Annotated in this window: 51 protein-coding genes and 10 pseudogenes (1 of these 61 only partly in view); 40 read left to right on the top strand and 21 right to left on the bottom strand. The window is 62.6% G+C overall.

What is annotated here, in order from left to right:
* The 5 genes and pseudogenes from EN818_RS34515 to EN818_RS29240 all read left to right on the top strand — a co-directional run.
* Positions 1-665: pseudogene (locus tag EN818_RS34515) on the top strand (Do family serine endopeptidase) (it extends 676 nt beyond the left edge of the window).
* A gap of 804 nt (positions 666-1,469) precedes the next feature.
* Positions 1,470-1,907, top strand: a complete 438-nt coding sequence (locus EN818_RS29255) for an Hsp20/alpha crystallin family protein (RefSeq protein WP_135906148.1) — start codon at positions 1,470-1,472, stop codon at positions 1,905-1,907.
* Between the two features lie 10 nt (positions 1,908-1,917).
* Positions 1,918-2,322 (top strand): Hsp20/alpha crystallin family protein, encoded by a 405-nt coding sequence (locus EN818_RS29250; RefSeq protein ID WP_135906147.1) that lies wholly within the window; start codon positions 1,918-1,920, stop codon positions 2,320-2,322.
* 26 nt (positions 2,323-2,348) lie between these two features.
* Positions 2,349-2,852, top strand: a complete 504-nt coding sequence (locus EN818_RS29245) for an Hsp20/alpha crystallin family protein (protein WP_135906146.1) — start codon at positions 2,349-2,351, stop codon at positions 2,850-2,852.
* Between the two features lie 439 nt (positions 2,853-3,291).
* Positions 3,292-3,504, top strand: a complete 213-nt coding sequence (locus EN818_RS29240; RefSeq protein ID WP_135906145.1) for a hypothetical protein — start codon at positions 3,292-3,294, stop codon at positions 3,502-3,504.
* Between the two features lie 77 nt (positions 3,505-3,581).
* Here EN818_RS29240 and EN818_RS32940 read toward each other — a convergent pair whose 3' ends face one another.
* The 4 genes from EN818_RS32940 to EN818_RS29230 all read right to left on the bottom strand — a co-directional run bounded on the left by EN818_RS32940 (position 3,582) and on the right by EN818_RS29230 (position 6,180).
* The gene (locus tag EN818_RS32940) at positions 3,582-3,749 is read right to left on the bottom strand and encodes a hypothetical protein (RefSeq protein WP_189523872.1); all 168 of its coding nucleotides are present in this window, start codon (positions 3,747-3,749) and stop codon (positions 3,582-3,584) included.
* 715 nt (positions 3,750-4,464) lie between these two features.
* Positions 4,465-4,641, bottom strand: a complete 177-nt coding sequence (locus EN818_RS32935; protein WP_189523871.1) for a hypothetical protein — start codon at positions 4,639-4,641, stop codon at positions 4,465-4,467.
* A gap of 834 nt (positions 4,642-5,475) precedes the next feature.
* Positions 5,476-5,709, bottom strand: coding sequence for a polymerase (locus EN818_RS29235; protein ID WP_135906144.1), 234 nt, complete (start codon positions 5,707-5,709; stop codon positions 5,476-5,478).
* 288 nt (positions 5,710-5,997) lie between these two features.
* Positions 5,998-6,180: a hypothetical protein gene (locus EN818_RS29230; RefSeq protein WP_135906143.1), complete on the bottom strand. Its 183-nt coding sequence runs from the start codon at positions 6,178-6,180 to the stop codon at positions 5,998-6,000.
* 712 nt (positions 6,181-6,892) lie between these two features.
* Here EN818_RS29230 and EN818_RS29225 point away from each other — a divergent pair.
* Positions 6,893-7,497 (top strand): annotated as a pseudogene (locus tag EN818_RS29225) (Tn3 family transposase); the annotation flags it as partial.
* Positions 7,498-7,718: 221 nt separating this feature from the next.
* Here the strand turns inward: EN818_RS29225 and EN818_RS29220 are convergent.
* A pseudogene (locus EN818_RS29220) lies at positions 7,719-8,764 on the bottom strand (IS110 family transposase).
* A 374-nt stretch (positions 8,765-9,138) separates the two neighbouring features.
* Between EN818_RS29220 and EN818_RS29215 the strand changes: the two are divergent.
* The 3 genes and pseudogenes from EN818_RS29215 to EN818_RS29205 all read left to right on the top strand — a co-directional run.
* The gene (locus EN818_RS29215; RefSeq protein WP_135906142.1) at positions 9,139-9,390 is read left to right on the top strand and encodes a hypothetical protein; all 252 of its coding nucleotides are present in this window, start codon (positions 9,139-9,141) and stop codon (positions 9,388-9,390) included.
* Complete coding sequence (locus tag EN818_RS29210) at positions 9,387-10,697, top strand: divalent metal cation transporter (RefSeq protein WP_135906141.1); 1,311 nt, start codon at positions 9,387-9,389, stop codon at positions 10,695-10,697. Before EN818_RS29215 ends, EN818_RS29210 begins: the two co-directional genes overlap by 4 nt.
* Before the next feature lie 375 nt (positions 10,698-11,072).
* Positions 11,073-11,180 (top strand): annotated as a pseudogene (locus EN818_RS29205) (ATP-binding cassette domain-containing protein); the annotation flags it as partial.
* 204 nt (positions 11,181-11,384) lie between these two features.
* On the opposite strand, the pseudogene EN818_RS29200 reads toward EN818_RS29205, so the two are convergent.
* A pseudogene (locus EN818_RS29200) lies at positions 11,385-12,252 on the bottom strand (ferritin-like domain-containing protein).
* Between the two features lie 199 nt (positions 12,253-12,451).
* Between EN818_RS29200 and EN818_RS33940 the strand changes: the two are divergent.
* Together EN818_RS33940 and EN818_RS29190 are read left to right on the top strand one after the other, a co-directional pair.
* Positions 12,452-12,885: pseudogene (locus EN818_RS33940) on the top strand (alpha/beta hydrolase); the annotation flags it as partial.
* 448 nt (positions 12,886-13,333) lie between these two features.
* Complete coding sequence (locus tag EN818_RS29190; protein WP_135906140.1) at positions 13,334-13,516, top strand: hypothetical protein; 183 nt, start codon at positions 13,334-13,336, stop codon at positions 13,514-13,516.
* Between the two features lie 127 nt (positions 13,517-13,643).
* On the opposite strand, the gene EN818_RS34510 is transcribed toward EN818_RS29190, so the two are convergent.
* Positions 13,644-13,868, bottom strand: coding sequence for a hypothetical protein (locus EN818_RS34510; protein ID WP_348631424.1), 225 nt, complete (start codon positions 13,866-13,868; stop codon positions 13,644-13,646).
* 91 nt (positions 13,869-13,959) lie between these two features.
* Here EN818_RS34510 and EN818_RS29180 point away from each other — a divergent pair.
* A pseudogene (locus EN818_RS29180) lies at positions 13,960-14,214 on the top strand (hypothetical protein); the annotation flags it as partial.
* 123 nt (positions 14,215-14,337) lie between these two features.
* Here the strand turns inward: EN818_RS29180 and EN818_RS33935 are convergent.
* On the bottom strand, positions 14,338-14,481 hold the full coding sequence (locus tag EN818_RS33935) for a hypothetical protein (RefSeq protein ID WP_245518919.1): 144 nt from the start codon (positions 14,479-14,481) through the stop codon (positions 14,338-14,340).
* 454 nt (positions 14,482-14,935) lie between these two features.
* Between EN818_RS33935 and EN818_RS29165 the strand changes: the two genes are divergently transcribed.
* Together EN818_RS29165 and EN818_RS34505 are read left to right on the top strand one after the other, a co-directional pair.
* Positions 14,936-15,184 (top strand): hypothetical protein, encoded by a 249-nt coding sequence (locus EN818_RS29165; RefSeq protein ID WP_135906139.1) that lies wholly within the window; start codon positions 14,936-14,938, stop codon positions 15,182-15,184.
* A pseudogene (locus EN818_RS34505) lies at positions 15,132-16,238 on the top strand (tyrosine-type recombinase/integrase); the annotation flags it as partial. The gene EN818_RS29165 and the pseudogene EN818_RS34505, both read left to right, overlap by 53 nt.
* An 88-nt stretch (positions 16,239-16,326) precedes the next feature.
* Here EN818_RS34505 and EN818_RS29155 read toward each other — a convergent pair.
* Genes EN818_RS29155 through EN818_RS29140 form a run of 4 tightly spaced genes read right to left on the bottom strand, consistent with a single transcriptional unit; the run spans position 16,327 to position 19,654 of the window.
* The gene (locus tag EN818_RS29155) at positions 16,327-17,007 is read right to left on the bottom strand and encodes an ABC transporter permease subunit (RefSeq protein ID WP_245518915.1); all 681 of its coding nucleotides are present in this window, start codon (positions 17,005-17,007) and stop codon (positions 16,327-16,329) included.
* Between the two features lie 9 nt (positions 17,008-17,016).
* The gene (locus EN818_RS29150) at positions 17,017-17,784 is read right to left on the bottom strand and encodes an ABC transporter ATP-binding protein (protein ID WP_135906137.1); all 768 of its coding nucleotides are present in this window, start codon (positions 17,782-17,784) and stop codon (positions 17,017-17,019) included.
* A gap of 37 nt (positions 17,785-17,821) precedes the next feature.
* Positions 17,822-18,649, bottom strand: a complete 828-nt coding sequence (locus EN818_RS29145) for an ABC transporter permease (RefSeq protein WP_135906136.1) — start codon at positions 18,647-18,649, stop codon at positions 17,822-17,824.
* A gap of 9 nt (positions 18,650-18,658) precedes the next feature.
* Positions 18,659-19,654, bottom strand: a complete 996-nt coding sequence (locus EN818_RS29140; protein ID WP_135906151.1) for an ABC transporter substrate-binding protein — start codon at positions 19,652-19,654, stop codon at positions 18,659-18,661.
* 186 nt (positions 19,655-19,840) lie between these two features.
* On the opposite strand from EN818_RS29140, the gene EN818_RS29135 reads away from it, so the two are divergent.
* Entirely contained in the window at positions 19,841-20,533 is a 693-nt protein-coding gene (locus EN818_RS29135; RefSeq protein ID WP_095805789.1) for an FCD domain-containing protein, read from the top strand.
* A 66-nt stretch (positions 20,534-20,599) separates the two neighbouring features.
* Here the strand turns inward: EN818_RS29135 and ggt are convergent, their stop codons facing one another.
* The 7 genes from ggt to EN818_RS29095 form a co-directional block, all read right to left on the bottom strand.
* Positions 20,600-22,186: a gamma-glutamyltransferase gene (gene ggt / locus EN818_RS29130; RefSeq protein WP_135906135.1), complete on the bottom strand. Its 1,587-nt coding sequence runs from the start codon at positions 22,184-22,186 to the stop codon at positions 20,600-20,602.
* A 169-nt stretch (positions 22,187-22,355) separates the two neighbouring features.
* Positions 22,356-23,426: an ABC transporter ATP-binding protein gene (locus tag EN818_RS29125; RefSeq protein WP_348631425.1), complete on the bottom strand. Its 1,071-nt coding sequence runs from the start codon at positions 23,424-23,426 to the stop codon at positions 22,356-22,358.
* A 61-nt stretch (positions 23,427-23,487) separates the two neighbouring features.
* The gene (locus tag EN818_RS29120; protein WP_129553110.1) at positions 23,488-24,096 is read right to left on the bottom strand and encodes a cupin domain-containing protein; all 609 of its coding nucleotides are present in this window, start codon (positions 24,094-24,096) and stop codon (positions 23,488-23,490) included.
* 264 nt (positions 24,097-24,360) lie between these two features.
* On the bottom strand, positions 24,361-25,431 hold the full coding sequence (locus EN818_RS29110) for an ABC transporter substrate-binding protein (protein WP_135906133.1): 1,071 nt from the start codon (positions 25,429-25,431) through the stop codon (positions 24,361-24,363).
* 28 nt (positions 25,432-25,459) lie between these two features.
* Complete coding sequence (locus EN818_RS29105) at positions 25,460-26,278, bottom strand: ABC transporter permease (protein ID WP_189523869.1); 819 nt, start codon at positions 26,276-26,278, stop codon at positions 25,460-25,462.
* A complete protein-coding gene (locus EN818_RS29100) occupies positions 26,275-27,162 on the bottom strand; it encodes an ABC transporter permease (protein ID WP_135906132.1) in 888 nt (295 codons plus the stop codon). Before EN818_RS29100 ends, EN818_RS29105 begins: the two co-directional genes overlap by 4 nt.
* 97 nt (positions 27,163-27,259) lie before the next feature.
* On the bottom strand, positions 27,260-28,543 hold the full coding sequence (locus EN818_RS29095; protein WP_135906131.1) for an FAD-dependent oxidoreductase: 1,284 nt from the start codon (positions 28,541-28,543) through the stop codon (positions 27,260-27,262).
* A 197-nt stretch (positions 28,544-28,740) separates the two neighbouring features.
* Between EN818_RS29095 and EN818_RS29090 the strand changes: the two genes are divergently transcribed.
* The 5 genes from EN818_RS29090 to EN818_RS29070 all read left to right on the top strand — a co-directional run bounded on the left by EN818_RS29090 (position 28,741) and on the right by EN818_RS29070 (position 34,073).
* A complete protein-coding gene (locus tag EN818_RS29090; protein WP_135906130.1) occupies positions 28,741-29,898 on the top strand; it encodes a fumarylacetoacetate hydrolase family protein in 1,158 nt (385 codons plus the stop codon).
* Positions 29,899-30,170: 272 nt separating this feature from the next.
* The gene (locus tag EN818_RS29085) at positions 30,171-31,103 is read left to right on the top strand and encodes a substrate-binding domain-containing protein (RefSeq protein ID WP_095805493.1); all 933 of its coding nucleotides are present in this window, start codon (positions 30,171-30,173) and stop codon (positions 31,101-31,103) included.
* A gap of 105 nt (positions 31,104-31,208) precedes the next feature.
* On the top strand, positions 31,209-32,195 hold the full coding sequence (locus EN818_RS29080; RefSeq protein ID WP_135906129.1) for an ABC transporter permease: 987 nt from the start codon (positions 31,209-31,211) through the stop codon (positions 32,193-32,195).
* A 4-nt stretch (positions 32,196-32,199) separates the two neighbouring features.
* The gene (locus tag EN818_RS29075; protein ID WP_135906128.1) at positions 32,200-32,994 is read left to right on the top strand and encodes an ATP-binding cassette domain-containing protein; all 795 of its coding nucleotides are present in this window, start codon (positions 32,200-32,202) and stop codon (positions 32,992-32,994) included.
* A gap of 56 nt (positions 32,995-33,050) precedes the next feature.
* Positions 33,051-34,073 carry a LacI family DNA-binding transcriptional regulator gene (locus EN818_RS29070; protein ID WP_129553118.1) on the top strand — a complete coding sequence of 341 codons (1,023 nt, stop codon included), beginning with the start codon at positions 33,051-33,053 and terminating at the stop codon, positions 34,071-34,073.
* A gap of 254 nt (positions 34,074-34,327) precedes the next feature.
* Here the strand turns inward: EN818_RS29070 and EN818_RS29065 are convergent, their stop codons facing one another.
* A complete protein-coding gene (locus EN818_RS29065; protein ID WP_129553119.1) occupies positions 34,328-34,909 on the bottom strand; it encodes a TetR/AcrR family transcriptional regulator in 582 nt (193 codons plus the stop codon).
* A gap of 246 nt (positions 34,910-35,155) precedes the next feature.
* On the opposite strand from EN818_RS29065, the gene EN818_RS29060 reads away from it, so the two are divergent.
* The 7 genes and pseudogenes from EN818_RS29060 to EN818_RS29030 all read left to right on the top strand — a co-directional run bounded on the left by EN818_RS29060 (position 35,156) and on the right by EN818_RS29030 (position 44,938).
* Positions 35,156-35,392 (top strand): hypothetical protein, encoded by a 237-nt coding sequence (locus tag EN818_RS29060; RefSeq protein ID WP_135906127.1) that lies wholly within the window; start codon positions 35,156-35,158, stop codon positions 35,390-35,392.
* On the top strand, positions 35,386-38,583 hold the full coding sequence (locus EN818_RS29055; protein ID WP_135906126.1) for a multidrug efflux RND transporter permease subunit: 3,198 nt from the start codon (positions 35,386-35,388) through the stop codon (positions 38,581-38,583). The genes EN818_RS29060 and EN818_RS29055 overlap by 7 nt, the downstream gene beginning before the upstream one ends.
* Before the next feature lie 56 nt (positions 38,584-38,639).
* Positions 38,640-39,794, top strand: a complete 1,155-nt coding sequence (locus tag EN818_RS29050) for an efflux RND transporter periplasmic adaptor subunit (protein WP_135906125.1) — start codon at positions 38,640-38,642, stop codon at positions 39,792-39,794.
* Positions 39,795-39,953: 159 nt separating this feature from the next.
* Positions 39,954-40,646: pseudogene (locus EN818_RS29045) on the top strand (GntR family transcriptional regulator).
* A 27-nt stretch (positions 40,647-40,673) separates the two neighbouring features.
* Positions 40,674-41,777: a mandelate racemase/muconate lactonizing enzyme family protein gene (locus EN818_RS29040; protein WP_129553123.1), complete on the top strand. Its 1,104-nt coding sequence runs from the start codon at positions 40,674-40,676 to the stop codon at positions 41,775-41,777.
* Between the two features lie 337 nt (positions 41,778-42,114).
* The gene (locus EN818_RS29035; protein ID WP_135906124.1) at positions 42,115-43,437 is read left to right on the top strand and encodes a homoserine dehydrogenase; all 1,323 of its coding nucleotides are present in this window, start codon (positions 42,115-42,117) and stop codon (positions 43,435-43,437) included.
* A 7-nt stretch (positions 43,438-43,444) separates the two neighbouring features.
* Complete coding sequence (locus tag EN818_RS29030) at positions 43,445-44,938, top strand: FGGY family carbohydrate kinase (RefSeq protein WP_135906123.1); 1,494 nt, start codon at positions 43,445-43,447, stop codon at positions 44,936-44,938.
* Here the strand turns inward: EN818_RS29030 and EN818_RS29025 are convergent.
* Complete coding sequence (locus EN818_RS29025) at positions 44,935-45,891, bottom strand: sugar-binding transcriptional regulator (protein ID WP_245518914.1); 957 nt, start codon at positions 45,889-45,891, stop codon at positions 44,935-44,937. The genes EN818_RS29030 and EN818_RS29025 overlap by 4 nt on opposite strands.
* A gap of 327 nt (positions 45,892-46,218) precedes the next feature.
* On the opposite strand from EN818_RS29025, the gene EN818_RS29020 reads away from it, so the two are divergent.
* The 13 genes and pseudogenes from EN818_RS29020 to EN818_RS28960 form a co-directional block, all read left to right on the top strand.
* Positions 46,219-47,151 (top strand): ABC transporter permease, encoded by a 933-nt coding sequence (locus EN818_RS29020; RefSeq protein WP_245420330.1) that lies wholly within the window; start codon positions 46,219-46,221, stop codon positions 47,149-47,151.
* Between the two features lie 112 nt (positions 47,152-47,263).
* Positions 47,264-48,202 carry a sugar ABC transporter substrate-binding protein gene (locus EN818_RS29015; RefSeq protein ID WP_095805480.1) on the top strand — a complete coding sequence of 313 codons (939 nt, stop codon included), beginning with the start codon at positions 47,264-47,266 and terminating at the stop codon, positions 48,200-48,202.
* Between the two features lie 31 nt (positions 48,203-48,233).
* On the top strand, positions 48,234-49,742 hold the full coding sequence (locus tag EN818_RS29010) for a sugar ABC transporter ATP-binding protein (protein ID WP_135906121.1): 1,509 nt from the start codon (positions 48,234-48,236) through the stop codon (positions 49,740-49,742).
* Positions 49,743-49,848: 106 nt separating this feature from the next.
* Positions 49,849-50,613, top strand: coding sequence for an SDR family oxidoreductase (locus EN818_RS29005; RefSeq protein ID WP_135906120.1), 765 nt, complete (start codon positions 49,849-49,851; stop codon positions 50,611-50,613).
* Between the two features lie 8 nt (positions 50,614-50,621).
* A complete protein-coding gene (locus EN818_RS29000) occupies positions 50,622-51,407 on the top strand; it encodes a glucose 1-dehydrogenase (protein WP_135906119.1) in 786 nt (261 codons plus the stop codon).
* 424 nt (positions 51,408-51,831) lie between these two features.
* The gene (locus EN818_RS28995; RefSeq protein ID WP_095805476.1) at positions 51,832-52,119 is read left to right on the top strand and encodes a hypothetical protein; all 288 of its coding nucleotides are present in this window, start codon (positions 51,832-51,834) and stop codon (positions 52,117-52,119) included.
* Positions 52,120-52,130: 11 nt separating this feature from the next.
* Positions 52,131-52,508, top strand: coding sequence for a hypothetical protein (locus tag EN818_RS28990; protein ID WP_095805475.1), 378 nt, complete (start codon positions 52,131-52,133; stop codon positions 52,506-52,508).
* A 16-nt stretch (positions 52,509-52,524) separates the two neighbouring features.
* On the top strand, positions 52,525-52,686 hold the full coding sequence (locus EN818_RS28985) for a hypothetical protein (RefSeq protein ID WP_095805474.1): 162 nt from the start codon (positions 52,525-52,527) through the stop codon (positions 52,684-52,686).
* 14 nt (positions 52,687-52,700) lie between these two features.
* Positions 52,701-54,104, top strand: coding sequence for an amino acid permease (locus tag EN818_RS28980; protein WP_095805473.1), 1,404 nt, complete (start codon positions 52,701-52,703; stop codon positions 54,102-54,104).
* A 46-nt stretch (positions 54,105-54,150) separates the two neighbouring features.
* Positions 54,151-54,840 (top strand): hypothetical protein, encoded by a 690-nt coding sequence (locus EN818_RS28975; protein ID WP_135906118.1) that lies wholly within the window; start codon positions 54,151-54,153, stop codon positions 54,838-54,840.
* Positions 54,837-55,157, top strand: coding sequence for a hypothetical protein (locus EN818_RS28970; RefSeq protein WP_135906117.1), 321 nt, complete (start codon positions 54,837-54,839; stop codon positions 55,155-55,157). The genes EN818_RS28975 and EN818_RS28970 overlap by 4 nt, the downstream gene beginning before the upstream one ends.
* Positions 55,158-55,248: 91 nt before the next feature.
* Positions 55,249-56,145 carry a glutamine amidotransferase family protein gene (locus tag EN818_RS28965; RefSeq protein ID WP_135906116.1) on the top strand — a complete coding sequence of 299 codons (897 nt, stop codon included), beginning with the start codon at positions 55,249-55,251 and terminating at the stop codon, positions 56,143-56,145.
* A 4-nt stretch (positions 56,146-56,149) separates the two neighbouring features.
* Positions 56,150-56,349 (top strand): annotated as a pseudogene (locus tag EN818_RS28960) (protein GlxC); the annotation flags it as partial.

The raw sequence follows: 56,349 nt of genomic DNA, 5'->3' as shown, positions 1-56,349 counted from the left end.
ACCGCGATCATAGCGCCGGCCGGCGGTAATGTCGGCATCGGCTTCGCTGTCCCCATCGCCATGGTGTCATCGGTGATGAAACAGCTGATCGACCATGGCGAAGTGGGCGAGGCCGCATCGGCGTTGCTGTACAGGACCTCACGCCAGACCTCGCGGAGGCACTCAAACTCACCGACAGTTCGGGCGCCGTCGTCGGCAGCGTCGAAGACGGTTCTCCGGCCGCCCATGCCGGGTTGCAGGCCGGCGATGTGATCGTCAGCATCGATAACTACCCGATCTCCGGCTCAGCCGATCTGAGGAACCGCATCGGTCTGACACCGGTCGGATCGGATGTGGCCGTCGAATATCTGCGCGATGGCGCCCGCAAGAGCGTGACCATTCATATCGCGCCGGAGAACGCGGCAGCCGCCGCACCATCGCAGCCGGACCGTCTGGAAGGCGCCCAATTCCAGGACGCGGCGGGCAATGTGTTTGTCTCGCAAGTCGACGAAGGAAGCGCCGCGGCCCGAGCGGGCTTGCGCGCCGGCGACGTCATCGTCGCGATCAATCGGAAACCGGTTGCCTCAGTGGCCGAACTGAGAGCTGCGTTGCGCGAGGCAAGCGGGACGATTGCAATGGATCTGTTTCGCGGTGGAGCAAAGCTGTTTCTGGTGGTGCCTTCCTGAGGGCAGCGCGCCCGAAGGGGGCTGATCGCGTCCAAACGGCTTACGCCCATTATAGAGCAGCAGCAATTAACGGCAGCAGGTACTACGTGTCTTAGTGCCAGATCAACCGCCAGAGTCTGACCCGTGGGAGGGCAATGCAAAGTTGCCTATGCCGCGAATAGGCATAAGAAGCTCCGCATACTCACTTAACGCGCCGCGGAGCTACTACGATGAAGGCGAGCATGCACTTCATGCCTCCCTGCGGAGCAATCCAGATTGAACTGGATTTGTCCGCCTAGGGCCGGGGTTTAGTCGGCTGGGAAGAACTCGACGCTATCGATGTTGGGTTGGCTCATGCCAAAGGCACGCGGTCGCCGCCGCCCATCGTGCCGTTAATGGACACATCGCAAAACTACGATCCGCTCACGCGCATGAACTGAGATTTCCGGCACTTCAATCGTCAGCCGCGCCGCGAACGATAGCTGATTGCTTGATTTAACGACGAGGTTTCTTCGCCCAACATGATTAAGCCCTTGAAAGGCTCGGCCTGCTCACCTACCTGATTTTTGCCGGATGCCACAATCGGATCCAGGCACGGGAACGACGTTCGCTGATGTCGTACCGGGTGCGGTTCATATCGCTTCGCAAGGAGGATGTGTTCCGGGTCTGCCCGAACCCTCTTTCTCGCGTGTGCGCGATCAACCGTCTCGGTCTTGGCCGGTGGTCATCTCTTCCCCAACGCCTCCGATGGATTCTGGCTCCGGCATGAGCGTGCATGGCGCATAGTCCAGCACATATGTGACCGCGAATCGAAGGAGGATGCACATGCTGTTATCAGATTTCGGCCGCGTGGGGTTCGACCCGTTCTTGGAAATGCGGCGCATGCAACAAGAAATGAATCAGCGTTTGGCCGGAATGACGGCCGCAACCGCCCCAGAATTTCCGCCAATCAACCTTTGGGCGGGCGAGGAGAGTGTGGCGGTGACCGCTGAGTTGCCCGGGTTGGCGCCGGGCGATGTCGACCTCACGGTCCGCGACAACACGCTGACATTGAAAGGCGAACGCGGATCCCCGACGACCGAGGACGAGAAGTCTGTCTGGCACCGACACGAGCTCCCGTATGGTAGCTTCTCCCGGACTGTACAATTGCCATTCCGCGTCGATCCGGAGCAGGTCGAGGCTCGCTTCGCCAACGGGTTACTCGAAGTCGAACTGCACCGGCCGGAGGCGGATCGGCCGAAGAAGATCCAGATCAAGGGATAAGGAGGCGAAGATGGCTCAAGAACTGAAAACGACCGAGCGCCAGGTCCCTAGCAAAGTTGACGGCAGCGAACGGACCCGTTCGCGCCCGGTTTTTGTCCCTCGGGCCGATATTTATGAGACACAGGACAATGTTGTCCTTCTCGTCGATATGCCCGGCGTCGCTTCGGATGGGGTCGACATCACGCTCGAAAAGCGGACACTGGCGATCCGCGGCTACGCGGCGGACCAGCCGCACGAGAACTATCGACAAGTCTACGCCGAATATGCCTCGGGCGATTATGAGCGTGTCTTCACTCTGTCTGAAGACATCGATCGGGACGGTATCGAGGCATCCCAAAAGAACGGCGTCCTGCGGCTGGTCATCCCGAAGGCCGCACCTGCAAAGGCGAGAAAGATCCAACTCAAGATGGCCTAGTTCGTTTGGGAAAAAGGAGGTTGGCAATGCAGATCAGAGACCTGATTCCCTGGGGTAACAACAATAAGGGAAGCGAAATCGCAAAGCGGGACGAAGAAAATCCCGTCTTTTCCCTGCAGCGCGATGTAAACCGCATCTTCGAGGATTTCTGGAAGCGGTTCGATCAACCGTTTGGTGCTTTTGGTCGCTGGGATGCCGGCGGCCCGCGAACGGATATCGCCGAGACCGAGAGCGCGCTTGAGGTTTCGGTGGAGCTTCCGGGACTCGCTCAGAAGGATGTCGATGTCTCGCTGACGGACAGCGCACTCACGATCAAGGGAGAAAGGAAGAGCGGGCGAGAAGAGAGCAAAAAGGGCTATCACTTAGCGGAGCGATCATACGGATCGTTTTACCGCTCTATCCCGCTACCTTCAGGTGTCGACACTGACAAGGTCAACGCCGAGTTCAAAAACGGCGTTCTGACCGTGACGCTGCCGAAGACTCAAGAAGCACTGTCGCGCGTAAAAAAGATCGAGGTGAAGGGTACCTAACGTCAAGAGATGCGACGGAATAAATCCGTCGCATCTCTTATGCTGCAGCCGTTCCAGGCTACCTTTTAGACAACCTTCGAAGCACAAAAGGCGAACATGAAGAAGCGCTTTGTGTGTTTTCGACGTCCGTGGATTTTGCTCCGTTCCGGGGGCTCCGGCAGGCATTCTAATGGCTGGGATGGGCCCTGTAACCGATCGGCAGATCCGGTATCCTGACCGGCGATAGCGGACTTCTGTGAGGATTCGAGATCTGGCCCGATAAGAGCTTGATCGAAATCGCGCCGAGGAGAGGTCGATTTCCTTCCAGCAAGTGCCTGCCGTTTGACAATCTCCTAGCGAATGCTTGAGATACATTTCGGGCTGAAAGCTTCTACGTGACCGCAAGCCGCAGCGAACGGCTTATGTTGCGATTTTTTGACTTACTTCGGGGGGGAAAAGCGTGCCCATTCAAAGCCTTCATACATACCTTGTCTATCCCGGCAAAGGTGCCGAGGAGATCGACGCCATCAATGGTTCGGCCGTTTCTTTACAGGGTAAGCTCTTCGACCTGCTGGAAGAGGTCTACTTGCGCTCGGATAACGAGTGCACGATCGACGTCGCGTTCAACCAGGGAGCGGACGGCAGCCAGGCAACCCGTGCCGAACGCTTCTAGTCGATCACCTCACCAACCGGACCATCGACACCGGCCGTCTCGTAGCCGAGCGGCTGGCGCGTCACACCACCAAACGGTCAGGCATTGGTCTGCTGTTTCTTGTAGCGGGCCAGGACGGCCAAAACCGCAAGATCGTGGTGTCGCGCTTCCCCGCCCACATCGCCGTGTTGGCGGAGGCAGAAGCGGCAACCCTGAACCTCGCCTTTCTTGAGCGCGTCTTTTATGAAAAACGCATATTCATACAAGGCGGTCGTCTACCAGCACACGTCGCTGACTAATGGCTTCTGGACGGGCCGGGCCGTCGACAAACAGATCGAAAGTCGAGAGCGTGAAGTCTCTCAATACTGGATCAACGACTTTCTCGATACTGGATCAACGACTTTCTCGATTCCGGCCTTCGAACTACCCCTACGCGCGGGAGGCGCCGGCTTGCGCTTGCGCTGAAAGCAGCAGCAAGCAAATCCAAGGACGTAACCGTTAAGAGCGAGATCGCGTCGGCAGTCACCCTCAGGCCCAGGTTTGCAGGGACAGACCACGAGCGTGAACGGCTTCCTTGACCACTTCCACTTCTCCGAGCCTACTCGCAACGCGCCTTAGCGGATAAAGGATCCGGCAATCCAAGCTGAAAATTTCGTCTTCGACGCTCCCGTCTTCACCGAGCAGGTTCCTTACCGCACAGTGGAGCTGAGCTCCGGAGCCGTGCTAACCGCGCCATCGGCCGAATTTGATGAGGTCTTCACAAAGGAGCCGATCCACGCTGAAGTTGGCGGAGAATACAAGTACTCCACTGTAGGTTCCGTCGTGACCGAGAAGGTGGCGAGGTCAAAATGATGGACCTTCGAACTGCGTATGCGAACCGACACGCCAGGCGCTGATACCAGTGGCGACAGCGCTGATCGGCAATCTGACGGAGTCTTTGCGGGCACCCCTCGCATTGACCGAGTGACCGCACGTCCAAAGTCAGTCGATCGCTTCACGGGTAAGGCGGGGAAGAAGGATGGCGACAAGCTGAAATACGATGACCCGCTCAACCAGATTCAAGATCAGATTGGCGCGAGTGGGAATGGCTTCGCCCTGCGCGTTTGAGGCTGCAATGGCGAACTCGAAGTCTTTATCGGCCATGGATGTCGAAATCATCCGATCGGCACTCCACACCGAAATCCGCGAAAGCAACCTACCGGAAAGCGAGTGGCGGTTCACGCCGCCAAACTGATCCAGGAATTTACGAGCTCGCACACTATCGATCCCGAATTGCTGAATTGGATTGTGCGGAATGAAAAGCCCCAGCGCTGAGGAGATCGGCGCCGGGGCTATCAGGTCATGTACTCAGTACCAGCATGTCCGAGCATTAGCTTGGGCTAATATCGTGAACGATTAGTGAAATGGCCGCGTCGGACCACCCGGGTCGATGGCGATGGCATTTTTCGACGGACCCAGCAAATTAGCAGGAACTGATGAGCCTGATGCGGGTTATAGCATCCGCGTCGGGCCTGAATTGGTGTTGGGGTGGGGTCCGGTTTGCATTGCCACCCAAGGCAGACCGGACAAGGAGGCCCGTTGTCGGAGCGCAGAGCCGGCAACGGGCCTAAGTGGCGGAACCTGTTCGCTGATAGGGGAACTGGCATCAGGAATCACATGCGTTAAAGCTGACGGCAGGTCGCCGTTGCAAATGGGCCTTGCCTCGTTGGTTCCCTCACCGGCGAGGCGAGACCCGGCCGGATAGTCTCATGTGTCACGAGCATGATCCTAGCAGGCCGGGCCTCTTCCGGCGGCGACGCGAACCTCACCCGTCCGGGTGAGGCCCTAGTCGGGCATTTTGACAAGCAACCTCGCCTCGCGCGTGAGCGAACTCCAATTCAGGCCCACGAGAGAGACGAGGTAGACCGCCTGGGCTTCGGTAACGCCAGCCTCTCTCGCGAGCCTTTTGAGCGTCGCCGATTCCTTGTCGTCAGCTTCCATGGCTATCGGGCTTCAATGTGGGGGCTTCGGTTGGAGGAGCCCGGCATCGATGCTTTCAGGCAAATGCGGATGCGTCGGCGCCTTGATCGATGCCGTTGTTATAGCGTCGGGTGGCAATAGGAGGACCATTCTCGCTTTACCTTCCTCCGGCCATAGCGGCTTCCCTGCCAACAGAAACACCATTGAGAGAACGCACAGCATCAGAAGGGCGGCAAAGAAGTTCGCGATGATCTCGCCGAGTTGCATGCGCTGCTCCCGCCTAAAATGAACACCCGCCGCATCGCAGGAAGCGGCGGGTGTTAAACAGACCGGCGGTGAAGGGACGTTCCCGCCGGTCCCCATGCCAATGCGATAACAGGCTATATGTTTCAGCGCGCGGACCGATGCGGAGGAACATCGGACTTCAGTCGCAATTGCACCTGCTTGTATGAATCGGACACTCTGCATCCGCGTTGGCCGAACCACCCCCCGTGCAAGGCACCGACGCAAGCCCGGCTTGCCCTGTGCCGTTCCAACCGCCAAAAGCAAGCCGGGCTATTTTGATTTTAGTATGGCCAGATGCTCCCGGCTCAATGCCAGCGCCTCACCCAAGAACGTCAAGAAGGCCCGCTCTTTCGGGCTTTCCTGTCTGGCGACCGCAGCCAGAGCCTCCGCCACCCGTTCCTCAATCTCCCGGATGTGCTGCTCAACCCTCCCGATGTCTCTCTCGACGTTCATCCCCGATGATCTGTGGCAGCCTTAACAGATGGCCAGGCCAGCCACCGCATAGTCGGTTCGCTTATCCGAGGCGCTGAGAAGGCAGCGCGTCGGAGCGATTGTGCGTTCGCAAGTGCTTATGCTTTTCGAACAGAGCGAGCTTGTCGCCATAACCAAGCCTCAGCGTGGCTCCGCACTGTTCGCATCGAAAGGTGGAGATCACCCGGAACCAGGAGCCCTTCCTGATGATCGGATGATTGCAATTGGGACACTCGAATCTGAGCTCCAAGTGACGCATATCGTCGGGTAAAGGCATTGGGGTCCTCCAGACGACCGTCTTGCCGGGAATATGACGAACAACTAAAATGCGTTAGCGTTCCCCCGTGAGACCTATGAGGTTTGTCGTTAGGACATTGGGTGGCCCGTGGGCTGGACTGAAGGTCCGGACTAAGAAAATCGCGGAACTTGGACTGGCGCCACAGGTTTACAAGTGCCTGTTTGCGCATGTTGTCCGCTCTAAGCCGCAATCAGGCGACACTTCAGCAACTGCCCGTTGGTTCTGCCAACGGGCATTTTTTCGATGTGCGAGTGCTTCCGCTGGGCGGGCGGTAGTGCGACGTGAGACCAAGCTAGAACGCCAAAAGCATATTCGCGCGGAGAAGGAATTCCGCCTCCGGTTCCTCGTGCGGGAAACGGGCATCACGCAGGCCAAGCCCGCGAGATCATCGAAATGATCAACACCACCCTGATCCTCGACCACTGGGATGATTTGCTCCATCTGGCAGCGTCGATCACGATCCGATCCGTGGTGCCGTCCACGATCCTGAAGAAGCTCTCGGCATCTCCGAAGGAAGGCCAACTCGCAAAGGCGCTACGGGAACTCGGCCGGATTGAGCGCTCGCTTTTCATGATCGAATGGTCCTCAAGTCCCGCGCTACGCCGGCGTTGCCAGGCCGGCCTCAACAAGGGCGAGGCTGCGCACAAACTCAAACGCGCGGTCTTCTTCCACGAGCGCGGCGAACTCCGCGACCGATCGTTCGAAAGCCAGGCGTTCCGAGATTCCGGCCTCAACCTCGTCGTCGGTGCAATCGTACACTGGAATACGGTCTATCTCGATCGCGCGGTCACACAGCTCAAACGATCGGGAAGGAACGTTCCAGATCCACTGTTGAAGCATGTCTCGCCGCTCCAGTTGGGAGCATATCAACCTGGGACAGCGAGCAACATCTCCCGGAAGGCTTCAGGTCGCTCCGCCTGCCCAGCTGGTCTACGGCGTGCCGCATAACGTTCCCGCTCCGTTCGACCTTAGCGTACGTGTGTGGAAGGCTCCCGCGTTGAGGGGAATTTGGTTCGGTCGTGCAGCGCATCTCGAGTGCAGTCGTGTGTCCGGCCTTTGATGCAGCCATCTTTCGACTGCTGGCCTTGAAGGGTTCCGCCAGGATTATGCCCCCAATCGATTAGACGGACTTTGAGGTCCGCTACGCTAAACGGGTTCGGCTGATCCTTGGGATCGAGTTGCTGCCTTCACTTACCTCTTTCGCCTCATACCTCGAACGGCCTCAGCTGCTGGTGTGCTGCACCGCTCTCAGTTCATTGATTTCGTACTCACCGCCACGCCGCATGATCGACCATGCGATGCGGGCCATCTTGTTGGCAAGAGCAACGGCGACAACCTTCGGCGGCCGACGCCGCAGCAGACCGCTAACCCAACTCGACCCTCCGTCTCCGTCGCGGCGAACGTATCGCAGCACCGATGTCGCACCGAGGATCAGCAGCTGCCGGATATATCGATTTCCTTGCTTGCTGATACGGCCGAGGCGCGACTTGCCTCCCGAGGAGTTCTGTCTCGGCACCAAGCCAAGCCAGGCAGCGAAATGCCGACCTGAACTGAAAACCTCCGCGTCAGGAACGATCGAAGCGAGCGCCGACGCCGTGACGAATCCTACCCCGGGGATGGTTTCCAGCCGGTTCGAGAGATCGTTTCGGTAATGCCAGGAGATCAGCTTCTTCTCGATCGCCTGAAGTCGCTGAGCCAGGTCACAGACCAGCCTGGCCAGTGCTTCGAGGACAGACCGGGCAAGCTCGGGCAGCTCGGAACGTTCGCCTTGCGCAAGTTCCCGGACGACACGGGCGATTTGACTGATCCCGGCTCCGGTAGAAATGCCGAGCTCCGCGAGATGAGAGCGGATCGAATGCATGAGCATCGTCCGCTGCTTAACCAGTAGCGCTCTCGATCTATGCAACATCGCTGCTGACTGCTGCTCTACCGATTTGATCGGCACGAAACGCATCGTCGGGCGCATCACGGCCTCACAGATCGCCTCAGCATCCGCGACATCGTTCTTCTGCCGCTTGACATAGGGTTTCACATAGGCCGGCGGCATCAGCCGCACATCGTGTCCAAGGGCCGAAAGCTCGCGCTCCAGTAGTGGGCAGTGCCGCACGCCTCCATCCCAATCAAGCAAGGCTCCAGCTGCTCGAAGAACTTCAACATCTGCTGGCGTCGCAACTGTCGCCGGACGATAACATTGCCGGCGGCATCAATCGCATGAACCTGAAACACCGACTTCGCAAGGTCGATGCCGACAGTAGAAATCTCTTCCATTCGAACGCTCCCTGTTTGTCCATCCTAACCGATGCCAACCTAGCACCGGCGGAGCGGGAGCCTTCCATCCCATCGATTTTGAACAGCTCTTGTTCCGACCCCAACCGCCCCTGGGTCGTCGGTGCTCACGTTTGGCAAATGTTCTGCCGTCGATCGGTCCAGAAATTTCAAAGCGCGCGCTCATGCGGGGGAAAGCCAGCCGCGATCTTAGGTTCCTTTCGCAATGGCGTTGCTATCGAAATCGATGCAGCATCCGTGGCGGCTCCATCTCGACTGGCGGTGGCATCGTCGCCAAGGCGCATGATCGGCATCATCATCACCGCACGGCCATTCGCGCAGCGCCTCCAGCGCCATGACACAGATCTTCTAAGATCATGGCAAGCGCCACCATCACCACACCACGGTTGTCGTCAAAGACCTTTTGGAACCGCCGCGTCTCCTCATCGTTGAAGGCGAGGCTCCATAACTTCAAGCGAAAACTACGCGTGACCAACGGCTCGACCTTGATAGACGTGCGGCTTGAGAGAATTTATGGGCCAACTTTCGAATTGCTGGCGCTCGGGCCATTGCTGGCTGTCGCAAATGCCGTGGCTGCCGCGCTTTGCATTGCACGGCCTAAGCAATGACCGATGTCAGCTCGGAAGTTGAGCGAAAGCAAAGCAACACGGTTGCCAAGGGGCCTTTTCAGCGTTTCCTCCGCACAATTGGCCCCGGCTTCATCACCGGCGCCTCTGATGATGACCCCTCAGGGATAGGCACGTATAGCCAGGCCGGTGCCCAACTCGGGTTCAACATCGGCTGGACGATGCTCTTCACTTTCCCGCTTATGGCCGCGATCCAGGAGATTGCGGCTCGGATAGGGCGCACCACGGGAAAAGGGATCTCGGGCAACCTTTCTCGCTATTACCCTGCCCCTCTCCTTTATCTCGTGGTGATCCTGCTATTTTCCGCCAATGTGATCAACATAGGCGCCGACTTAAGCGCGATGGCTGATGCGCTCGACCTTCTGATCGGTGGGCCGCGCGCGGTCTATGTCCTGGGGTTCGCGTTGGTCAGTGTGGCGGCAATCGTTTTTGTCAAATACAGCCGCTACGTCAAAATTCTCAAATGGACCACGCTTAGCCTGTTCGCCTATGTCGTGGCGATGTTCGCCGCAAAGGTTGCATGGGATGAGGCGGCCAAGGGTGTGTTGGTCCCACATATCGAATGGAACGGCACTTTCTTAACCACGCTGCTTGCCATCTTTGGCACAACCATTTCACCCTACCTGTTTATCTGGCAGGCCTCGCAGGAGGTGGAGGAGGAAAAGCTTGACCCCTCAGCCAAGCCGCTGAAATGGGCACCGTGGCAGGCTCGAAAGGCGTTTCAGCGCATTCGCGCCGATACTCTGGTCGGAATGGCGTTGTCCAACCTTATTGCCATCGCCATCATCTTCACTACTGCTGCGACGCTTCACAAGGCAGGTGTGACCGATATTTCTTCGTCGACGGCCGCGGCCAAGGCATTGGAGCCGGTGGCCGGCAAACTCGCGTTCGTCATCTTTGCAGCGGGAATTATCGGGACCGGGTTATTGGCCGTGCCGGTGCTGGCGGGGTCGGCCGCGTTCGCCGTCGGGGAGGCTTTACACTGGAAGGTTGGATTGACCCGGGAACCAAAGGAAGCGGTGGCCTTCTATGGAACGCTTGCGACGGCCGCAGCTCTTGGCACCGGCATCATGTTCACGCCGATCGATCCGATCAAAGCGCTGTACTGGAGCGCCGTGATCAATGGCATATGTGCAGTTCCGGTGATGGTCGTCATGATGCTGATGGCGGGCCGGGCCGACATCATGGGCGACTTCCCTATTCGAGGCTGGTTGCGTTCGCTTGGTTGGCTGTCGACCCTGTCGATGGCGCTTTGTGTGATTGGGCTGGCGGTGCAATGGCTGATGTGAATAGGAGCGCAAAAATGCCAAAGCAGATAGAGCAATGGGCGCGCACCTGAAACCTGTCGCCATGTTAGCGTGGTCCTGCGGGTAGAAGCCGTACACCACTGCGGCTTCCGCTATTGGCTCGCTCTTCGGAGCGAGCCACTTTTCAGAGTGGTTGCAAGTTGCATGGTGCGCGATGCTGCCGTCTCGTTCACCGGCGATAATCAGAGAAAATGCGACGACTGGATCGCGCACGTCAATGCTGGGTTGGCCTACCGTCGTCCGCCGGCCGGACCACCGGTGGGCGGCCTTTAGACTAGCGCCGTGACCGGCGGGCATCGTGAATGGCTGGAAGGGGGCCGTTTCCAGATTGTCCGCTTCTGGCCGGCGACGTCGGCAAACAAGGCGACCAGCTATCCGGGACAGTTGTCGGGTGGCCAGCAGCAACGCGCTGCGATTGCCCGTGCCCTCTGCATGAACCCAAAAGTCCTGCTTTTCGACGAAGCGCGTCGTAGGGTATCAGCGCCTGATTGATGTCGAAGCCGGCAGACTCATTCCAGAAGCCGAATGAATCGCGCATTGCGGCAAGTTGGTGTCGAGCATCCAAAATGACCTTGTCGCTTCGCTGCTGACGTTCATAGCCTGCTCCGTCCTCACACTAGGGATTGCAGTGGGAGTTGTGGGTGATCGTGACCGGCTACGTCCTCATGGCTAGGTGCTCTTGAGCGTTCCGTTCATCCCGTTCGGATAAAAGCCCCCTTGGTCACACCGGATCGATCGGTCAGATAAACAATGCGCAGAACCTCCTGCGGCGTCCTTGTGAAGGCAATCGCATCCGGCGTTGAAGGAACGAAGTTGGCCTTACCGTCGACGCGAATGCCCTGGTCTTTATCATCGGGCCCGTCGATCTCTTGTCGCGTGCGTCGGAAATCGCATTCGCCGCCTTCCAGGCTTTCTCGCCCATGCGATAGAGCGACGACCTCGCCATACCCATGTGATAGGCTTCGACCGCGAGAATTCCGGCGGCGGCAGCCAAGAATTCCTTATTCTTCAGGACGGTTGCCGCGCCGGCATAGGCGGTGACACCGACGTCCTCGAACAGCATGCCGCCGAGGATGAAGTTCATCTGGTTGCCGAACGGGTCGAAATCGGCGCCGAGGCCAGCTGCCTTGGCGACCGCCGCAAAGCCGGCATCGAAATCGATCGCGGGCCGGTCCACCGCATTCGACGCAAGTGTCTTGCGACAGAATCTGACATGGGCAAGTTCGTTTTCCGCGACCTCACGCATGAATTCACCGAGCGCGGGCGTCTCGAAGGAAACCTTCTTGCCGCCGATCACGTCCCCGGGCTTGGAACCGACGTCCGAGTCCTCGATGCCTTTTCCCGTGGTGCCGCGGAGATAGCATTCGGCCTCCATGTATTCGAGGTTGAGCGCAAACCGAAAAATGTCTTCGTCCCTTATGTCATCGTCTGCGTGAGCAGGCGAGATCGTCGCCAAGTTGGGTGCCAAGGCCGCTCCGATGCCGAACTGCAATGCGCGGCGACGGGAGAGAAAAAGCTGAGGCGCTGCACTGAACATGGCTTCGACGGCAGTTGTTTCGGCAGCGCGGCCGGATATAAGAAGGCTCGAGGGGACTCAAATTGGCTCGGTGCACCGCTGCTTGTCGCGGAATCCTGACTCTTCGGGATGCGCCTGGGCTATTCAGGTTGAGCTCCGGCAGGCACTTCCAGATTGGCTTGTGGCCGTGACGACGCGGATCTGATCTGCCAACTAAACGGCCCGAGACTGGTACCACTGGTTCTTCTTCGCGCAGCCCGACAAACCGGAGCGGGCCATACTCGCCGATCCCGTGGCTTGGTACAGCACTCTGAGGTCAGAACTGATGGGCCGCGAGGCCTATGATGAGTTGGGGTCCCTCATTCATGACTCCGACGTGGTCCATCGTATGATCGAAGACTATCGTGCAGATCTCAGGATCGACCACACCATGACCGCGAAGATCGGGCGGCTGGCCGAAAGGTGCGCTGTCTAATGCTCTGCCTCTGGTCCCTCGACGACGACCTCCAACAGATCTATGGGGATCCAATTGATGTCTGGAAGAGCTGGGCCGAAGACGTTCACGGCAATGGAATTAAAAGTGGGCACCACATTGCCGAGGAGAATCCCGCCGCTCTCGCAGCGGCGGTAGCGGCTTTCTGTGGTCATTCATGACAAACTGAGGATCGTGGAGCTGCCTGCCATCCATGGCGCGGTGCCTAAATTGCGTCTTGCGGCGCGTTCATCTTTCGAACGTTGCGGGCAGACGCTTCCGATGCACCGCCTTGTTGAGCACGCATCCGACCACAGGAACGAGGTGTCTGGCCGAGCGTTGTTCGTGAGGTGTTGGAGACGGTAGGTGTGATGAGTAGTAACGAGCGAGACGAACGCGCAAGGCGGGCGGCCGACGAAATCATCACTAGGGAGCGGGAGGAGCGCGCAGCGAAAACGGCCCGGCTGAGGGAAGCGCGGTTAGTCCGGGAATCCCAACACCCACCGACCTGACGCGAAGCCGAGTTCCACTAGGCGCAGGCCGAAATAGGAATTCGTACGCCAACCTCCGATTGTTTGTATGCAAAGGATCTTTTGCGCGCTATGATGCAGCCTGCCGTAGGGGAAGAGTATGGCTGCGCACGAAGATCATTCTGTCGAGATACTCAGAGAAGCCAAATGGGCGGTGCGGGTAACCGTCTATGGCAGCACCTTGACCTTCCCCTTCGAGGCAGAGGACTACGCTCGGTCCTATGCTGACGGTCAAGCGTTCCGTCTTGGCGTTCAGGTGACCGAGTTCAAGAAATCGGCCTAAGCGCTTCAAGGGGCCCATGCCCTCGTGGATCAACGTCGCCGGGAGCGACCAGAGGTCCAGGAATCGCTCGCTCACCTTGGCACTCGCCGCCCGCTTGCAGCCGCTGACCGCGTGCAGACTTTAGCGGTCAAATCAGCAACACGAGCACCTCGGCGAGCCGGTGCTCTGAGGTGGGTTTGCCAACGTTATGCACTCCTGCCAGAAAAGGGCCACCGGCGAGTTCTGGCCAGTCATAGGCACTGGCCACAAGAAAGGAATGCCGAGGCTGCTCAACATAGGCGACAGGAGTGACAACCTCATTGCCGAGATTGATATCCAGCAGCGCGACCGAAGGCAGTTCCTCTTCCAGCAAGTGCAGTGCGTTTGCGACGGTCGCAACTGGACCCAAAACTCGCCCCCGCGACGCTCCAGCATGGCTTTGAGGTCCGCCGCGATCAGAAATTCGTCCTCAACGATCAAAGCGGTCTTCTGCACCAGCCCTCAGCCCGGGCGAGCCGCCCTTTCGAGTGGGATGACGATCTCAGCCGCGTCGTATCGCCTCGCTTTATATCGGCAGGCGAGATGGCGACCGGCTGCTTTATGCCGGGAAGGCGCAAAACGGCTATACCCTTGAAGCAGCTCGGCGTGTTCGGGAACGGCTGGACCCGCTCATCATCGACAAATCGCCGTTGTCGGAAGTCATCAAGAAGCCCAAGGCCTTGCAATCACCTACAATCTAGGCGGCCGAGTGGAACAGACGTACCACCCTCATGGTTTGGAGACTCAGTCACCGAGCGTTTCGACGAAAGCGACAATGGGGAACGTGTCGCTCTTGACGCACTTCACCTTGCATGGTCGAACACATCATTGCCGCTAAGCTCCAAGTGCTCGGCATACGTGGGAGCCGTTTCCGTCAGCAGGCTTTGAAGGGCAGCCTTGCGCTTTCTCAGCGGCTGTTGTCGAAGATCGCGGCCGTTGAGGTGCAAAAGATCGAACGCAAAAAAGATGAGCTTCGTCGAGTTTGGATTGCCCAGTTCTCGCGCGAGGGCTTGGAAGTCCGGCAGGCCAGTGGCTGCTGAGTGGCTGCACGAGATCAAATACGACGGTTATCGAACAGAGTTTGTCATCGAGGGCGGGGAGGCGCGCGTATACGCGCCGAGGCTACGACTGGTCGCACCGGTACAAGCGCATAGTCCAGACGGCTGCGAACCTACCGGTCAAGTCTGCGATCCTTGATGGAGAGGCGGTAGTCCTACGGCGACTCACGCCCCCGTGGTTATGTTGCGTGGGACGGGCGAACGATCCCCTTCATACGCCTCGACCGTAATCCGCCGCACAGTTCAACTCACCTCTCTTCCGGACGTCGCTGTCACTATTTAGATCCAGATCGCTGCACAGAAATCCACCCGCATGTCGCGGGCGCTGTAGGTGGGCGTGGTCATGAAAAGCGACACTCTCTCCTATCCTCCTCGCGGCCTCTCACGCGAGGAAGCGGCCCGATATGTTGGTGTCGGCATAACCAAATTCGACCAGATGGTTGCTGACCGTCGCATGCCGAAGCCGAAGAAAGTTGACGGCCGCGTGATCTGGGATCGGCTCAAACTCGAAGCTGCGTTTACCGAACTACCTGGAGACGATGAAGAAAACATCGTCGACTTCCTGTTGCAAGGGAATCATCGCAGGGAATAGACTCATATCTGCCATGACCGACAAATATCCCGGCCTCTCCTCCTACACCGATCGCCACGGCAAAGTTCGCTGGCGCTACCGGTCAAAAGAGCGTGTTGTTAGCCTGCCGGCCCCCAATCAACCTGGTTTCAAAGAAGCCTACCAAGCAGCAGTCGAGGGCCGGAAGGTCACAAAGGCCGCTGTCGTCCGCATGCCCGGAGCTTCCCTGCCCGGGACGTTTGGAGCCGCCTTTCAACGGTTGAAGATCTCCGTCAAATGGCTGGCCCTTGACGATGCAAGCAAGCGCAAGAACTCGCGGCTGATCGAGGAGTTTGTAGATCTGCGAGTCGTCGCCGATCACCCGCTCACCTGGCACGACGTGCCGGTCAAGAATCTTAGACGCATCCACGTCGAAGAGCTTCTTGGCCGCTTCATCGCCACGCCCCATAAGGCCAAGCATCTGTTGGTGGGCATTCGCAAGCTGGTCTACGTCGCGCTACGACAAGACTGGATCGAGATTGATCCGACAGCGGCGGTCGAGTGGCGGCCCGCCTATGCCGGCTGGAAAGCATGGTCGCGCGAGGCCATGGCGCAATTCGAAAACCGTTGGCCGCTCGGCACCGCGGCACGCACTTGTTATGGGTTGGCGCTTTGGCTCGGCAATCGCCGGGGCGACGTCGCGGGCCTGCGCTGGGACCAGAGGGTCACCCGCCGTGTCTTCATCGATGGCGTCGAGCGACACTTCGATGGGTTTGACATCGTTCAGGCCAAGAATAAGGCACGAACCGGCGGCAAGCGGCTCTTCGTGCCGATCACACCGATGCTGTCCGAGATCCTGGATGCGGCCGATCGGCGTGCCGAGACTGTTCTGGTCAACGGCTACGGTGAGCCGTTCTCCGCCAAGTCGCTGACTGGAATGATGGCGCATTGGTGCAAGCTTGCCGGTCTGCCCAAGGGCCTGACTTTACACGGGCTGAGAAAGTCGCTTGGCGTTTATCTGGCGGAAGCAGAAGCCTCGACCAGGCAGCTCATGGACGTGCTCGGCCACGACGATATCGACCATGCCGAGCTCTATTCGCGCGAGGCATCGCAGGTCCGGCTGGCGGTCCAAGGGATGGATCGAGTCGTGCGCCTCGTGACGCGCAAGCCGATGCTTGGCGAACCTATTGGCGAACCTCGTGGCGAACCATCCTATAAAGCCTTGATAAATAACGATAATGGTGGGCCCGGAGGGCCCCATAGCCGACGATGGCGACGAGCAGCTGACCGATCACCACGCCCTTGACGCCGCGGATGAGGCCAAGCCTTATGCCGGCGAGGATTTCCGGCAGCGACGCCCAGAGAATGATTTTCAGGTACAACGCCCGCCGCGTGGCGCCATAGCAGCGCGCGATCTCGATAAGCGACGGCGAGATGTGCCGGACGCCGGCGCGGGTATCGAGCACGATGATCCAGATCGCGAACAGGAACACCGCCGCGACGATCGTCCTTTCGCCGAAGCCGAACAGGATCATCAGCACGGGCACCAGCGCCGAGAGCGGGGCACTGGAAAAAATGTTGACCCACATACCGAGCAAATCGTCTGCGATCTTGACGCGGCCCATAAGAATGCCGAGCGGCACGCCGATCACGACCGATAGCGCTGTACCGGTGAAAAAGGCACGCAACGTCGTGACCGTCGCGCTCTGCCAGGAGGGCGTCTGCACCAGACCGACAGCTGCGCTCAGCACCTCGCTGAGTGGAGGCAGCAGGAAAACCAGGCCGAGCCTGCCGACAATCTCCGACATTGCGCACCAGACAAGCAGCGACGCCATCATCGGTGCACGGTAGCCGAACAGGATCATCTCAGGGCCTCATTCGGCATATTGCTTCAACCCCTGCCAGATTTCCTGGACGGTATCGAGATAGTGCTCGTCGCGATGGATGAGGTCCGGGTCGCCGGAGCGGTCGATCTCAGGCTCTATGATCTGCGAAACCCTGCCGGGCCGGGGCGACAGGAGCACGATGCGGTCCGATATATAGACCGCCTCCTCGATCGAGTGCGTGACGAAGATGAAGGTCTTGCTCTGATTGCTGCGCAACCTGATCAGGTCCTCCTGAAATTTTCGCCGGTTCTGCTCGTCAACGGCCGAGAACGGTTCGTCGAGAAGCAGCACGTCGGCATCAACCGCCAGGGCGCGCGCCAGACCGATGCGCTGGCGCATGCCGCCCGAAAGCTCATGCGGATATTTGTTCTCGAACCCGGCGAGCCCAACCTCGGCTATGTAGTGGCGTGCGATGTCCTCACGTTCGGCTTTTGGCTTGCCGCGCAGTTCGAGCCCGAAAGCCACGTTGCGGATCGCTGTTGACCACGGCATCAACGCAAAATCCTGGAACACGAACGCGCGTTCGGGGCCTGGCACGCTGACCACCTTGCCGTCGACCGTGATTGTGCCGGCATTGGCCTTGATCAGCCCAGCGATGATCTTGAGAAGCGTCGTCTTTCCGCACCCGCTCGGGCCGAGAAGGCTGGTCAGCTTGCCGCGTGGAAAGTCGAGATCTATGCCGCGCAGTGCCTCGGTGCTGCCGTAGCTCTTGGAGATTCCCCCCACCTCGACGATCGGATCGACTGGAGCGGACATCGAAAAGGGTTCCTTCCTCAGCATGGCGGCGCGCATCTCAGGTTCTCCTTGCCTCGGGCCTGAAGACGCGCAGCTCGACCCATTGCAGGGCAACCAGCGTCAGGGTCGAAAACGCGATAATCGAGGCAATCGTCGCATACATCTCGGCATAGTCAGCGCGTGAACGGTGAAAGGTGATCAAGTCGCCGATCCCGGTCGGCGTGATCAGCAATTCGGCAAGCACGACACCGACGAAGCCTGCCGCCACACCCAGCCGCAGCCCCGCGAAAATGACCGGGCTGGCGTCAGGAAGAATAATCCGCGTGACCACTTGCCAGCGAGTTCCGAGGAACGAGCGGCACATGACGATGAGCGACTCGTTGACGTTCCGCACCGCCTTGTAGGTGTTGAGCACGATGACCGGCAAAGCCAGTATCGTCACGGCTAGCGTCTTGGCGGTGATGCCGATGCCGTAGACAAAAGTCACCATCGGGATGAAAGCCGCGACGGGCGCGGCCTGCAACACGATGAACACCGGGATGACAAACCATTCACCGGTGCGCCACAGGCCGCACAGCGTTCCGAGGCCGACGCCAAGGAAAGCCGACAGCACGATTCCGAGCAGCAAGGGTTGTAGCGTCGAGACGTAGGCCATCGGCAGGCTGCCGTCGGCGATCAGGCCGATGAAGGCGGTGAACGTGGCAGAGAAAGTCGGAAATGCAAAGCTAACCGGTATGCGGCCGGTGATTTCCCATATGCCCGCAAAGAGGGCGATCGAAACCAGCCTCAAGAGAACTGGCTGGTCCTGCCATCCGCCCACCTCGCTGCGCGCCGACGGGCTAGCAAGGCCGACGGCCTCGCTCTCCGTCTTGATGCCAGTCGCCATTCGCCTGACCTATTTCTTGCCGAGCTTGGCCACGGCGCGGTCGATAGCCGCGACATCCCAGAAATCCTCGACCTTGAGGGATGCCGGATCGCCTTCGATCTGACCGGCAAGACTGAAGAACGCAAAATCGTCCGCTGCGGCCTCCGCCCCGCCGCCGTTCAATACCAGACTGCCGGCGCCCGCGGTTTCTTTGTAATATTCCGCGATCTCCGCATCGGCCTCGCCGCCGAGGTCGGGCAGCAGCTTGTATTTGTTGCGAAACTCGACCGCAACGGCGGGGTTCTCGGTGATCTCGCGCGCCGTCTTCATCAGTTCCTCGACCAGGATATCGACATCGGCGGCATTGTTCTTCAGGTAGTCGGCGGTTGCGAACAATCCTTCATCGGTGGCGCTGAGATCATCGACAGGCAGCACGATGAACTTGCCGGGCGCCTCCGCCTCGAGAGCGCGCCGATTGGCCGCGTCGACGATCGAGGCTTTCAGCGTACCCTGGATAAGGGCGTTGCGCCGGACCTCGGAACCTGGGACATAGCTGATGGTGCCGAGTTTGATGCCGTGGGTCTTGGCCATCAGCAGCATGACGGCCTCGGTGCCGGAGCCCCGCGCCTGCACCGCCACGTCCTGGCCGTCCAGATCCTTCCACTCCTTGTAGAATTCGCTGTTGACGACCGGAAAGAAGCGCAGCGTCGATATCTGCGCAAACAGACGAATAGGCACGCCCGCTTTCTGGATCAGGGTATAGGGCGCGCCGACGCCCACGTCCGCTTGGTTGCCGACGATGGCTTGCGCCGCCAGGTCTTCATCATTGAGAATGATCAGTTCGACGTTTACTCCGCGCTCCTTCGCGCGTTCGATGGCGGTGAGTGTCTGGATGGATTCAATTCCCGGCAAATCCCCGAACGCGATGCGCATATCGCCTGCGCTGGCAGCGTCGACCGACATTGCGCCGCCGATGGCCGCGGCGAGCGCCGTTGCGAGGACGGCTCGCCTGGACAAGTTGGTCATGTTGCATCCTCCCATTTTTTGTAACCAATTTTGCAAATGGTTATGGTTTTTGGTCAGATTGGTCAAGCGATAATTCGCTTTCAGCTGGAATCGGCGGGATTTCCAGCCAGCAATTCGGATATTGACGGCTTCGCGCTGCCGATTTATCACCAAGCGGAATCATCAATCGACGAATTGGTTAAACCAATGGATGTTATCGGAGACGGCGGCCACGCTGCGCTGGTGCAACTTCAGGCATACCTGGCGCAGATGGACCTGTCCGGCGAGACGCGACTGCCGGCCGAGCGGGAGCTTTGCGAAAGTCTGGGTGTTTCGCGTGGCGACTTGCGCAAGGCTCTGGCGGTGCTCGAAAAGGACGGCCGAATCTGGCGCCATGTCGGCAAAGGCACCTTCGTCGGAAGCGGCCCGATCGAAGAGACGATCGGCATTTCCGAAATCGCCGGGCGCACCAATCCCGCCGATGTGATGCGCGCGCGCCTAATCATCGAGCCGGAAATCGCGCGCGAGGCAGCACTGCACGCGACGCTTGACGACATAGCCGCGATGCGGAAATCGCTCGCCCAGACGCGCGAGGCGGCGACGTGGCGGCAGTATGAGAACATCGACAATGCACTTCACCGGCAGATTGCGCAGGCGAGCAGAAACAACGTGCTGCTCGGCCTGTTCGACGTGCTGAACGCGGTTCGGCGAACCGTGGTGTGGGGCCGCCTGCGTGCCGATGGCGCGCGCCCCCCTGCCGACCATCATAGTTTTGCCGATCACGAGAAGATCGTGGAAGCCATCGCCGAGCGCGATCTTGCAGGCGCTGCAACCGCCATGCGCCAGCACCTGCTGCAGGTCGGCCGACGTCTGATTCCAGCCCATGAGGCGGCTGAATAGCCCGACGCATGCAGCTGCCGGCCTGCAACGCACTGGCGGAGCTTCCCGCCTGAGCGAGCGTGGCCCTCAATAGCCGAGCGCCAACCCGTCCTTGCGTAAATCGGAGGCGCCGGTCAGCGTGCCCTTTTCCCAGTCGATCAGCACGGCCTGCCCGCCGCCAAGTGGATGGTCGGCCTCCACCACCTGATGGCCTCTGCGCCGCAGGCCCTCGACGGCATCGGCGCGCACGCTGCGCTCGGCTTCCACCGTATCGTGATTGTAGAAGACACGCGGCGCATCCAGCGCCTGCTGCGGGTCCATGCCGAAGTCGATCATGTTGGTCAAAAGATGCACATGGCCGAAGGGCTGGTAGCCGCCGCCCATGACGCCGAAGGGCATCACCGCGCGGCCATCCTTGGTCATCATGCCGGGCATGATCGTGTGCATCGGCCGCTTGCCGGGCGCTATCGCATTCGGATGTCTGGGATCGAGCCGAAAACTGGTGCCGCGGTTCTGCAGCACGATGCCGGTCTTCGGGCCGACGACGCCGCTGCCGAAGGAATAGTAGGTCGAGTTGATGAAGCTCACCGCATTCAAGTCGCGATCGACGACGGTGATGTAGACCGTGTCGCTGCCCGGGAGCTCCAGGCGCGGCAGACCGGTCATGGCGCGCTCGGGATCGATCGCGGCCCGCAGCCGGCCGGCATAAGCGCTGGAGAGAAGCGCCTTTACGGGCACCGCGACATGATCCTGATCGGCAAGCAAGTCGTCGCGATCGCGGTAGGCCAAACGACCGGCCTCGATCTCCAGATGCAGCCGTTCGGCGCCGTTGGGATCGAGCGCACCGAGGTCGAAGCCCGAGAGCACGTTCAGCATCAAGAGCGCCGTCAGGCCCTGGTTGTTCGGCGGCATCTGATGGATGTCGTAGCCATCATAGGAGGTGCTGATCGCGGTCTTGTACTCGCCCCGCGTCGCTGCGAAGTCGTCCAAGGTGTGCAGGCCGCCGAGCGCGCGAAGCCGTCCGACCAGGTCCTCCGCGACTTCGCCTTCATAGAAGCCGGCGCGACCCTTTCTTGCGATTATGCGCAGCGCTTCGGCGAGTTCCGGCTGGCGATGCACGTCGCCCGCCCTTGGGGCCTTGCCGCCGGGTAAGAAGATGCGCGCCGCCACTTCGTCGGCCGACAGATCGGTTTCGGGATCCTCCCAATCGAAGGCGACTCGGTCATGCACGACATAGCCGTTTTCGGCATAGTGGATGGCCGGAGCGAGCGCCTCGGCCATGCCCTTGCGGCCGTGGTCTTCGAGCAGCCGGCACCAGGCGTCGACGGCGCCGGGAATGGTGACCGCGTGCGGGCCCTGCTTCGGCAGTTCGCCAAAACCTTTCTCCAGATACCAGTCGACCGTCGCGGCGTTCGGAGCGCGTCCCGAACCGTTGAAGGCAATCACATCGCCCTCGCCCTTAGGGCAGTAGAGCACGAAGCAGTCGCCGCCAATGCCGGTCGATTGCGGCTCGACCACCGCCTGCACTGCGGCGGCGCAGACGGCGGCATCCATGGCATTGCCGCCGGAGCGCTGCATGTCGATGGCGGCAAGTGTGGCCAGCGGATGCGAAGTCGCGGCCATTGCTTCGGTGGCGCGGACCGGCGAGCGGCCTGGGAAATGGAAATCACGCATGTTGTTTTGGCTGACCTCGATGGATTGCGATGGCCACGGCGCGAGGCCGCGCGGCAGAGCACGATAGCGGAAGCGAGCACGACGGCAATGGACCAGCACTGATCCATGGGCCGCCACGCGGGGATTGATGAAGCCGGCGGCGGAAGATGCTCGTTGAACCCGGGGGAGATCAGTTCGCCAGCATGGGGCAATTGGCACCCCGCCGCAGGCTGACATGCGCGATGTCGCCGACGCTGAATTGAAAGCCGTCGGCGCGGCGCGGAGCATCGATGACGATGGAGGTCCCCCGGCCAAGCTCTGCGTGAAGGCGCAGGGTGCGGCCGTGAAAGACAATGCCACTCACGCGCGCGGGCGCGGTGCCGGCGGCCGCCTCGGTGGCTGCGAGCAGATCCTCCGGGCGCACGCCGATGATACGGGTGTCACCCGCCGCCGGGGTTTCTCCACTGTCCGAGACCGCCTCCAACGGCAGCTCGCCGGCGGCGAAGCGCAAACGCTCGCCGTCGCGGGCGACAAAGCGCGACTGCAGAAGGTTCATCGTGCCGATGAAGGAAGCGACGAACCTCGTCGCTGGACGATCATAGAGGGTCGCGGGCGGCGCGATCTGCTCGATGCGGCCCTTGTTCATGACCACGATGCGATCGGAGATCGACAGCGCCTCGGTCTGGTCGTGGGTGACCATAACGAAGGTGGTGCCGAGACGCGACTGCAGTCGCTTCAACTCGACCTGCATCTGCTCGCGCAGATGTGCATCGAGCGCCGACAGCGGCTCGTCGAGCAGCAGCACGCGCGGCTCGCACACGATGGCACGGGCGAGCGCGACGCGCTGGCGCTGGCCGCCCGAGAGTTCGGAGACGCGGGCGCGAAGCTTGTCGGCAAGCCCGACCATTTCGAGCGCTTCGCCAACGCGCTTGGCCTGCTCGGTTCCGGACAGTTTGCGCACCGACAGGCCGAAGCCGACATTGGCCGCGACGTCCATGTGCGGAAACAGCGCATAATCCTGGAAGACGGTGTTGACCGGCCGGTCGAAGGGCCTCAGGCCGGTGATGTCGCGGCCTTCGAGCAGCACATTGCCGCTGGTCGGGCTCTCGAAGCCGGCGATGACGCGCAGGCTGGTGGTCTTGCCACAGCCGGAGGGGCCGAGCAGCGTCAGGAACTCACCCTGAGCAATTTCGAGATCGACGGCGTCGAGACCGACGATGCCGCCTGGAAAGACTTTCGAGACTCCGTCCAAACGCACCAAGGCGTCCCGCAATTCCGGGCGGAAAACCCTCTCACCCTTTTCCGGGGATTGCTCGGTGGCATCAGGCGCCATCGCGCACCTCGGACGGCTTGGTGGTGTTGACCCAAAGGATCTGGCAACGCTCGGAACCGAGGTTGCGGAAGGCATGCAGCAAGGTGCTCTTGAAGGCAAAACTGTCGCCGGCCTTGAGCACATAAGTGGTCGCATCGACCACGAGTTCGACCTCGCCCGCCATCACGAAGCCGAATTCGTGGCCGGCATGGGCATAGGCTTCCGCGGTGCCACCGCCGGCCTCGACCGTCACCAGCATACCGGTGAGCGCGGCTGCGGGCGGCGAGAGCAGCGCCTTGGCGACGCCTTCCGATTTGACCGGAATCGAGCGCCGCTTTTCCGCCCGCACGCAATAGAGGTCGTTGACCGCGTCATTGCCGTCGGCAATCAGCGCCGAAGCCTCGATGTCGAGGGCTGCCGCCAGTGGCCAGATCACCTTGACGCGCAGCGAGGACATGCCGCGCTCGATCTGGCTGAGCGCGCCGATCGAAATGCCGGCTTTGGCGGCGAGTTCTGCAAGCGACAACCGGCGCTCCAGCCTCAGCGCCCGCACCCGGCGGCCGACGCGCACATCGGCATCGTCCTTCGGCCTTTCGGCGGCTTCTTCCGCTATGTCCATCGTAATCCTCGTTGCAGTACTTCGGCCATCGGCTACCTTCAGCGCTCACTAACAGGCGTCGGCACCGCCCCTCACCTGCCTGCCGGCATCCTCTCCCCGTATAGTGACGGGGAGAGGGAAGCTGTCAGCGGCGGTTTCGCCAATTGCCGGCGCCGCAGGACTGGCGCCGGCATTTCGGCCAGCCCCTTCTCCCCGTCACTATACGGGGAGAAGTGCCCGGCAGGGCGATGAGGGCAGCGCCAGCTTCTGCCTTCAACCCGACGCTCAGCCGCCGGCCTTCACCTTCTCGAACATCTTGGCGACATCGTCATTCTGCTTCATCGGTCCGGTGAAGATGGTGGTCTTCAGCATCACGTCGGGATCCGCAGGCAGCTGCAGCTTGTCCAACTCCTCCTTCGACACGCCGGCGAAGGCGGTCGAGAGCGAGCTGCCATAGCCGTAGGACTGGATCAGATACTTGCCCGAGTCGGCGTCGAGCCGGCTGTTGATGAAGTCATAGGCGAGATCGACGTTCTTGGCGTCCTTCAGCATGACGAAGCCGCAGGCCCAGGTGAGCATCCCCTCCTTCGGCTTCATGAACTCGACCGGAACGCCCTGCTTCTTCAGCGAGGTGGCGGAGGCATTCCAGGTCATGGCGGCGACCAGCTGGCCGCTCGCCAGCGCCTGCTCGACCGAGGTCATGTCGGTGGTGTAGCTGGAAAGCAGCGGCCGCTGCTCGCGTAGCTTTTCCGCCACCTTGTCCATCTGCTCCGGCGTCATATCGAACGGATTTACGCCGGCCAGAAGCGCCGCGACGATCGGGGTATCATGGACGGCGTCGATGGTCGCCATGCGGCCGGCATATTGCTTGTCCCACAGAAGATTCCAGCTCGCCTCGGGGTTCTTCACCAGGTCGGTGCGGTAGAGGATCGAGGTGTTGCCCCAGTCCCACGGCACCATCCAGACCTTGCCGTCGCCGGCCTGCAGGTCGGGCAGGTTCTTGAACACCGGGAAGATCGAATCCCAGTTCTTGATGCGCTTCGTGTCGATCGGCTGCAGCAGTCCTTCCTTGTTCCAGCGCGCGACCTTGTCATAGCAGGGATGCGCGATGTCCGGCCGGAATCCGGCCTTGACCTTGGTAAAAGCATCGTCGTCATCGCCGAAGATGGTCGCCTCGACGGCGTCCGGATGCGCGGCCAGGAAGCTCTTGTTGAAGTCGGGGAGCTCGTAACCCGACCAGGTGAAATATTGCAACTTGTCGGCGGCAAAAGCGACCGTCGACGACAGCGCCAATGCCAGTGCGGCAAGACCGGCCCGCGCCTTGTGTCCGGTGATCGATTTCAGGTGGAATGTCATTTTCGTTCTCCTCTTCGTTGTTGTCGTTTCAGGCTGGATTGCGGCGCGCCGCGCCAAGGCCGCGGTGGCGCAGGATTTCGGCGAAGCCGGCGATGACGAAGGACACGGTGAGGATCATCGTCCCGAGCGCCATGACGGTCGGCAGCGAACGCGGGAAGCGCAGCTGGCTCCAGATGTAGAGCGGCAGCGTCGGCTCGGTGCCAGCCAGAAAGAAGACGACGATGAACTCGTCGAAGGAAGTGAGAAAAGCGAGCATGAAGGCCGACAGCACGGCCGGCGCACTCAGCGGCAGCATGACGCGCCGGAACGTCGTCCAATCAGAGGCGCCGAGGTCGAGCGCGGCCTCGCGGACGGTTTTTGGAATCGCGGCGAAACGGCTGCGCATAACCACCACCGTCGTCGGCAGTGCCACCAGGATATGGCCGAGCACGATAGAAAGACGCGACGGACCGAGGCCGATGAGGTTGACCAGGATCAGGAGCGAAATGCCGGCGATGACGCCGGGGATCAGGATCGGCAGGCGGGCGACGGCGCTGATCGTGGCGGCGAGCGGCGAGCGGCCGTAGAGGTCCATATAGGAGACGGTGATGCCGCAGAGCGTCGCGCCGGACGCGGCGATCACACCGATGAGGAGGCTGTTGGCAAGCGCGCCCGAGAGCGCCGGATTGCCGTAGAGACGATACCATTCCAGCGTGAAGCCCTGCAGCGGAAACGCCGCCTGGATGGAGTTGTTGAAGGAAAACAGCGGAATGAGCAGCACCGGCAGATAGAGGAAGACGAGATAGGCGAGCACATAAAGGCCGAGCCAGCGGCTGCCTGCGTCGGCGTTCGTGCGGGCGGCGCTCACGTGCGGCTGCCAAATCTGCGGTCGGCGCCGCGTGCGACAAGCACCACGCAGAGGATGACCAGCATGACGCAGACCGAGAGCGCCGCGCCAAACGGCCAATCATTGGCTTTGCCGAACTGTGACTGGATCAGCGTGCCAATCATGGTGCTGGCCGGACCGCCGACCATGGCAGGCGTGACATAGTCGCCGACGGTCGGCACGAAGACCACGAGAGCGGCCGCCAGGACACCCGGCATCGAATTCGGCAGCACGACGCGGCGGAAGCTGGTGAAGGGTCGCGCACCGAGATCGGACGCGGCTTCGAGCAGCGACTTCGGGATCGTATCCAGCGCCACGTAGATCGGCAGGATGGCGAAGGGCGCGTAGGCATGCGCCAGTGTCACCACCACCGCGGCCGGCGTGTTGAGGAACGCGAGTGTCGGCTCCGACCACAGGCCGCTTTCGATGAAAGCCGAGTTCAGCACGCCGTTATAGGCAAGCACGATCTTCCAGGCGAAAACGCGCAAAAGGTAGCTGGTCCAGAAGGGCAGCGTGACCAGGAAGAGCAGCAGGTTGCGCCGTCGCCCGGCATGGAAGGCGAGGTAGTAGGCGACTGGATAGGCGGTGACGACGGTCGCCAGCGTGACCAGGCCGGCAATGACCAGCGAGCGCACCGTCACCGTCCAGTAGAGCGGGTCGGTGGCCACGGTGACGAAATTCGCGAAGGTCAGGCCGGCGCCGAGCAGCGAGCCGTCATTGCTCCTGAAGGCGAGGAAGATCACCAGGCCGAGCGCGAACAAGATCAGGAAGAAGGTGACCAGCCCGCCCGGCAGCAGCATGGCGAAACGGAAGGCCGGCGAGAGGCGAGACTCCGGCAAGGGCCGCGATGCAACGATGGTAGACATTGTGCTTACCCATCGGATTCTTGAAATCGGCTAATGCTTTTTTCATATTCATGAAACTGTCAAGCTGAATCCGCTTGTGCGCCGCGCGCGTTCGGCATCAGCGCTCTAGTGCGTCGAGCATCCGGTACCAAGTGATGGTCGTGGCAACGCCGACCTGGCGGAAGGCGTGGAACGGGATCGGCCTGATGGGTGAAAGCGGGAACGGCAATTGTTCGCCATCGCCACCCGCCAGATAGTCCGCCATGCGCTTGCCCAGCGCGCTCATCAGGCCGACGCCCCTGCCCTGGCAGCCAACCACGGCGAGCAGGCCCTGTTCCGGCTCATGGAGATGGGGCAAGTGATCGGGCGTCATCGCTACACGCCCGAACCAGCGCTTTTCGATCGGAATGCCGGCAAGCGTCGGATAGATCCGAACCAGCGCGCGCTCGAGATGTGCCCAGTCGGCAGGGCTGGACGGCAGCGCCATGCGGCCGCGCCCGCCGAGCACCAGGCGGCCATCGGCGCTCTTGCGGTAATAGATGAGAATGCGGCGCGAATCCGACACCGCCTGGCCGCCCGGCAGGATTGAGGCGACAAGCTCGGCCGGCACCGGCGCAGTGGCGATCTGGAAGGAATGCAGCGGCACGATGGTGCGGGCAAGGCCAGGCAACAGGTCGTCGGTATAGGCGTTGGTCGCCAGCACGACCGATTTCGCGCGCAGTTCGGATCCGCCTTGCGTCGAAACCCGCCATAGGCCGGCTTCCCTGCCGAGTTTCACCACTTTCTGGCGTTCGGCGATCTTGGCTCCTGCGGCCGCGGCAACCCGCGCCAATTCCATTGTGTAGGAAAGCGGATCGATGACCCCGGCGCGGCGGTCAAGCCAGCCGCCGAGATATCCTCTGGCGCCGGTCATCGCCGCGATCTCGGCCTGGTCGAGCAGCTTGACGTCGGCGCCGCGTGCCCGCCATTGCCGGTCGCGGCTGGCCGCCGCCTTCAAGGCCGTTTCAGTATGCGCTGCCTGGATCCATCCGCTACGCATGAACGGAACGGCAAGCTTCTCGTCGCGGATCAGATCGAACACCACGTCGGCCGTCGATGCTGCAAAATCGACCAGCGCCGCTCCGCGCTGATTGCCGAAATGTCCGATCAGCCATTCGGGATCGTATTTGAGGCCCGGAATCACCTGGCCGCCGTTGAGGCCGGAGGCGCCCTGCCCGATCGCGCCGGCATCCAGCACCTGCACCGAGAGACCTGCCCGGGCCGCATGCAGGGCGGTCGACAAGCCCATGATGCCGCCGCCGACGATGACCGCATCGAGCGTGACTGCGGCTGAAAGCGCGGATTGGAATGCCGGGGCCGCTTTGGGTTTCTGCCAGACCGGGTCGGAAAAGGAGTTGCGCAAAAATCACCTAAGCGCTGGGAACTTCCTGAAAATCCTATTGTCGATTTCACGATCTTGAAAGGGCAATTCGAATGGGCCAGCCTGCCCGCGGCTGTGGAACAGCGCGCCGTGGTCTACAAACCATCTGAGCAACAGGATAGACGTCCGGGCAAAATCCGGGGAAAGTGCCGCCCGACAATCGAGAGGACGAGAAAATCATGACCGATCCGACCCGCCTGCCCGCCGACGGCCTGTTCGTGGGCCGGGCAAGGAGTGCCGAAGCGCCCCATCCGCTGGTCGTCACGGTGCGGGATGGCGAGGTCGTAGACATCACGTCGAGCGCGGCACCCACGGTGCGGGACGTCTGCGAGATGAAGGATCCGGCCGGCTATCTGCGCTCAGCCGAGGGCAAGGTGATCGGCTCGCTCGGCGCGATCGCGGCGAACAGCTTCGAGGCGAGACGCGACGCGAAGAAGCCAGTCCTGCTGTCGCCCATCGATCTGCAAGCGGTAAAGGCTTCAGGCGTTACCTTCGTCGTCAGCCTGCTCGAGCGCGTTATCGAGGAGCAGGCGCGCGGCTCGGCGGAAAAGGCCGATGCCATCCGTGCCGACATCGCCGGACTGATCGGCCACGATCTGTCGAAGTTGAAACCTGGTTCGCCCGAGGCGATGGAGATCAAGGCCAAGCTCATCGAGCGCGGCGCCTGGTCGCAATATCTGGAAGTGGGCATCGGCCCCGATGCGGAGATCTTCACCAAGTGCCAGCCGATGGCCTCGGTCGGCTTCGGCGCCGATGTCGGGCTGCACCCCGTCTCGACCTGGAACAATCCGGAACCGGAGATCGCCATGATCGCCGATAGCAGCGGCCGCATTGTCGGCGCCACGCTCGGCAACGACGTCAATCTGCGCGACGTCGAAGGGCGCTCGGCGCTGCTGCTCGGCAAGGCCAAGGACAACAATGCCTCGGCCGCGCTCGGGCCATTCATCCGGCTGTTCGACGAGACATTCTCCCTTGCCGATGTGGAGCGTGCCACGGTGCGCCTCAGCGTCGAGGGCGAGGACGGGTTCTCGCTAGAGGGCCAAAGCTCGATGGCCGAGATCAGCCGCTCGCCTGAAGAACTGGTCAAGGCCGCGATTGGCTCGCATCACCAGTATCCGGACGGGCTGGCGCTCTATCTCGGCACCATGTTCGTGCCGTCGAAGGATCGCGGCGAGAACGGCAAGGGTTTCACCCACAAGGTCGGCGACATCGTCACCATCTCGTCCGAGAAGCTCGGCGCGCTGGTCAATCGTGTGCGGCTGTCGCCGGACTGCCCGCACTGGACCTACGGCACCAGCCACCTCATGCGCGACCTCGCCAGAGCAGGCCTGATCTAGCGGCGCGCCGCAGCCAGATTGTCACTGCCCATCCGACCAAGCTGATGGGCTGACGGGGCTGCTTGCCCCGAAAAATATCACCTGAACTGATGCAATCTGATGGGATTGCTGATGGCGCGTGCGCCTGTGTCAACATCCATTGGCGATGGAGGCTTGTCAGCGATCGAAAAAGGGAATGCCCTAGAGACACCCGCTCGGCGCTGGCAGGAGACGCGGGCCTTGCGGACCGCATCGCGCCTGAGGAGGTGGTTTTCAACATGGGAGGAAATCGAATGCTTTCGCGGCTAAGACTGCTCGTGCTCGCCTTGATCGGGGCAATCGCCATTCCGGCGATGGCCGAGGCCAAGACGTTCTACTGGATTTCGCATGGCGGACCGGCCGACCCGGTCTGGACCTACTTCCTGGCCGGCGCCAAGCAATGGGCGAGCGACACCGGCAACAAGGTCAACACCTCGTTCCACAATGGCGATGTCGCCTCGCAGCAGGAGGCGATCCGGGCCGCCATCTCGGCCAAGGCCGACGGCATCGCCACCACCAGCCCGGACCCGGGCAGCCTCGTCGAAGTCGTCAAGGAGGCCCGCGCGGCCAACATCCCAATCATCAACTTCAACACGCCGGACCCGAAGGCGGATTTCAACGCCTATGTCGGCGGCGACAACGCCACGTTCGGCAAGCATTGGGCGCAGTACCTGGTCGACAAGGGCCTGGTGAAGAAGGGCGACTTCGTGTGGATGCCCGTCGAGGTTCCCGGCGCCACCTATGGCGTCCAGGAAGAGGAAGGCATCAAGAGCGTGTTCGAGCCGCTCGGCATCACCTATGAGGTGACCGAGGCGACGCTCGACCAGGCCGAGGTGATCAATCGCATGGTCGACTACCTCACCGCAAACAAGGGCAAGGTGAAGGCCATCATCGGTCTCGGCGATCTCGTCACCGGGTCGATCAAGCGCGTCTTCGACCAGGTCGGCGTCAAGCCGGGCGAAATCCCGGTCGTCGGCTGGGGCAACTCGCTCGACACCACGCAAGAGGTGCTGAACGGCTATGTCAATGCCGCACAGTGGCAGGACCCGCAGGCGACCAGCTACGTCGCGCTGTCGCTTGCCGCGATGGCGTCGGCCGGCATTCCTCCGGGCTTCGACGTCATCACGGGCGCGCTCTATGAAAAGGATACCGCCGGTGTGTACGACAAGATCCTATCCGGCAAGTAAGTCCTGACAGCGACGGTCGCGGCTTTCGGGCCGCGACTGCTTCCCTGTGCCGGGAGCCTGCCCGATGGGTGCGGGCCTCAGCCAATCAACTGCGTCGCGGGCTCAATGGAAAACCGTTTCTTCATCCAACGTTTTGTGGCGCGGCCGGAATTCGGCCCGCTGGTGCTGCTGATCGTCGAGATCGCCGTCTTCTGGGGCATCAACCCCGACTTCCTGTCGCCGCAGAACATCTCCAACACGCTCGCCTTCACCGTCGAACTCGGGCTGATCGCGCTGGCGATGACGCTGCTGATGACTTCAGGCGAATTCGACCTCTCGGTCGGTTCGCTGTTCGGCTTCTCGCCGGTGCTGATGTGGACGCTGTTCAACGGCGGCGTCACCTCGCTGGAGATCGGCTTCCTCATCGCGCTCGGGGTCGCGGCCTTGATCGGGCTGGTCAATGGCTGGTTCGTCACCCAGCTCAAGATTCCGTCGTTTCTCGTCACGCTCGGCATGCTTCTGGTGGTGCGCGGCACCGCGCTCTTCGTCACCGATGGCTTTCCGCAGCGCACCTGGAGCGCCGAAGGCAGCTGGCTCGCCGACATCCTGGTCGGCGATTTCTACATCGGACCGTTCCGGATATACGCCTCGCTGTTCTGGTTCATAGGTGCTGCAATCGCGCTCGGCTACGTGCTGACGCAGAGCCGCACCGGCAACTGGATCCAGGCCGCAGGAGGCAATGCCAATGCCGCACGCGCGCGCGGCGTCAACGTCAACCGTGTCAAGGTCGGTCTGTTCATCCTGTCGGCGGTGATGGCCTCGCTCGCCGGCGTGATCTCGTCGCTGCGCACCTCGGCCGCCAACCCGAACAGCGGCACCGGCTACGAGTTGGAAGTCATCGCGATGGTGGTCATCGGCGGCACGGCGCTGACCGGCGGCCGCGGCACCATCGTCGGCACGGTCCTCGGCATCCTGATCCTGCGCGTCATGCGCAACGGCATCGTGCTGATCGGCGTGCCGGGGCTCGCCTACAACATCTTCATCGGCGCGATCATCCTCGGCATGATGGCGCTGCACTCATGGCTCGAACGCCGGCACCAGGCAGGGACGTGAACCCATGGCCGAACCGCTGATCCGCATGCAGAACATCCGCAAGTCCTACGGGCGTGTTCAGGCGCTGGTCGATGCCAACTTCCACGTCGACGAGAGGGAGATCGTCGGCCTGCTCGGCGACAACGGCGCCGGCAAGTCGACGCTGATCAAGGTGCTGTCGGGCGTGGTGCCGCTGACCAGCGGCGACATCTTCATCCGCGGCCGGAAGGTGAACCTGCGCAGCACCAGCGACGCCATCGCGCATGGCATCGAGACCATCTACCAGGATTCCGCGCTGGTCACGCAGTTGTCGATCGCGCGCAATCTGTTCCTCGGGCGCGAGCCGATCAAGCCGCCGCGCTTCCTGAACCGCATGGATCAGGAGGCAATGAACTCGGTGGCGCGCGACCTGCTGAAGCAGGTCGGCATCTCGAAGAACATTCCGCCGACGACGCCGATTGGCTCGCTGTCGGGCGGCGAGCGACAGGCGGTGGCGATCGCGCGCGCCATGCATTTCGACAGCGACCTCATCATCCTCGACGAGCCGACCAACAATCTCGGCGTCGCCGAAACGCAGGGCGTGCTGAGCTTCGTTCGCAGCGCGCGCGATTCCGGGCATTCCTGCGTCTTCATCGCCCACAACATCCATCACGTCTTCCAGGTGGTCGACCGCATCGTGGTCATGCGCCGCGGCAAGGTGGTGGCCGACGACATCGACCCGAAGATGACCACCGTCGCCGAGGTCGAGCGCATCATCACCGGCATGTCGGACAAGGAGATCCGCGACGCCATCGCCGACGGCCCGCAGCCGCATGGCTGATTGGCCTTACGTTGATTTGCTGACAGGGGCTCGCATCCCATCCTATGACTGGACCCATGAAAGCCACCGTAGCCGACATCGCCAGAAGCTGCGGCCTGTCTACCGCAACGGTCGACAGGGTGCTGAACAACCGGCCGGGCGCGAGCGCGGCCAACCGGCAGCGCGTCATGGAGGCGGCCAAGCAGCTCGGCTATCTGCCGACGCTCGACCAGGTCGTGCTGCCGTCGAAGCCGGCGCACCTGGAATTCTTCCTGCCGATCGGCTCCAACGCCTTCATGGCCGATCTTGCGCATCACATCGAAGACTATGCCGCGCGCCTGCCGCTGGTAGCCTCCTGCCGCATTCACAACCTTGCCGGCATTTCGCCCGGCGCGCTACAGGGAGCGGTCGAGAACCTGTCGCTCAAGGCCAATGGCGTCGGCGTCATCGCCGTCGACCATCCACGCACGCGCAACATCCTGCGCGAGCTCGTCGAGGCCGGTATTCGGCTGGTTACGCTGGTGTCCGACGTGCCGGCAGCGCCCCGCTCGGCCTATGTCGGCATCGACAACCGGGTGGCCGGGCGCACGGCGGCATTGTTGATGGGCCGGTTTCTCGGCGGCCGGAGCGGGCATCTGGCGATGGTGGTCGGCTCGCGTTCCTATCGCGGCCATGAGGAACGCGAGATGGGTTTTCGCTCGGTGCTGAGCGAGGAATTCCCCAACCTCACCATATCCAGCGCCGTCGAAATCAATGACGAGCCCGACATCAGCTACAGCGCAACGATGAGGGCGCTGCACAACGAGCCGGAACTGCTCGGCGTCTATTGTGTCGGTGCCGGACGCTCAGGCGTGGCGAAGGCGCTGCTGGAATCCCGGCCGCGCAAGAAGCCGGTGTTCATCTGCCATGACCTGACGAGGGAGACGCGCCGCTATCTGGTCGACGATCTCGCCGACGTCGTCATCGACCAGAACGCACGGCTGATCGCCGAGCAATCGGTGATCCGCCTGCTCGGTTCGATCGCCTCGTCGGCACCCTATCTGACGAAGAAATTCATCGAGCCGCGGCTGATCTTCAAAGAAAACGTGCCGGTCCAGTAAGCTGGCGCCGACGGCGGGCCTTTCGATTTGTCTGACGATTGATCCGGCAAATCTGCACAGCAGCCATGCATGTTTCGCAATTGCCGACGCCTTGGGCAACCCGTATTTATCAGCGTGTCGGATGTCTTCCTCCTCCCAGACACCGACGGTGAATGCGGTACACCTCCTCCCGTGCCGTATTCGAAATCGAAGCCCGCTGCCTCCTCCTCCCGGCAGCGGGCTTTTTCTTTGCCCGTGAAAAACTGAGACGGCCGTCAGCGCGCCCGAAATGACGCGATCAGGCTCTCGGCCATGCGCACGAACTGCGCGCTCGGGCCTTCTGCGCCGACGCTTTGCATCGAGACGCGCGCGCCTTCAAGCAGCAGCGACAGTGTGTCGGCGAGCAACTCCGCCTGACCGACGCCGGCATCGCGGCAGAGCGCCACCAGCCGTTCGCGCTGGGCTTCCTTCAGTTCCTTGATGACGCGCCTTGCCGGATGGTCCGCCTCGCTAAGCTCAACGGCGGCATTGGCCATATCGCAGCCGCGGCTGTCGGCGCTCAGCATTTCCGAGGCCTTGCGGACCCAGGCATGCAGTTGCGCCAGCTTGTCGCCGGGATGCTGGGCCTCAAACTCATCCCAGATCCTTGAAGCCTTGGCCGCTGTGGCGCGCAGGCATTCGATGATCAGGTCGTCCTTGGATTCGAAGTGGCGATAGAGCGTCATCTTGTTGGTGCCGGCGGCCTCGGTGATGGCGTCGACACCCACACCCTTGATGCCGTGCTTGTGGAACATGTCCTGCGCCGTCTCCAGGATCCGATCCCGGGGGCGGGAACGCTCCGCGACGCCGTCGGTCATGACTGATCTCCTTTCGTTTCCAAAAAAACCGAGGTCACCTCTTGACTAGGGTGTTACCGGTCTGTAACTTCCAGAATGTTACTTACTGGTAACACCTATATCGCTCCCCGTCAAACGACAAGGCACCGACAGCCCTGCCAGAGTGAGATAGGACGCAAAACCTGCCTGTCATGCGGCTTCGGCCGGTGAATTCGAGAAAAAGCGGCCCGTGGTCAACCGACGCGGGACGAGCAAGGAGCCACTCCTATGCAGAAGCGCAGAGACCTGACGATCGACGAAGCCATCCGGGATCCGATGATCCGGCTGGTGATGAAGGCGGACGGGATCGACCCGAAAGCCTTCGAACGGATGCTGCGTTCGCGCGCGACGGAAAACGCGCCGGGCACGATCCTACCATCCTTCCTGGAGGACTCCGGCTCCGGCCGGGCCCGGCGCCTGCGCCATTCCGCCAGACCGTTCGGCGAGGCAACCGCGTCATGGTAAGATTCTTCATTTCGCGCCCGATCTTCGCGTCGGCGATCGCCATCATCATGGTGCTTGCCGGTGCGATCGCCTATTTCCTGCTGCCGGTCTCGCAGTTCCCCGACATCACGCCGCCCCAGGTCGTGGTCAGCGCACACTATCCGGGCGCCAGCGCGCAGGTGGTTGCCGACACGGTGACCACGCCGCTCGAGCAGCAGATCAACGGCGTGCAAGGCATGACCTACATGTCGTCGACGAGCTCGAATGACGGCTCCTCGACCATCACCATCACCTTCGATGTCGGCTATCCGCTGAGCACGGCGGCCGTCGACGTGCAGAACCGCGTCTCGCAGGCCGCATCCTCCCTGCCGGCCATCGTCAATCAGGGCGGCGTGACGATCAAGAAGCAGAACCCCAACTTCGTTTTGATCGTCGACCTCACCTCGCCGGACGGCTCCGTCGATCCGGTGGCGCTGAGCAACCTCGCCTATCTGCAGGTGGTCGACCCGTTGAAGCGGCTGCCCGGCGTCGGCGATGTGCAGATCTTCGGCGAGCGCCGCTATTCGATGCGCGTCTGGCTCGACCCGGACAAATTAGCCAATCTCGGCATCACCGCCGTCGACGTGCAGAACGCCATTGCCGAGCAGAACGTACAGGTCGCGGCCGGCAAGATCGGTCAGTCGCCGGCACCGGCCGGCACCGCTTTCGAAATGCAGGTCAACGCAGTCGGCCGCTTGAGCGACCCGAAGGAATTCGGCGACATCGTCGTGCGCGCCAATTCGGCAAACGGCTCGCTCGTGCGGCTGCGCGACGTGGCGCGCATCGAGCTCGGCGCGCTGCAATATTCGTCCTCCGCCTTCTTCGGCAAGGACCCTACGGTGGTGCTTGCCGTCTATCAGATGCCCGGCTCCAATGCGCTCGACCTGCAGCAGCGGGTCAAGGACAAGATGCAGGAAATGTCAGCGCGCTTCCCTAAGGGCGTCCACTACGCCATGCATTACGACACGACGCGCTTCGTCTCGGCCTCGATGCACGACGTGCTGATCACGCTCGGCGAGGCACTGGTGCTGGTCGTGGCGGTGGTGTTCATCTTCCTGCAGAGCTGGCGCACCACCATCATCCCGACCATCGCCATTCCGGTGTCGCTGATCGCGACGCTGGCGGTGATGTACCTGCTGGGCTTCTCGCTCAACATGCTGTCGCTTCTCGGCATGGTGCTGGCGATCGGCCTCGTCGTCGACGATGCCATTGTGGTGGTCGAGAATGTCGAGCGACAGCTGGAGGCCGGGCTTTCGCCGCTTGCCGCGACGCGGGCGGCGATGACCGAAGTCACCGGCCCGATCATCGCTACCACCGCGGTGCTGATGGCGGTGTTCATTCCGGTCGCCTTCATCCCCGGCGTGTCGGGGCGGCTCTACAACCAGTTCGCGCTCACCGTGGCGATCTCGGTCGGCATTTCGGCCTTCAACTCGCTGACGCTCAGCCCGGCGCTGAGTGCTGCCTTCCTGCGCCATCGCGGCGAGACGCAATTCGTCCTGTTCCGCTGGTTCAATGCCGGTTTCGACTGGCTGTCGCATGCCTATGCCCATGGCGTGCGTGTCCTGATCAGGTTGCGCTGGGCCATGCTCGGCCTGTTCGCGGCCGGCCTGGTCGCCACCTATTTCGTCTGGCAAAAGCTGCCCTCCACCTTCCTTCCGGTGGAGGACCAGGGCTATTTCTTCGTCGTCATCCAACTGCCGGACGGTGCTTCGCTGGAGCGCACCGATGCGGTGGCGCAGAAGGCGCGAGACATCCTGCAGGCGACGCCCGGCGTCGACATTGTCGGCTCGATCAGCGGGCTCAACTTCCTCACCAGCGCCGCGCAGTCGAACTCGGCGGTCGAGTTCGCGATCCTGAAGCCGTGGGACGAGCGCGGGCCTGACCAGAGCGCTTCCAAGCTGGTCGAGCAGGTGCGCGGCAAGCTGTTGCAGATTCCGGAAGCCTTCGCGCTGTCCTTCGATCCGCCCTCGATTCCGGGCCTCGGCACCACCGGCGGCTTCGAGTTCCAGGTCGAGGACCTTTCGGGCCGCGGCAGCGCGGCGCTCAATGAGGTGACGCAGGCGCTGATCGCCGAAGCGCGCAAGCAGCCGGAGCTCAATCCGCAGCAGCTGTTCTCGTCGTTCTCGACCTCGACGCCGCAGTTCAACTACGACCTCGATCGCAGCAAGGCGAAGCTGCTCGGCCTCAACCTGCCCGATGTGTTCAACACGCTGCAGATCTACCTCGGCTCGCTTTACGTCAATGACTTCAACCTGTTCGGCCGCACGTTCCGGGTGACGATCCAGGCCGACAAGGATGCGCGCGCCGACGCGACCGACATCTCGCGGCTCTACGTGCGCAATGCTTCCGGAGGCATGGTGCCGTTGAGCACGCTCGGCAAGCTTGTACCGATCGTCGGCCCGGAAACCGTGCCGCACTACAACAACAATGCCTCCGCCCTGATCAATGGCGGCGCCGCGCCCGGCTTCTCGTCCGGACAGGCGGTGGCGGCGATGGAGCGCGCGGCGGCGAACGTGCTGCCGCGTGACTTCGGCTACGAGTGGACCGGCATCACCTATCAGGAGCTCAAGGCCGGCTCGATCGCCTCGATCGTGTTCGGGCTGGCGATCGTCTTCGTCTTCCTGATCCTGGCGGCGCAGTATGAAAGCTGGGCGATGCCCTTCATGGTGCTGCTCGCCGTGCCGCTGGCCTTGTTCGGCGCCTTCGTGGTGCTCCTGCTGCGCGGCATGCAGATCGACGTCTACTCGCAGATCGGCTTCGTCATGCTGATCGGCCTGGCGGCGAAGAACGCGATCCTGATCGTCGAGTTCGCCCGACGTCGTCGCGAGGAGGGTCTCACCATCATCGAGGCGGCTATGGAAGCAGCAAGACTAAGGCTCAGGCCGATCCTGATGACCGCCTTCGCCTTCATCCTCGGTGTGCTGCCGCTGATGTTCGCGACGGGCGCAGGTGCGGCGAGCCGCCAGTCGATCGGCACCACCGTCTTCGGCGGCATGGTGGCGGCGACGGTGTTGTCGCTGGTCTTCGTGCCGGTCTTCTACGCAGTGATCGAGAAGCTGCGCGAGCGCGGCGAGAAAGAACCCGCCGCGGACCATCGGGAATTCCCGCACCAGGAAGACATTGAACCGACCGCCGAGCCGGCGCTTGAGCCGCTCGCCCAGGCGGCTGAATAGCTCGCCCAGGCGGCTGAATAGCTCGCCCAGGCGGCTGAATAGGACTGGAGACCAACATGCGTAAATGGAAAATCGCTTTGGGAACGGCCGTCGCGCTGGGCGCGGTCTCGATGGCCAGCGTGCACCTGCTGGACATGGGCAATCTCAGCCTCAATGGCGGCACGGCGGGCGCGGCGCCCGCGCCGGCAGCCTTCGTCATGCCGGTGCCGGTGGTGAACGTCGTCAAGAAGACGCTGCCGATCTATCTCGACTATGCTGCGCGGGTCGAGCCGATCCGCAGCATCACGCTGCAGGCGCGCGTGCCCGGTTATCTGCAGGAGCAGAATGCGGCCGACGGCAGCGATGTCAAGCAGGGCGACCTGCTCTACCGGATTGCGCCCGAGGACTACCAGGCCGCCCTCGACCAGGCGAAGGCGCAGGTCGAACGCGACACGGCAACGCTCGACTATGCGCGCTCGAATCTCGGCCGCGGCAGCGAGCTTGCCAAGAGCGGCTATCTCGCCAAGGACAGCTTCGACCAGCGCACCAGCACCTTGCGCGCAGCCGAAGCGGCGCTGCTGCTCGACAAGGCGGCGGTGCGAACCGCCGAGCTCAATCTCGGCTATGCCGAGATCAAGGCGCCTTTTCCAGGGCGCATCGGCCGCAACCAGGCCTCGATCGGCACGCTGGTGAGCGTGGCCGGCACGGTGCTCAACACGCTGGTGCAGCTCGACCCGATCTACGTCACCTTCAATCCGAGCGAGACCGACCTCGTACAGATCGAGCAAGCCAAGGCGGCCGGTGCGGTCGCCGTCGACGTGCTTCTGCCCGGCGAGAGCGAGCCCAGCCAGAAGGGCGAGCTGACCTTCATCGACAACACGATCGATCATTCGACCGGCACCATCACGGCGCGGGCAACGATCGGCAACGCCAAGTTCACGCTGCTGCCGGGACAGTATGTGCGCGTCCGACTGCATGTGAAGGAACAGCCCAACACGCTGATGGTGCCGCAGGTCGCGCTCGGCTCCAGCCAGCTCGGCAAGTACCTCTATGTCCTCGGCAAAGGCAACACGGTCGACCAGAAACTGGTCTCGCTCGGGCCGACCGATGGCGAGCTGATTTCCGTGACCTCCGGCATTTCCGAGACCGACCAGGTGATCACGGGCAATCTGCAGAAGATCGGACCCGGAATGCCGGTTTCCCCCTTGCCGCAAGCCAAACCGGCCAGCTGATTCCCCCATCAGATCCGGTCCGACGGCGCCCTCGACAGCCACGTCGCGGGCGCCGTCTTCTTTTGTGTGTCGCAATCCGCACAAAAGCGGTCGCCAATCTTCTTGTTGGATTGTCGACAATCTGCTTGTCTGGCCGCCGGTTCATTCAAAGTGAGGCGCATGGCAAAGGTGGACTTCAGTCCGATTGCAGATACGACGCGCCGGGCCGAGATCGTGGCGCTGCTCAGGCGCGCCATCCTGACCGGCCAGTTGGAGCCCGGACAGAAGCTCAATGAGCTCCGCATTTCGGAGCAGATGCGGGTCAGCCGGGCTCCGCTGCGCGAGGCGATGCGCGAACTGGTGCAGGAAGGCATCCTGACCAGCATTCCCTATGCCGGGACCTTCGTAATCGACGTCACCGCCAAGGACATCATCGATGTCTATTCGCTCAACAAGGTGCTCGACTAGTTCGCCATCGAGCAGGCCTGGCCGCTGCGCGACCGGCGCTTCTTCGACGAGCTCGACCGCCGCCATGCGAGCGTCAAGCAGGCGACGCGGGCGCTCGACACCACCCGCCAGATCGAGACGGCGCTGCAGTTGCACGGGCTGATCTACGAGTGGGCCGACAATTCGGTGCTTTTGGAAACCTGGCAACGACTTGCCAGTCGGCTGCAAATGTATTTCGCGCTGCACCAGCGCGCGCGCAACGAGTTGGTGCCGGCCGAGGATGTGCACGAATCCTATGTGCGACTGCTCAAAGGCAACGACATGCGCGCGGCCCAGCGCCATGCGCGCGAGCACATCGACCACGATTTCGAAGAGCTTCTCGCCTATGCGCGCAGCCTTGAAAAGCGCATGTCGAAGAGCGCCTGACCATTCCAGCTGACAACGGACGACAACGTGAAGATCAAGACCATAAAAGCCTATCATGTCGTGCAGCCCTTCGTGGACGGCCCCTATCGCATGTCGAAGGGGCGGGTCGCCGACTGCTTCGACGCGGTGATCGTCGCCATCACCTGCGACAGCGGCGCGACCGGCTGGGGCGAAATGGCGCCGCTCGGCAATTTCTACTCGGCCGCATTTCCAGCGGGAACACGCGCGGGCGTGCCGGAAATCGCGCCGCATCTCATCGGCCACGACCCGCGCGGCCTCGCCGGCATCGGCAGGCTGATGGACACGGTGTTCAAAGGCCACCCTTACGTGAAATCCGCGCTCGACATGGCCTGCTGCGACCTCGCTGCGCGCGCCGCCGACGTGCCGCTGGTGACGATGCTCGGCGGCCGCGAGAGCGAAACGGCTGAGCTCTACAAGGTCGTCACCCACGGCACCCTCGACCAGATGGCGGCGCTGGCTAAGCGCATCGTCACGGAAGGCTACCACCGGCTGCAGGTCAAAGTCGGCGGCAATGTGCGCGACGACATCGAGCGGGTCACCGCCGTTGCGGCCGCCGTGCCCAAGGGCACGGTCATCTTCTGCGATGCCAATGCCGGCTGGACGCCCTTCCAGGCGCGTCAGTTCGCCGATGCCACGCGGGGCATCGATTACACGTTCGAGCAGCCCTGCACGACGCTCGAGGAGAACATGTCGGTGCGGCGTATGCTGGACAAGCCGATGGTGCTGGATGAATCCGTCACCTCGCTCGAGGAGATGCTGGAGATTCACCGCCTGGGCGCGGCCGACGGGCTGACGCTGAAGATCTCGCGGCTGGGCGGCGTCACCAGGACGCGCCAGATCCGCGACGTCGCCGTCGATCTCGGTTTCATGATCACGGTCGAGGACACCGGCGGGGCCGAGATCGACACCGCCGCCATGGCGCACTTGTCGCTGTCGACACCGGAAGAGCGCCGGCTGCACGCGATCGCCTTCCACGAATGGGTGACGGTGCGCACCGCCGCCAACAAACCGCCGGTGACCGGCAGCCGCATGGGCATTCCCGACGGCCCGGGCCTCGGCATCGATGTCGTCCCGGACCTGCTCGGCAAGCCCTTCTTCGCGATCGGCTGAGACGATGGCCCCGCATGTGAAGGCGATGCCGATCCCGGGTTGAGGCGCTTTACGTCTGCTGGAGACGAAGACGGTGGCGCACCCGCACAGGCAGTGCCATTCAGTCGTCCGCCATGCTGAAGGCGATGGCGTTTTTTACTCAAGACCGACAGTTCCAGAAGTTCCCGCTGCCCCCTTCCCCGACACCGAAGGTCCCGCATTGCCGCTGGAACCTCGTCTCGCATTTGGATTCGCGGCGCGGCCGCAAAGACAGGTTGAAATATTTTTCAAATAGAAATAGGAATGTTCAGACTGATGATCGCGGCGCCGTGGCGCGCCAAGGACTGGAGGAAGCGACATGTCCCATCCGCAATTCGCAGCGGAACTCCTGCAGCGCGCTGAAAGCCAAGGTCCGATCACCATCGGTCTCGCCGGCGCCGGACAGATGGGGACGGATATCGTCGTTCAGGTCGCCCTTATGCCGGGCATGCGCATCGGCGCCATCTCCGAGGTGCGGCCGCAGGCAGCGATCGACGCGGCGCTGCTTGCCGGCCATGACAGGTCCGACATCGTGCAGGCCCCCAATGCCTCGGCAATCGACCGCGCCATCGAGGCCGGCAAGATCGCCGTCACCGAGGACCTGCATGCGCTCGCCGCCGCCGGCCGCATCGACGTCATCATCGACGCCACCGGCAACCCCAATATCGGCACGCTGTTCGCGCTCGAAGTGATGAAGAACGGCAAGCACATCGTCATGCTCAATGTCGAGGCCGACATCACCATCGGCCGCTTCCTGAAGGAAGAGGCGCGCAGGGCCGGCGTCGTCTATACCGGCGCGGCCGGCGACGAGCCCGCCTGCACGCTGGAGATCATCGGCTTCGCCAAGAGTCTCGGCTTCACAATTGTCGCTGCCGGCAAGGGCAAGAACAACCCGCTGAAGATCGATGCGGTGCCGGCCGACTACGAGAGGGAAGCAGCCGAGCGCAACATGAATGCGCGCATGCTGGTCGAGTTCGTCGACGGCTCCAAGACTGCTATCGAGATGGTGGCGATCGCCAACGCCACCGGCCTTGTGCCCGACGTGCCCGGCATGCACGGGCCGACGGCGACGCTGGAAGAACTGGCCGGCGTGCTCTGCCCGCGCGAGGATGGCGGCGTGCTGCACCGCAAGGGCGTTGTCGACTATTCGATCGGCAAGGGTGTCGCGCCCGGCGTGTTCTGCATCATCGAGACCAAGCACCCGCGCGTGCTGGAGCGCATGATCGACCTCAAGGTCGGCAAGGGTCCCTATTTCACGATCTTCCGCCCCTATCACCTGACCAGTCTGGAAGTGCCGCTGTCGGCGGCGCGCGCGGTGGTCTACAAGCGCGCCGACATGGAGCCGCTCGACCATCCGGTGGCCGAGGCGGTGGCGGTAGCCAAGACCCATCTCGGCGCCGGCCAGTCGCTCGGCATGATCGGCGAGAACGACTATCGCGGCTTCGCCATGACCTGGGAGGATGCGCGCGCCAGGGGCGCACTGCCGCTCGGCCTCGCCGAGCGCGCCAAGGTGGTGAAGCCGGTCAAGGCCGGCGACTTCCTGACCTATGAAAATTGTGTACCCGACGATTCGATGGTGATAACCCAGATCCGCCGTCGTCTCGACCAGGCGGACGGACGGTTCGTAACCAACGCGGCCTGACCTTCTGATGGACGATGTCGTAATCGGGATCGACGCCTCGACGACGGCCGTGAAGGCGATCGCCTTCGCACGCAACGGCACTGAACTCTTCCAGGCCCGCGAGACCTATCCGCTTTCCAACCCCGCGCCCGGGCATTTCGAGCAGGACGCGGAGCATTGGTGGACGGCGCTTTTGTCGGCGTTGAAACAGGTCGCCGACAGGGTCGGCGCATCACGCGTCAAGGCGCTTTCGATCGCTCACCAGCGCGAGAGCTTCACGCTGATCGACGCCGCCGGCAAGCCGCTGATCCCCGCTATCCTGTGGCTGGACGAACGAGCCCGCCGCCAGGTGGCCCGGCTTTCGGCCGAGCTTGGCCGCGAGGCGATCCGCAACTGGAGCGGCAAGCCGCCGGATCCGACGCCGGCGCTTTATGGGCTCGCCTGGCTGAAGGAACACAAGCCAGAGGCACTCGCCGCGGCGGCAGCGCTGGTCGACGTGCACGCCTTCTTGGTCCATCGGCTGACCGGCCGGCTCGTCACCAGCACCGCGAGCGCCGATCCGCTCGGCCTGCTGGACATCGCGCATGGCAATTGGCATCCGCGGCTGGTCGAGGCGGCAGGCCTGTGGCCGCAGCAACTGCCCGAACTGGCTGCGCCCGGCGCGATCTGCGGCGGCGTTTCCGAAAGGATCGCATCTGCGACCGGCCTGAAGGCCGGCATACCGGTCGTCGCCGGCGCCGGCGACGGCCAGGCGATGGGCCTCGGCATGGGAGTCTACGGACCCGGCAAGAGCTATCTTTCGCTCGGCTCCGGCGTCGTCAGCGGAAACTATGCCGGCACGGTCACGACGTCGGATGCCTTCCGCACGCTGGTTTCGCCGACCGGCTGCGGCTTCATGCTGGAGACGGTGCTGCGCTCCGGCATGCAGCTGGTCGACTGGATCTTACGCACCACCGGCTCGCCTTCGGCTGCCGTTCTTGAGAAGGCGGCGATGACGGTTGCACCGGGCAGCGACGGACTGCTCGTCATGCCCTATTGGGCCGGCGTCATGAGCCCATACTGGGACGGTGCGGCGCGCGGCGCAATCGTCGGCCTGTCGCTCGATCACGAGCCGAAACATCTTTTCCGCGCGGTGCTGGAAGGCATCGCCTTCGAGCAGGCGATCGCCACCGATGCGATGGAAGCGCAGACCGGCAAGGCCGGATCGATGATCGCGGCCGGGGGCGGAACAAATTCGACGCTGCTGATGCAGGTCATGGCGAGCGTGCTCGAGCGGCCGCTTTTCGTCTCGCCTGTCAACGAGGCGGCAGCGCTTGGGGCGGCCATGCTGGCGGCATCGGCCATCGGCTGGTTCGCTTCACCTGAAGACGCGGCAAAGGCGATGGCCGCACCGCCGGCAAGACAAGTCGATCCCGCTGATGCGCTCGTGCCTATCTACCGCGCCCGCAAGACGATCTACCGCGACCTCTATCAAGCGACGCGCGACATCCACACCCGGTTGGGTGAGATAGCGCAAGATTAGCGGCTGAGCAGGCCCTTGGCGGCGTCCTCGTCGGTGATCAGCATCGAGATCTTGGTGTTGGCGAGGGCCGCGCGCATCACGGCCACCTTCTCCTGCCCGCCCGAGACCAGGATGATATTGGGAATGTCCGAAAGCTCCTGCAGTGGATAGGCGCAGACGCGGCGGTTGACCTCGTGATCGACTGGACGGCCTTCGGCATCGATGAAGTGGCAAAGGATATCGCCGACCGCACCGGCAGCCTGTAGTTCCTCCAACTCGCTGGGCTTGATGAAGCCGTAATTGGCGATCGGGCTCTCGTGAGAAAAAGAACCGACGCTGAGCACGGCGATGTTGGCGCGCCGCGCCCGGAAGACGACATCCTGGACGCTGCGCTGGCTCATGAAGGCATCGCGCTGTTCCGGCCTGTCGGCATAGACGGGCACCGGAAGCAGATAGCATTCGGCGCCGATCTTTTCGGCGAACTCCCAGGCGCTTTCGGTCGGGTTGAGCGGCTGCGCATGGGTAAGGCCGCCGAGCATCGAGACCACCGTGGTTCGCGCGATCGGCCGGCGCGGCAGTTCGTTGATGGCGAACTTCAGCGTGCGGCCCCAGCCAAGAGCGATGACATCGCCAGGATTGACGTTATCGGCGAGATAAGCGGCGGCGGCATGGCCGATCATCAGCGGAGCGTTGCTCCTGTCGGCCGCCGACGGCACGACCACGGCCTGGCTGAGACCGAAACGCTGCTTCAGGCCCTCCTCCAGTTGCACGCATTCGACGACGCTGTCGCGAATGCGGAACTGGACCACGCCCTCCTCGCGCGCGGCGGAAAGTATCCGGTGCACCTTGATGCGGCCGACGCCGAGGATTTCCGAGATCCGCTCCTGCGTCAGGCCTTCGACATAATAGTGCCAGGCGGCACGGGCCTTGAGCTCCGCATCGGGGAAGCGCGAGGCCTTTTCGTTCTCGATCACCGCCAACCTCGTGTCCCTCCCGGCCGACTTTGAACTTCTTCCGATGATGCGCCGCCCTAGCTTCCCTATGGCAAACCGGCCGCTGGCGCAAACCGCCCCCGAATGCGTGCCGGCACTTGACAATGTTCTGATGAACGTTTTAGCTGAACAAAATTGCATATCAAAGATAAATTGTTCACAAGGGAGGATGCCTGGTGAACAGGAGCGGACAGCGACGCATCGCCGGCCGCGGACGGAGGAGACGAAGTGGCCGTGAGCAACGAGACAAGCGAGTTGAAGGCCGGCACCGGCGCCGCGCAGGGCGCGTCCAGTGCGAAGCTTTCGGCGCTGTTTGCCGGAACGATGGGACCGCTGATCGGGCTGGTGCTGCTGTGCCTGGCGCTGGCGCTGACCACCGACACCTTCCTGACCTTCCGCAACATCCTCAACGTGCTCGACCAAGTGACCGTGCTCGGCATCATGGCGATCGGCATGACGCTGGTCATCCTGATCGGCGGCATCGACCTTTCGGTGGGCTCGGTGCTGGCGCTTGCCTCGATGGTGATGGGCTATGTTGCCTACCCCGACTATCTCAACCTCGGCGTCCCGGTGGGCATCGCCGCGGCGCTTGTCGTCGCCGCCCTATGCGGCCTGGTCTCGGGCCTGCTGGTCACGGTGACCAGGCTGCCGCCCTTCATCGCAACGCTCGCCATGATGTCGGTGGCGCGCGGCCTCGCCAACATGATCACCGACGGATCGCAGATCGTCGGCTTTCCCGACTGGTTCACCAACCTGTCGATCGTGCGCCATTTCGGCTTCCTGTCGGTGACCGTCGGGCTGATGATCGTGCTGGCGATCATCTTCGCCATCTTCCTCAACTATCGCGCCACCGGCCGTAGTCTCTACGCCATCGGCGGCAGCGCCGAGGTCGCCCGCCTGTCCGGCATTCCGGTCAAGTCGCTGACCAACTGGGTCTATGCGATCTGCGGTCTGCTTGCCGGGCTGGCCGGGATCGTGCTCGCGGCAAGGCTCGATTCGGTGCAGCCGAGCTCAGGCGTCGGCTACGAGCTCGACACCATCGCCGCGGTGGTGATCGGCGGCGCCAGCCTGTCGGGCGGCATCGGCTCGATCGGCGGCACGGCGATCGGCGTGCTCATCATCGGCGTGCTGCGCAACGGCCTCAACCTGCTCGGCGTGTCGCCCTTCATCCAGCAGGTGGTGATCGGCGTGGTCATCGCGCTGGCGGTCGCCACAGATAGCTGGCGGCGCCGAGCACAATGAATTCGCCCGGATGTCCGGGCGGAACGGATCGGTCGATCCGAGACTGGGACTGTCCGGCCGGGGCGCCGCGATGCGCAGGCTGGACGGGATTGAACACCAACGGAGGAAAAACATGCTGACCAAACGTTCACTGCTGCTTGCGGCGGCGGCCATCGTCCCGCTGCTCGGGCTGTCCGATGCGGCCTCGGCCAAGGACGCCAAGAAGCTCGGACTTGCCGTCGCCAATCTGCAAGCTGACTTCTTCAACCAGATCAAGCAGTCGGTCGAAGCCTATGCGAAGGAGAAGGGCATCGAGGTCATCACCGTCGACGCCAAGGGCGATTCGGCCACGCAGGTCAGCCAGGTGCAGGATCTCGTCACGCAGAACATCGACGCGCTGATCTACATCCCGGCCGGCGCCACCGCCGCGACCGTCCCGACCAAGACCGCGAAGGCCGCCGGCATCCCGGTGATCAATGTCGACCGCAATGCCGACGGCGCGCCGGGTGACACCTTCATCGCCACCGACAGCGTCAACTCCGCCAAGGCGGTGTGCGACTACATTGCCAAGCAGGCCGGCGGCAAGGGCGAGATGGTCATCATCCACGGCCAGAAGGGCACGACGCCGGAAGTCGACCGCTCGAAGGGCTGCGGCGAAGCCCTGAAGGCTTATCCGGACATCAAGGTGGTCGGCGAGCTCTGGAGCGAGCAATGGCACCAGGACGAAGGCTTCAAGCTGGCGCAGGATCTGCTGCAGGCTCATCCGAATGTTTCGATCATCTTCGGCCAGGCCGACGCGCTGGCGCTGGGCTCGGCCCAGGCGGTCAAGGTCGCCAATCCTGACCACAAGGTCTGGATTGCCGGCTTCGACGGCGACGTGGCTGCGCTTAAGGCGCTTAAGGACGGCGTGTTCGACGTCACCGCGACGCAGCAGACGCAGGGCATGGGCCGGCTCGCTGTGGACTCGGCGATCAAGATCGTTGGCGGCGAGAAACTGCCTGCCGAACAGTTGCAGGATGCGACGCTGACCACCAAGGACAATGTCGCGCAGTTCATCGAGAAGCACCCCTGAGGGCTAGCTGAGACCCTGAGCGAGCACCACGATGCCCCTTGACCCTCACCCTGGCGAGGCCCCGCATAACGGGCTCTTCGTCAATGGCCTCTGCAAGAGCTACGGACCGGTGCAGGTCCTGGCCGACGCGAGCTTCGAGGTGCGGCCGGGCGAGGTCGTGGCGCTGCTCGGCGAGAACGGCGCCGGCAAGTCGACGGTGTCCAACATCATCGCCGGTTCGATCAAATCAGATGCCGGCACCATCATCTGGCGGGGGAAGCCCTATTCCCCCGCCAATCCCGCCGCGGCTATCGAGGCCGGCGTCGGCATGATCCATCAGGAATTGAAGCTCCTGCCGGACCTGTCGGTGGCGGAAAATGTCTATGTCGGACGCCTGCCGATGCGCGGCGGCCGCGTCGACCGCGCGAGCATGAACGCGAAGGCGTCGGCGCAGCTGAAGCGGCTCGGCCTCGACGTGTCGCCCGAGCGCAAGGTACGCACACTGCGCGTCGCCGCCCAGCAGCAGGTGGAGATCGCCAAGGCGTTGACGCTGAATGCCGAGCTCTTGATCCTCGACGAGCCGACCGCGGCGCTCGGCGGCGAGGAAACGGAACTTCTGTTCAAGCAGATCCGCAAGCTCAAGGCCGAAGGCATGTCCTTCATCTATATCAGCCATCGGCTGGACGAGATCGCGCAGATCGCCGACCGCGTCGTGGTGATGCGCGACGGCCGCATCGTCGCCAGGCACGAGCGCGCCGACATCCCGGTGCGCACGGTGGTCGAGCAGATGGTCGGCCGCAGCGTCGAGCGCATGTTCCCGAAGCTATCCCCTCCAAGCGACCAGACGCTGCTCGAGGTCGAGAACCTGTCCTCGCCGGAGAAGAGTTTCAACAACGTCTCCTTCGCGGTGAAGGCAGGCGAGATCCTCGGCATCGCCGGCCTGATCGGCGCCGGCCGCACCGAGTTGGTGCGCGCGATCGCCGGCGCCGATCCGATCTCTTCGGGTTCGGTGCGCGTCGCCGGCCAGCCGGTGCATCTCAGCGGCCCGGCGGCGGCGATCAAGGCCGGCGTCGTGCTGGTGCCGGAAGACCGCAAGGCGCAGGGCCTAGTGTTGGAACAGACCATCGGCGAGAACCTCGCCTTCGGCAATTTCGACCATGTCGCGCCGAAGGGCTGGGTGTTTCCCAAGGCGGTTCAGAAATTCGCCGCGGCCGGCATCTCCAGGCTGGGCGTCAAGGGCAGGCCGAACCAGGCGGTCTCAAAACTTTCCGGCGGCAACCAGCAGAAAGTGATCATCGCCAAATGGGTCTCGCGGCCGCCCAAGGTATTCATCCTCGATGAGCCGACCCGCGGCATCGACGTCGGCGCCCGCGCGGCGATCTACGACGTCATTGCCGATCTCGCCCGCTCCGGCATGGCGGTTGTCGTGGTGAGCTCGGACCTCGAGGAGGTGCTGGGGCTTTCGCACCGCGTGCTGGTGCTGAGCCGCGGCCGCCAGCGCGGCATTCTCGATCGCGATGAAGCAAGCAATGTCGCCGTGATGGAACTCGCGACGAGCTGAGGCACGGCAGATGGGAACAAAGCGCAGCAGGTGATACCCTCCCAGGCACCGGACCGCGCGGGGCGCCAGCAATGTTGGCGCCCCTCCATTTCAGGAGAGGAGCGACATGAATCTATTCGATCTCAGCGGCGACGTGGCGCTGGTGACGGGCGCCGGCAGCGGCATCGGCCAAGCGATCGCCATCGGGCTCGCGGAAGCCGGCGCCGATGTCGCCTGCTTCGGCCACAGCTCGAAAGGCGGACTCGAAGAGACGGCCGACAAGATCCAGGCGCTCGGCCGCAAGGCGCTGGTGCTGAACGGTTCAGTAACATCGGAAAGCGACCTCGCGGCCGCGATCGACCGCACCGAAAAGGAACTCGGCGCACTGACGATTGCGGTCAACAACGCCGGCGTCGCCGGGGCCGAGCCCGCGGAGACGCTGCCGCTGGACAAATGGCAGAAGCTCTACGACGTCAATGTCAGCGGCGTGTTCCTGTCCTGCCAGGCCGAGGCGCGCGTCATGCTTACCCGCCGCAAGGGCTCGATCATCAACATCGCCTCGATGTCCGGCTCGATCGTCAATCGCGGCCTGACGCAGGCGCACTACAATTCCTCCAAGGCGGCGGTGATCCACATATCGAAGAGCCTTGCCATGGAATGGGCCGACCGCGGCCTGCGCGTCAATGTGGTGAGTCCCGGCTACACGCTGACGCCGATGAACAAGCGGCCGGAAGTGGCCGAGCAGATCAAGATCTTCGAGCGCGACACGCCGATGGGCCGCATGGCGACGCCGGAGGAGATGGTCGGCCCGACCGTGTTCCTGGCGAGCCGGGCCGCGAGTTTCGTCACCGGCATCGACCTCATCGTCGATGGCGGCTTCGTCTGCTGGTAGGAGAGAAAATGCAGAAGCGTTTCGAAGGAAAGACGGCGGTCGTCACCGGCGCCAGCGGCGGCATAGGGGCGGCCATGGCCAGGCGCTTCGCCGCGGAAGGTGCCGCGGTGGTGATCAGCGCGATCGACCCGCGTGTCGACGAGGTCGCCGCCAGCCTGAAGGCCGCGGGCGCCAAGGTCGCTTCGATGCGCATGGACGTGACCAAGAAGGACGAGGTCGCGGCGCTTTATGATCTCGCCGAAAAGGAATTCGGGCGCGTCGACATCTCGGTGCAGAACGCCGGTGTCATCACCATCGCAAAGATCGAAGCGATGACGGAAGCCGAATGGGACAAGGTGATGGCGGTCAACACCAAGGGCGTGTTCCTGTGCTGCCAGGAAGCGATCGGGCGCATGCGCAAGCATGGCGAAGGCGGCCGGCTGATCAACACCGCGTCCGGCCAGGCGCGGCAGGGTTTTATCTACACGCCGCATTATGCGGCCTCGAAATTCGGCGTCGTCGGCATAACCCAGAGCCTCGCCAAGGAAGTGGCCAAGGAGAAGATAACCGTCAATGCCATCTGCCCCGGCATCATCGACACCGACATGTGGGCCTATAACGACACTGTCTGGGGCAAGCTGCTCGGGAACTACAAGCCGGGCGAACTCATGGCGGAGTGGGTGAAGAACATTCCCATGGGCCGCGCCGGCAGCGGCGAGGATGTTTCCGGGCTGGTCAGCTTTCTCGCCAGCGACGATGCCGCCTATATCACGGGCCAGACCATCAATGTCGACGGCGGACTGATCATGTCGTGAGCGGGCCGACGATGTCTTCGAGGGCGATGCCTCGAGGCGCCCTTTGCCCGGTTAAGCGGGGCGACAGCTGTTTTTAGACGCCGACGCGCCGCACGGACCCGGAAGCTGAAGCGGCTGCGGATTCACGATCTCATCTGCTATCGGCAAACCGGCACGAGCTGACCAGCCCGCGCCATCGATGCGGCACCGCAGCCGCCGACATCCCCCTGCCGCTCAAGGCGCCGTCCGGCGGCGGCAATTTTCCTGCAGGCAAGTAGTTTTATCCACAGGCAAGGTGCAGCCGGCGGACCAAACGGCCCGGCCGGCGCAAAACCGGCTTGACAATTCCTGGAATCGGGCGGAACCTATGAAAAAAATTTCACTCTGTTGAAAGAGGGACGGTCGGCCGATTCGGGGCCGGACGTCGACAAGAAGGGGAAAACCGATGTCCAACCTGCAGCAGCGCATCGAGGCGCTGTATCGTTCCGACGTGCGTGGCTCCGTGCTCCTGATCGTCTGCCTTTGGGCAACGATCCTCTTCGTCCTCCTGATGACCTGGGCCTACATCCCGCACGGCGGGATCAAGCTGGTGGTGGTGGTCGCGGCAGCCGCGGTGCTGATCTTCAACACCGCCGCCATCCTGGCGATGCTCAACCACTACAGGGAAGACAAGGACTTCATCTACGGCCTCGACATCAAGAACGCCGACGCCTACCGCAACCGCCAGTCTTGAGGGAAAATTCCATGTCCCGCTACATCCCGCCGCAGCAAAATAAGGCCGGCCAGGTCTTCGACATCGCCATCGTCGTCGTCGCCATTTTTGTGGCGCTGTGGCTGCCGCTGAAACTGGGGCTCGCCGGAGCGGCGAAGTCGATCGACGCGCTCGACGCCAAGACCTGGGAGGCGCTCGGCCAGAACCCGACAATGGCGTCGATCTGGGAGAAGCTCGGCTACACGCCGGAGACGGCGCACGACATCATCCAGAACCGCTTCCACTACATCATTGACTGGCCGACGCTGATCATCATGGCGGTCGTGCTGATCGCCTATTTCGTCTTCCTGTTCCGCGCCTCCGATCGCGAATATCGCGAGGTGATCAACGAAAAATTCGACGACAAGTAATCCGGGGGACAAGACCATGTGGCTGACAGTCTCTTACGCATGCTGGGGCATCTCGATCCTGCTCGCGCTGTGGATGCTCTTCGATTGGTTCAAGGTCGATACGCGCTATTCCGAGGACACCCTGACCTCCTCGCGCGAAGGCGAGCTTGAAGCCGTTTCCGAAAAACACCGGATTTGAGTGGGGACTGACAAATGACGGCCGCGGTTGAAGTAAGAGAAACAGTAATCCATGGCGACAGGGTCTCGCTGCTCAGAGTGCTCGGCCCAGCCCATGTCTGGGCGCTCGGCGTCGGCATCGTGCTGGTGGGCGAGTTCACCGGCTGGAACTTCGCTGCCGACAAGGGCGGCGCGCTGGCAGCGCTGATCGTCTGCTGGGTCGTCGGCCTGCTCTACACCTCGGTCGCCATGATCGATTCCGAGGTGACATCGACCGTCGCCGCCGCCGGCGGCCAGTACGCGCAGGCAAAACATATCGTCGGGCCTTTGATGGCATTCAACGTCGCGCTGTTCCTGGTCTTCGCCTACACCATGCTCGAAGTGTCGGATGCGATCCTGCTTGGCGACACGATCGTCGCCAAGGCAGGCGTCGAAGGCTTGACCCACAATTCATTTATCGCGGCGACCATCGTGGTGCTGGCATGGCTCAACTATCGCGGCGTGCTGATGACGCTCAACGTCAACTTCGTCATCACCGCGATCGCCTATATCTCGATCGTGATCCTGTTCTTCTCGGTCAGCCCGTGGACGCAGGGCGCGGTGCTGAAGCTCAATGAGCTGGTCACGCCCGGCAACGCTCTGCCCTATGGCTGGATCGGCGTCATTGCCGCCTTCCAGTTCGGCATCTGGTATTATCTCGGCATCGAAGGCACCACGCAGGCCGCAGAGGAAGTGCGCTCGCCTGCCCGCTCGCTGCCGTACGGCACGATGGCCGGCATGATCACGCTGCTGATCGCCGCCGCCATGACCTGGTATGTCTGCGCCTCGATGATGCCCTGGGAATATCTCGGCATCACCTATTACCCGCTGTGGGATGCCGGCAAGCTGACCGGCAGCCCGCTGCTCGAGAACCTCCTCTTCATCGCGACGCTGCTGGCGGCGCTGGCTTCGGCCAATGGCTGCATCAACGACGCGGCGCGCGCCTGGTTCTCGCTCGGCCGCGACCGCTACCTGCCGAGCTGGTTCTCAGCGGTGCATCCGAGATATCGCACGCCCTATCGCTCGATCCTGTTCCTGCTGCCGATCGCGCTGGCCTTCGCCTTCATCGCCGACCTCAATCAGGCGATCACCTTCTCGATCCTGTCGGGCGTGCTGCAATACACCTTCATGAGCATCAACATCATGATGTTCCGGAAGAAGTGGCCTTTGGGTTCCATTCAGCGCGGCTACACGCATCCCTTCCACCCGCTGCCGGCAATCGTGTTGTTCTGCCTGTGCGTGGTGACCTTTTTCGCCATCTTCCTCGGCTTCGGCTCGCAGCTGATCGCGATGATCGCCTTCTACTTCCTGATCTCGGTCTGGTTCCACTTCTACCGCTACAAATTTGTGCGGCGCGGCGACCAGTTCACCATGCCGTGGCCGAAGCCGCAGGGCTATTGAGCGGGAAGAGAGCCCGCCGGGTGACGGCGGGCTCTGGCGTGTCGAGATGTCTGAGTTGACGTCAGTCTTGTTTGCCGGGGCGATCGCACTTGCGGTCGTGCTCCACCTTGCCTGGCTTGCGCGCACCAGCCGCGGCAGAGCCAGCGCGGCGCGCGCTGCCGACGAGGCCAGCATCCGCGCCGTCATCGCCGACGCCGTCGATATCTCCGACGGCATGGCAGGGGTCGCGGCATGGGCGGGTTCCTGGAACGGCAGACGCGTACAGATACGCACCATCGTCGACACGCTCGCAACCAGGAAGCTGCCGACGCGCTGGCTGAGCGTGACGATCACCGAGGCAGTCGCGGTGCCGGGCACCTTCGACATGATGATGCGGCCGGGATCGCCCACGACCTTCTCCAACTTCGACCATCTCGAACACACGCTGCCCAAGGCGGCAACCCTTCCCGACGAAGCGGTGGTCAGGACCGATCGCCCAGGCGTCGCCTTCCCGCTGGAGGTCATTGCCGCGCATGCCGGGATCTTTGCCGAAGGCCGCGCCAAGGAATTGCTGATCACATCCAAGGGGGTGCGCATCGTCTGGCTGCTGGCCCAGGCCGACCGGGCGCGCTACGGCGTGTTCCGGCAGGCCGCTTTCGGCGACGCAGCGCTCGACCCGGCATTGATCGAAAGGCTGCTTGATGCCGCGTCCTCGCTTCGCGATGCGCTCAACCGGCGTGAAAGGCAGGCCGCATGACCGACCTCTCCACGCAAACTCCGCCTTCGAACCCTTACCTGGTGCTGGCCTCGGCGATCGTCCTGCCGGGCAGCGGGCATGTCATGCTCGGCTTGCCTGCGCGAGCCCTCCAATTCCTGTTTTTCATGGTCATTCTGGCCTGGGTGACGACCAAGGTGGCGCCGGCGGATGCCAGCTTCATCGGCCGCCATGCCGGCGGGTTTCTCATCTATGCGCTATCGATACTCGACGCCTACAGGATAGCGCGGGTCCGCCACGCGATTTGGGTTCACCGAACGGGTCCGGACGGAGACAGCACGGGAAGCGGTGCAAAGTAGAACTATAACCAGAGGCAAATTTCTTTCATGCCATTGAATTCCATTCTTTCATTCGGTACATCCATTAGAAGCCAGAACATCGGAGGCTGACATGTGCGGAATCGTCGGACTTTTCCTGAAGGACAAGGCGCTTGAACCGAAACTCGGCGCGATGCTGTCGGAGATGCTGATCTGTCTCACCGACCGTGGTCCAGACAGTGCCGGCATCGCCATCTATGGCGCGGCGACGGGCAACGAGGCCAAGATCACCATTCAGTCGCCGAAACCCGAGCGCGACTTCCACGGGCTCGATGCCGAACTCGCCAAGGCGATCAATGCGCCGGTGAGCGTGGCGGTCAAATCGACCCATGCAGTGATCAGGACGATGCCCGAAAAGGTCGAGCCGGCACGCGTAGCACTTCGGTCGCTTAGACCCGATGTCCGCATCATGGGCGCCGGCGAGGCGGTCGAGATCTACAAGGAGGTCGGCCTTCCGGAAGCCGTGGTGGAACGCTTCGATGTGCGCTCGATGACCGGGACGCATGGCATCGGCCACACCCGCATGGCGACGGAATCGGCGGTGACCACACTGGGCGCCCACCCGTTCTCGACCGGCGCCGACCAGTGCCTGGTGCACAATGGATCGCTGTCCAACCACAACAATGTCCGCCGCGAGCTGGTGCGCGAGGGCATGAAATTCGAGACCGAGAACGACACCGAGGTGGCGGCCGCCTATCTCTCCAACAGAATGGCGCACGGCAAGAATCTCGGCGAGGCGCTGGAGGGCACGCTGTCCGACCTCGACGGTTTCTTCACCTTCGTCGTCGGCACCAAGAACGGCTTCGGCGTGGTGCGCGATCCGATCGCCTGCAAGCCGGCGGTGATGGCCGAAACCGACCAGTATGTCGCCTTCGGCTCCGAATATCGGGCGCTCGCAAATCTGCCCGGAATCGAGAACGCCAAAGTCTGGGAACCGGAACCTGCAACCGTCTATTTCTGGGAGCATTGAGCCCATGCCGGCAACAACCATGTCGAAGGCGCAGCGCGAGCAAGGCCATACGAGGATCTTCGATCTCGGTCAGCAGCCGCTGCGCGAGCTCAACCAGGCGCTTCATCAACTGACCCCCGGCTCGAACGAGACCGCGTGGGAGGTGCTCAACCCGAAAGGCAGCCATTCCGTCGCCGTCGGCGTCGACCAGCCGGTCGCCGTCGA

Origin of the sequence: Mesorhizobium sp. M3A.F.Ca.ET.175.01.1.1 (assembly GCF_004791945.1) — a bacterium.
In the GTDB taxonomy this organism is placed as follows: Bacteria; Pseudomonadota; Alphaproteobacteria; order Rhizobiales; family Rhizobiaceae; genus Mesorhizobium.
This window is presented reverse-complemented; position numbering and strand designations above follow the sequence as displayed.

Excerpts from the sequence above, each read along its gene's own strand:
- EN818_RS29255 (WP_135906148.1), top strand. The coding sequence starts at position 1,470 with ATGCTGTTATCAGATTTCGGCCGCGTGGGGTTCGACCCGTTCTTGGAA.
- EN818_RS29250 (WP_135906147.1), top strand. The coding sequence starts at position 1,918 with ATGGCTCAAGAACTGAAAACGACCGAGCGCCAGGTCCCTAGCAAAGTT.
- EN818_RS29245 (WP_135906146.1), top strand. The coding sequence starts at position 2,349 with ATGCAGATCAGAGACCTGATTCCCTGGGGTAACAACAATAAGGGAAGC.
- EN818_RS32935 (WP_189523871.1), bottom strand. The coding sequence starts at position 4,641 with ATGATTTCGACATCCATGGCCGATAAAGACTTCGAGTTCGCCATTGCA.
- EN818_RS29235 (WP_135906144.1), bottom strand. The coding sequence starts at position 5,709 with ATGCAACTCGGCGAGATCATCGCGAACTTCTTTGCCGCCCTTCTGATG.
- EN818_RS29230 (WP_135906143.1), bottom strand. The coding sequence starts at position 6,180 with ATGAACGTCGAGAGAGACATCGGGAGGGTTGAGCAGCACATCCGGGAG.
- EN818_RS29215 (WP_135906142.1), top strand. The coding sequence starts at position 9,139 with ATGGCAAGCGCCACCATCACCACACCACGGTTGTCGTCAAAGACCTTT.
- EN818_RS29210 (WP_135906141.1), top strand. The coding sequence starts at position 9,387 with ATGACCGATGTCAGCTCGGAAGTTGAGCGAAAGCAAAGCAACACGGTT.
- EN818_RS29190 (WP_135906140.1), top strand. The coding sequence starts at position 13,334 with ATGGCTGCGCACGAAGATCATTCTGTCGAGATACTCAGAGAAGCCAAA.
- EN818_RS29165 (WP_135906139.1), top strand. The coding sequence starts at position 14,936 with ATGAAAAGCGACACTCTCTCCTATCCTCCTCGCGGCCTCTCACGCGAG.
- EN818_RS29155 (WP_245518915.1), bottom strand. The coding sequence starts at position 17,007 with ATGATCCTGTTCGGCTACCGTGCACCGATGATGGCGTCGCTGCTTGTC.
- EN818_RS29150 (WP_135906137.1), bottom strand. The coding sequence starts at position 17,784 with ATGTCCGCTCCAGTCGATCCGATCGTCGAGGTGGGGGGAATCTCCAAG.
- EN818_RS29145 (WP_135906136.1), bottom strand. The coding sequence starts at position 18,649 with ATGGCGACTGGCATCAAGACGGAGAGCGAGGCCGTCGGCCTTGCTAGC.
- EN818_RS29140 (WP_135906151.1), bottom strand. The coding sequence starts at position 19,654 with ATGACCAACTTGTCCAGGCGAGCCGTCCTCGCAACGGCGCTCGCCGCG.
- EN818_RS29135 (WP_095805789.1), top strand. The coding sequence starts at position 19,841 with ATGGATGTTATCGGAGACGGCGGCCACGCTGCGCTGGTGCAACTTCAG.
- ggt (WP_135906135.1), bottom strand. The coding sequence starts at position 22,186 with ATGCGTGATTTCCATTTCCCAGGCCGCTCGCCGGTCCGCGCCACCGAA.
- EN818_RS29120 (WP_129553110.1), bottom strand. The coding sequence starts at position 24,096 with ATGGACATAGCGGAAGAAGCCGCCGAAAGGCCGAAGGACGATGCCGAT.
- EN818_RS29110 (WP_135906133.1), bottom strand. The coding sequence starts at position 25,431 with ATGACATTCCACCTGAAATCGATCACCGGACACAAGGCGCGGGCCGGT.
- EN818_RS29100 (WP_135906132.1), bottom strand. The coding sequence starts at position 27,162 with ATGTCTACCATCGTTGCATCGCGGCCCTTGCCGGAGTCTCGCCTCTCG.
- EN818_RS29090 (WP_135906130.1), top strand. The coding sequence starts at position 28,741 with ATGACCGATCCGACCCGCCTGCCCGCCGACGGCCTGTTCGTGGGCCGG.
- EN818_RS29085 (WP_095805493.1), top strand. The coding sequence starts at position 30,171 with ATGCTTTCGCGGCTAAGACTGCTCGTGCTCGCCTTGATCGGGGCAATC.
- EN818_RS29080 (WP_135906129.1), top strand. The coding sequence starts at position 31,209 with ATGGAAAACCGTTTCTTCATCCAACGTTTTGTGGCGCGGCCGGAATTC.
- EN818_RS29075 (WP_135906128.1), top strand. The coding sequence starts at position 32,200 with ATGGCCGAACCGCTGATCCGCATGCAGAACATCCGCAAGTCCTACGGG.
- EN818_RS29070 (WP_129553118.1), top strand. The coding sequence starts at position 33,051 with ATGAAAGCCACCGTAGCCGACATCGCCAGAAGCTGCGGCCTGTCTACC.
- EN818_RS29065 (WP_129553119.1), bottom strand. The coding sequence starts at position 34,909 with ATGACCGACGGCGTCGCGGAGCGTTCCCGCCCCCGGGATCGGATCCTG.
- EN818_RS29060 (WP_135906127.1), top strand. The coding sequence starts at position 35,156 with ATGCAGAAGCGCAGAGACCTGACGATCGACGAAGCCATCCGGGATCCG.
- EN818_RS29055 (WP_135906126.1), top strand. The coding sequence starts at position 35,386 with ATGGTAAGATTCTTCATTTCGCGCCCGATCTTCGCGTCGGCGATCGCC.
- EN818_RS29050 (WP_135906125.1), top strand. The coding sequence starts at position 38,640 with ATGCGTAAATGGAAAATCGCTTTGGGAACGGCCGTCGCGCTGGGCGCG.
- EN818_RS29035 (WP_135906124.1), top strand. The coding sequence starts at position 42,115 with ATGTCCCATCCGCAATTCGCAGCGGAACTCCTGCAGCGCGCTGAAAGC.
- EN818_RS29030 (WP_135906123.1), top strand. The coding sequence starts at position 43,445 with ATGGACGATGTCGTAATCGGGATCGACGCCTCGACGACGGCCGTGAAG.
- EN818_RS29015 (WP_095805480.1), top strand. The coding sequence starts at position 47,264 with ATGCTGACCAAACGTTCACTGCTGCTTGCGGCGGCGGCCATCGTCCCG.
- EN818_RS29010 (WP_135906121.1), top strand. The coding sequence starts at position 48,234 with ATGCCCCTTGACCCTCACCCTGGCGAGGCCCCGCATAACGGGCTCTTC.
- EN818_RS29005 (WP_135906120.1), top strand. The coding sequence starts at position 49,849 with ATGAATCTATTCGATCTCAGCGGCGACGTGGCGCTGGTGACGGGCGCC.
- EN818_RS29000 (WP_135906119.1), top strand. The coding sequence starts at position 50,622 with ATGCAGAAGCGTTTCGAAGGAAAGACGGCGGTCGTCACCGGCGCCAGC.
- EN818_RS28995 (WP_095805476.1), top strand. The coding sequence starts at position 51,832 with ATGTCCAACCTGCAGCAGCGCATCGAGGCGCTGTATCGTTCCGACGTG.
- EN818_RS28990 (WP_095805475.1), top strand. The coding sequence starts at position 52,131 with ATGTCCCGCTACATCCCGCCGCAGCAAAATAAGGCCGGCCAGGTCTTC.
- EN818_RS28985 (WP_095805474.1), top strand. The coding sequence starts at position 52,525 with ATGTGGCTGACAGTCTCTTACGCATGCTGGGGCATCTCGATCCTGCTC.
- EN818_RS28980 (WP_095805473.1), top strand. The coding sequence starts at position 52,701 with ATGACGGCCGCGGTTGAAGTAAGAGAAACAGTAATCCATGGCGACAGG.
- EN818_RS28975 (WP_135906118.1), top strand. The coding sequence starts at position 54,151 with ATGTCTGAGTTGACGTCAGTCTTGTTTGCCGGGGCGATCGCACTTGCG.
- EN818_RS28970 (WP_135906117.1), top strand. The coding sequence starts at position 54,837 with ATGACCGACCTCTCCACGCAAACTCCGCCTTCGAACCCTTACCTGGTG.
- EN818_RS28965 (WP_135906116.1), top strand. The coding sequence starts at position 55,249 with ATGTGCGGAATCGTCGGACTTTTCCTGAAGGACAAGGCGCTTGAACCG.